Here is a 42,032-nt window from a genome sequence, read left to right as displayed (position 1 = left end):
CGTCAACGGCACCGCCGCCGCGCCGGTCACGTTCACTTCGTACCAGGATGACAGCGCCGGCGGGGACACCAACGGCGACGGCGGGGCCAGCACACCCGCACCCKCGGACTGGTACGGGATCAGCCTGAGTACCGGGGCTTCCCTCACCGTCACCCGGCTCGACGCGCGTTACGGGACGGAACTGATCGCATCTGACGGTAACGCCACACTCCGGGACGTATATCTTCACGAGGCCACAACGTGCCTTCGCGCTTCAGGTTCAACGTCACTAACGGGCAAAGTTCTCAGATGTCCCGAAGGAGTCGTCGGAACCGGCGATTCGGCTGTGGACGCTCGAAATGTCKACTGGGGGACTCCCGCCGGGCCACCGCCGTTCGGAACCGGAACCGGCACAAGCGGTAACGTGATAGTGGCTCCCTGGGTCGGTTACGTAGCGCCGCCCCCAGCCGCCGAACCACCCGCCAGCGGATGGTCTCAGGCTGCGGCCTGCAGCCCCACCCTCGTCATTGCCCTCAGAGGGTCCGGTGAAACACCACAAGGCCCGCTCCAAGTGGAAACTGACCCGTCCCTGTACGATTCATTCTCCTTCGCCGAAGTGACGGCGGGCGCCGGTCAGGAGTTCAGGGGGCTGGGTCCGAAGGTTCAATCAATTCTGTCAGGTCAAGCGTTGATCAGTCCGGGAGTGGTCCAGAAACAATCCCCGGGGTTCCTGGACGACCTCCACCCGGACGATGCAGCTGCTACAARGATCCTTMCCCTGATCTACCCAGCTGCACCGACTTCGGATCTGTCCAACTGGTGGCGGCAAGACCTAGATCCGATTGGCGGATTCCCAAACCCCTTCAACAGCTTCCTTTTCCTTCATCTCGACGCTTCAAAATTTGCCAGCTACATGAGCAGCGTCAGATCGGGGGCCTTGGAACTCCAAGAGCAGCTCATCAAGGCCACGAGTTCCTGCCCCAACCAAAAAATCCTCATCACCGGMTACTCTCAAGGAGCTATGGCCATCCAGTTGGCTCTCGCTGACCTCCAAACGCGACCAGGCGTCGGGAGAGGCGTGATCGAAAGTGGCCTGATCAAGGGGGTCGTGCTCCTGGCCAACCCTCTAGAGAATCCGAACAGCCCGATCGGAACCTACCTTGGAACCGGCACCGGAAAAGGCTTGATTACGTGGCTCAACGATGTCCCCGGTGTCACGAGCCTGGGGAAGCTGCTGTTGGGCTACGACATGAAGGCGGCCTACCCGTCCAGCCTGGAAGGAGTTACGGTTAGCTACTGCACAAACAATGACATCATGTGCTCGCCCAACAGCGTCGACAAAGATGCTATGACCAAGGTACACACCGGATACACTCCAACGGGCGTCCAAGAGCTCGGAGTCTGGGCGGCAACACGCTATTACGAGTAACCCCTCTACGGTACACAGCATTTGTGTGGCAATCGCGAACCGTCCCGGTAATCATGCCACCGTTTTGTTGGCGCCGTCGTCGGGTAACGAGCCGATTTCTCGAGCAAAGTATGTCTGCTTGAATTCMTCGGGGGTTTGGTGCTGTAGGGCAGAATGCAGGCGTTGGTTGCTGTACCAGTGGACCCGCTAGGTGAATGACCAGAGCAACGTAGACAAGTTTGGAGTAGACCGGAATAGCGATTGCGCTGCTCTAAATTCGGCTGAGTATGTCAACCTGATTCAGGACCACTGGGTGAACTACCGCAAGGCCGAGCCGGGCGGAAGAAGGCCCCGCCGCTGAATCACATGTACGTCGATGAATGGGACGCGGCGTGGACAATCGAATTCATAGGCCCACTCACGGTGCTGACCAGGGTCATCGAACTGGACGAGGCGCCGAAGGACGTTCTGGCATGGGTTCTCCCGGGGCAGCCGCTGACGAAGGACACGCTTACCGAGGGTGGTGTCGCGGCCTACATCCCCGACGGGCCGAAGGCCTAGATTCGGATTTGGCGTCGGGGGGAGTGTCTAGCGAAAGACCTTCCTTGGCCGAGTCTTCTCACCTAGCGGGAGTGTGCCGGGGCCGTGGGGTCCAGATCCTCTCCTATGTCCTATTAGCTCTTTTCCACGGCGCGGATGGCCCGGTCGAGCGCCTTCCTGGCTGCTTTCAATTCCTCGAGGATGTCCAGGGTGCGGGTGGTGGCCTCAGTAGACACCACGCGGGCGCCGACGCCGTGCTCGGTTTCGATAAGTCCGTCTGCTACCAGTCTTTGCTGTGCCTGGCGGATGGTGTTCGGGCTCGCGACCTCATAGTAGCTCTGCAGCTGTGAAATCGGCGGGAGGAGCTGGCCCACTGGCCAGGTGCCTTCAGTAATTCGGTACTTCAGGTCGTCGTAGGCGGTCCGCCATTTCGCTTMGTTCATGACACGACCATATCAGGAAGGATTGTGTTATCAAGTGCACTCTTGTTGACTAGTTGACATAACGTCCGTTATCGGCGTTCAAAGAACGGGAGTTGAAGCAGCTGCGACAACTCCCGTCCTGCGACGAATCCGGCGTTTCMGCAGGTCAACACGCCTTTGAAGCAAATGAACGTTCTTGTAGGTTGAGTCTGAATTTGCCCTTGGATCGCCTGCCGCTGTAGGTTTCCTGCATCTAATGCATGTTTCCATGGTTTAGGGGTCGTTGTGAGTGATGCCGTTCCGGGTTTCGTCCCGCGGATGCTGGTGGATCCGGACATTGGGCTGTTCCGGGCCGATGAGCGGGTTTTCACGGCCATGCTCGATGGCTGGCGGGCACAGATGCTGGCCCGCGGGCTCACGACGGACACGATYAAGCAGCGCTGCCAGCTGCTGGAACGCTTTCAGCGCTTTACCGGTGAATTTCCGTGGCACTGGGGTCCGGCCGACATCGATGACTTCCTTGCCGATCTGCGCTCGGGCGAGAAGCCGATCAGCCTGAAGACGCTGCGCTCGTACGGCAACGCCGTGGCGATGTTCTGCTCTTACCTGACGCATCCTGGCTATGGCTGGGGTGAGTTCTGCGAACGGACTTTCGGTGATATTCCGAGCCAGATCTGCTTCGAGTGGAACATGCCACGGCACACGACCGATGATGCCGTCCCGGCGAAGAAGCGGTCGTTCACCAAGGCGGAACTGCAGCGGCTGTTCGACTACATCGATGACCTTGTCGACCGGGAATACGCCGCCGGCAGCAAACGCTGGCTGCCCCTGTTCCGCGACTCGGTGGCGTTCAAGGTCTGTTATGCCTATGGGCTTCGCCGGCGTGAGATGACGATGCTGGACCTGGAGGACTTCGGCCCGAACCCGCACGTCAGCGACTACGGCCGGTTCGGAGCAGTCCAGGTAAGGTTCGCCAAGGGCACGGCAGGTTCCGGGCCCCGGCGGCGCACCGTTCTGACCGTGCCGGAGTTCGACTGGGTGGTGGACCAGCTCAAGACCTGGACGTCCGGCGGGATGCGCCAGCAGTTCCCGACTGCTGAACGGTCCTCGGCGCTGTGGCCGAGCGAGCGTGGCGCCCGGATGTCCCTGGGCTCGTTCGGGGATGCCTTCGCAGCGGCACGGGACGCCGTCGGCTTGCCCCAGGAGTTGGGCCTGCACTGCCTCAGGCRCTCCTATGTGACCCATMTGATCGAAGCCGGGTACGACCCGGCATTCGTGCAGATTATCTGGGGCCGGAAACGCTGTGTCTTTGACGTGCAGCACGAGCCCGGTAACCGTGCAATTCCGCGTGATGGAGGTGCTTATCTGAAGCTGTCCGTCACACGGGATCCCGGGAGGGTTTATGCAGGTTCAACGAGTTTTGGTGTCCGGTTCGCCGCTTGAGTCGTGGACTGTGCTTGATGATCAGGGTGTCGTCGAGCCGGTGGAGCGGTTCCTGGCATATCTGACCGATGTCGAGCGGTCACCGAACACGCTCAAGGCGTATGCGCATGATCTAAAGGACTGGTTCGTCTTTCTTCGATACCGCGGTATTGATTGGCGCCACGTGGGCTTGGAGAACGTCGGCGAGTTCGTGGCCTGGCTGCGGCTTCCGCCTGCCGGGCGTGCCGCGGACGTGACGTTGCTGCCCTCGGCCGCCCATCATTGCGGGCCGGGCACGGTGAACCGGAAGCTCKCGGCGGTGAGCGGCTTCTACGTGTTCCATTCCCGTCATGGGGTCCCGCTGGGCGACCTTGTTACCGAGTTTGAAACGGTCCGGCACCGAAGAACGGGATGGAGACCGTTTCTTGCCCACCTTGCCGGGGACAGGCCGCAGCGCCGCCGGATCGTGAAGCTGCGTGAGCCGAAGAGACTGCCCACGGTCCTGCCTGCGGTGAAGGCGCAGGCTGTGCTGGATGCGTGCACGCGGCTCCGGGACCGGTTTTTGTTCGTCCTGCTGTGGGAGTCGGGAATCCGCATCGGTGAAGCGCTCGGGCTACGGCATGAGGACATTGCCGTCGCTGAGGGAGAGCTGACGATCCGCCGGCGTGTGAACGCCAACCGGGCCCGGGCGAAGTCCGTTTCGCCGCGCACGGTGCCGATCGGCGCGGACGWCGTGCGGCTCTACGGTGATTACCTTCATGAGGAATACGGCGATCTGGACAGCGACTATGTGTTCGTGAATCTGTGGGCCGGCACCCATGGCCGGCCGATGAGCTACGAGGCAGTCTATGACCTGGTGCAACGGCTACGCCGGAACACCGGGGTGGACTTTGACCCGCACTGGTTCCGCCACACCTATGCCACCCGATTGCTGCGGGCCGGCACGCCCATCGAGGTCATCAGCAGCCTGCTTGGCCACGCGTCGGTCGCGACCACGATCGATGTCTACGGCCACCTCAGTGTTGAGGATGCCCGCCGCGCCCTTGAGAAGGCAGGGCTGCTGACCGGAAAGGAGGTCACCTGGTGAGCTCCMCCGCGTTGAACGAATACGAGGATGGCCAKGGTCTGTTGGCTAAGCTCATGGCCACGGTCCGGCCCGAATTCAGACCCGGAATCGTGATTCCGGCTCCGGGCACGCTCGTCTTCAACACCGAGCCCTGCCGGATCGACGAGTGTGAAAGGCAACGCACTGTGAAGGGGTTCTGCAAAGGCCACTACCGGCGGTGGCTGGACCAGGGGCGCCCCGAACTGGAGTCATTCCTCGCCAGCCCGGGACCGTTGCCCACGGGCATGGGTCCGTTGGCTCCATGCGCCGTTTCCGGGTGCMGCTTTGGCTCGGCCAGACGCGGCCTCTGCGTCCGCCATCACGGGTTCTTCGAACGCTCCGGCGAGACTGACATGACCGGCTGGTCCGCCGCGCTCACCCCCGAGGAAGCGGCCGGCCGACCGGAATGCCGACTCTCGTTCTGCGATCTCTGGGCACAAGGCAACTCGCCGTTGTGTCTGAACCACAAGTCGCGTTGGCACGCCATCGGCGCACCGGATATCGACGAGTTCGTCACACGGTGCGAKAGCGTCGGCCTGGACCGGTTCGATTTCCGATGCCTGGACGACCGGCCCCAGCTGCGGCTGGAGCTCCAGCACGCCTTGCAATGCCGCCACGACGAACGCCGGGCCAGCACCCGCGCCTCAGTTGTGATGCCCGTGATCCGGCTCGTCGCCGATAGCGGCGTCACATCGTTGCTGGAATGGGATCTTGACMAGTGGTCAGCGTTCTATGGCGCCGGACGGGCAGGCCGAAGTCACCRCCACAACGGGCAACTCGCGTTCCTGMGCTTTGCATACACCCGGCTCGAGGACCTCGCCGCCGGTGTCGGCTGGGAATCGGAGTTTGGCCGCGACGTCTGGGCCCTGCACCGTCTGGGCTACAGCGACACCCGGGGCACTCTTCGCTTCGACAAGATCCCGCAAGCGTGGCTGCGCTCCTTGGCAAAGCGCTTCATCCGGTGGCGGTTGACCAGCGGCAGGGAAATCATCCAGGCCCGCGTCGACATTCTGGCCCTGAACCGATTCGCCGCGTTCCTGGCGCACACCTTCCCCGCCTCCGACGGCCCGGACTGCATCGACCKCGGCATCCTGGAACGCTTCCTCGCCGAGCTTGCCCGGGACAAGCGGGCAGTGACTTCCCGTGGCCGCGATGTCAGCTCCTTGAACGCCTTCTTCGCCGCGATCCGCCGTCACGGCTGGACCAAAGAACTGCCGGCATCGGCGAACTTCTACCCTGAAGACTTCCCACGGCCGGCCAAGCGTCTGCCCCGGGCTCTGGCTGATCACATCATGGCGCAACTGGACCAGCCCGAAAACCTCGGTAAATGGACCAGTCCCGACAGCCGGCTCCTCACCCTRGTCCTGATGCGCTGCGGATTGCGCGTCGGGGACGCCTGCACCCTGGCATCCGACTGCGTGGTCCGTGACGGTGACGGCGCCCCCTACCTGCGTTATCTGAACCGAAAAATGAAACGCGAGGCCCTGGTCCCCCTCGATGAGGAAGTCCATGCCGCCATCCTCGACCAGCAGCAACAAGTCCGCGAACGGTTCCCCGAAGGCAGCGCCTGGCTGTTMCCGGCCCCGAAGATGAACCCCGACGGATCAAAGCCGCTCACCACGCACTGCTATCGCGGGCAGCTTGACGCTTGGCTGGAACGCTGTGACATCCGCGACGAACACGGGCAACCGGTGCGCCTGACTCCACATCAGTGGCGCCCTACCTTCGGGACAACACTGATCAACCGCGACGTTCCGCAGGAAGTTGTCCGGGTCCTCCTTGACCACACTTCGGCGGAGATGACTGCCCACTACGCGCGGCTGCACGACACGACCGTGCGCCGTCACTGGGAGAAGGCCCGCAAGGTCAACGTCAACGGCGACACGATCACCGTGGATCCGGAGGGTCCACTCGCCGAAGCCAGCTGGGCCAAACAACGACTCGGCCGCGCGACGCAGAGCCTGCCGAACGGATTCTGCGGGCTGCCGGTCCAGAAATCCTGCCCGCATGCCAATGCGTGCCTGACCTGCCCTATGTTCGTCACCACCGCCGAGTTCCTCCCTCAGCACCGCGAGCAGCGCCGCCAGACGGTCAAGATCCTCTCCGCCGCCCAGGCCCGCGGACAGACCCGGCTCATCGAGATGAACCAGGCAGTACTGCACAACCTGGACCGCATCATCGGCTCCCTCGACGACACCGAGGCGGCCAGATGAGCCGCCCCGACAACAGCCGGCACCTGATCAAGGCCGCACAGCAACGCGCCGCATACACCCGGTCAAAGGCTGTCCAAGCGCTGCGCACCCTTCACGCGGATGGCCGCCCGGTCACCTTCGACGCCGTTGCCAAATACGCCCGGGTCTCCCGGTCCTGGCTTTACACCCAGCCTGACCTCCGCGCGGAAATCGAACACCTCCGCCTAAACCAAGCCGCGCCGAAGCCCACACCGGATTCCCGGTCACAGCGGGCAAGCGAGGCCTCACTACGGCAACGACTCGAAGCCGCCAACGACAGAATCCGGCGACTCAACGAGGAGAATCAACGCCTGCGAGAGCAACTCGCACACGCCCTCGGACAACGCCGCCGCGAACCGACAGCCCCAACCCGCGGAAGCATCCCGAATCAATAACAGTTCCACGAGAATGAAAGGACAACCAATGCCACCGTCATGCACGTCCCGGACACAACCATCAACACAAGACCGCAGGCCAGAGGCACACCAGCCTCACGGGCTCAAGATAATGCAGACGCAGGTTGGCCACTCGTATGCCTCGACCACCGGGCTCTACACCTCGGTATCGTCGGACTTCAAGCAGAAAACCGTGCAGCAGATGATTGCACGCCGCATCACGAACTTGGAGGACCCAGATGCCTGAACAGCGCCGGATTGGCTACCGCTGGAACCTGCGTGCCCTGATGGCAAAGCAGAACCTGTGGAAGACCACCGAACTGATGCCGCTCCTGAAATCCCGTGGCATCAACCTCTCCGAAAGTCAGGTCTACAGGCTGGTCACGTCCACGCCGGAACGCATTCCGGCCAGGACGTTCGCCGCGCTCTGCGACATCCTGGACTGCACCCCGAACGACCTGTTCGAACCCTTCGTTGAGATGCGTGCCGCGGCGACAGCCAACGCCCCGAAGCGCAGCGAAGACCTCGGCATCCAACCCGGCAACCCGATCGCGAAGCGCGTCCGGCTCGTCACTTCCGAAGACGGTGAGTAGGCCCCGCAAAGCAGAGGACCCCATCCGCTGGCCGGTCCCCTGCAACCGCTGCGGCCAGCACCACCAAACCGTCGTGCGGTGGCCCGACGGCGGAGTCTGCGGCTACTGCTACCAGCAAGCCAAGCGCACCCGCGGCATCTGCGCCTGCGGACACGAGGGAGTCCTGCCCGGCCTCATCGATAACCAACCCGCCTGCCGTCGATGCTCAGGCATCCGACTCAACATCKACTGCCAGACCTGCGGAGCCGAGGACGAACTTCACAGCGGCGGGCGTTGCTGGACCTGCGTCCTCGGCAATGTCGTAGATGACCTGCTCACCGACCCGGCCACGAGGGCCATCGCGAACGATCTGATCCCGCTCGCGGCCGCGCTGAAGTCTATGAAACGGGCCAACAGCGGCCTGACCTGGATCCGCCAAAAGCACGTCACCGCGTTCCTCCGCAATCTCGCGGTCGCACCAAAGATCACCCACGAAACCTTCGACGAACTGCCCGACTCACGCACCCGCGAATACGTCCGCGGACTCCTCACCGAACACGGGGTCCTCCCCCAACGCGACGAACTCCGGATCCGCTATGGCAGCTGGGCCGCAGAAGCCCTCGAACGCGTGAGTGACCCGCATAACCGGGACGTGATCCGCCGCTACATCCGCTGGCACCACCAACGACGGATGAACCACATGGACGAAGTCGCCCGCGGCACCTTCCTCCGCGCCAAGCAGGAAGTCACCGTGGCCATCGACCTGCTCAACTGGCTGACAAGACACGACATCAAACTGCCTGACCTGCAGCAATCCCACCTCGACGTTTGGCAAGCCGAAGGGTCCACAACCCGGCGCATCGCTGAGCGCTTCCTCAAGTGGGCCATCAAGGCCAAAGTTGCCCCTTCCGGGCTCACCATCGTCCCTCACCGCCGCGGCACCAGCCCACGACTGGCCAAGCCCGGACAGGACGAAGCACTCAAACGAGTCATCGACGCCGACGGACTCGAAGCACGTGACAGGGCTGCCGCGATCCTTATCCTCGTCTTTGGACAACAGGCTGAAAACATCGCACGGCTGACCTGGGACGACGTGACCATTACCGAAGAACTGGTCACCGTCCAGCTCGGGACAATCCAGATAGCCCTGCCGKAGCCATTGGCCCAGCCATGGCGCGAACTTGCCGCGAACCCAGGGCATGACCTGACCGCCTCACACCCGAATACCAAGTGGGTATTCCGCGGAGCCTCTCCCGGGCGTCACATCCACCCCGGACACCTCACAACCCGTCTCAGCAAGCTGTTCAGCACGCGGGCCGCGCGACTGGGAACACTCCACGAACTCACGAAACTCGCACCCGTGGCCATCATCGCCGAAACCCTCGGCTACTCCCCCACGACCATCGAACGCCACGCCACAGATTCAGCAGCGGCCTATGCCCGGTACATCGCAGCAGTAAGCGAGTCAGCCCTGCACGCAGGCCGGGGCAACTAGGACTACTTGGACCCGCTTGCTTTCGAGGAGGATGTCCCTCGGCGTTTGCCAAATCTAGAGCTGCCTCCCGCGACGATCCCAGTCCTGGCGACGGGCTTCGTCCTCGTCMCAGAAATGACCGTCGTAGTGGCGCACGTAGAGCAGATATGCGGTGAAGGCCGCGCAGATAATCAGCATTGCCAGCATGAGGTAACGAAAGACATCCCAAGCTTCATTCCACCGGAATGCAATTTGCACGATTGCGTTCAAGGCCATGAAGGACACCGCGACCAACTGCCAGCGAAATCCGCCCCGCGTCATACGCGGCTCAAGGCGCTTCCGACCCTCTGACATATCCGGAGCCTACAACCGGAGGATCTTACTGTCACGAGTTCACAGCGGCTCCGCCACCGAGCTGTATGAGTCCCGTTCCGCGTCGCGCGAATGACGGAGGTGGCAACTCCCGTCCCATGAATACCCGTGCATGCCAGTTCACGAACGCCATTGAATCCGTCAACGCCCGCTACCGGCGCGCGATCCGGGCCAGGGGCCATTTCCCCATCGAGCAGGCGGCCTTGAAGTGCCTGTATCTGGCGACTAGGGCGCTGGACCCGAAGGGCAAAGGCAGGGCACGATGGGCCACACGGTGGAAGCCGGCACTGAACGCCTTTGCCATCTTCTTCGAAGGAAGAATCAATTGAATGCCAACCGCGGATCCACCGTTAAACGGACACTCCCGGCGTCCCCACTTTTAGGGCTTGTTGCTGTTGGGCAGGTCCCGTTCCACTGTTACTCCGTAGGGAACGTCAGCGCTGAGGTTCACTGTGTAATTGTCAGGTCCGTGKCGGGTGACGAGAATGCCCTGCCATCCTTCAGTMATCGAGTGGTCACGGGCCATCTCTACAGCCGTGTTGATACTGTCTGCGATTTCCGTCGGGGATAGGCCTGTGATGTGGAAGTAGCGGTCGGCCTCGATCGTGGTGATCATTGGACTCCTGATTTGCTCTTTATATCGTCTTTGATTTGATGCTCATGATGTGGGCACGTAGCGAATCGGCTCTTGGGGACGAAGAAATGGTTTTCAGTGATGGCCGACTCGCCCGATCGGATTGCTCGTGACCGGGGGTTTGCCCCCGAACTTGCACTGCATCCCGGGTTGCGGTTCGCGGCCCGGGATGCAGTGGGTTGTCACTCGGAACGGTACGGACTTTGGAGAGCACCCCATCGTGACAAGGGAACGGTGGCAAATGAAGCTGACAAGGTCCCGCTTCTTGAGATCGCGTACGCCACACACAGGGACGGGCCTGGAGGCTGGTGTCCRGGCCCGTCCTTATGGCTCCTCGGGGTTTTAGATTTCGGTGCGCGGCGCCTGGGTGGCATTCTGCTTGGTTGACCGCGTGTCGTCAGTGTTTGGGTGCTGAACCTCCTTGGTGGGTTCGTCCGGCTGGCCGTCGCGGTCGTGGAGACGCATCTCTGGTGGTTCCTTGCGGAATCCTTTAGTGAGGAAGGTTAGATAAACAACGCCCAGACCGATCCAGCAGAGGCCGATGGTGATGGCGATGGGACTGAGCTGGGTTAGAAGGTAGATGTCGACGGCGGCGCCCAGTATTGGTAGGACGATGAAGCCAATGACCGAAAGCTTTTTGCCTTGCCGGCGGTTTCGAACGAAGTAGGCGATGACGCAGAGGTTGACGGCTGTGAATGCCAGGAAGGCCCCGAAATTGATGAAGGAGGTTGCGGTTTCCAAGGAGATGTTCAGTGCCAGCATGGCCACGGCACCGACGAGKACCAGGTTGAAGATGGGCGTTTTGGTTCGGGGKTGGAGGCGTCCGAAGAGCCTGCGGGGTAGGACTCCGTCGCGGCCCATGACGTAGAGGAGTCGGCTGGTGCTGGCCTGGATGGCGAGGCMCGATGCGAACCCGCCGATGATGAAGAGCATGTTGGTGATGTTGGCGTAGAACTGCCCGCCGACGAGGACCTGCATGGAGTATGCTGCGGTCGCTGCGTGCTCGAAGTCTCCGCCTGGGTGAACGAGCTGCATGATGTAGGAGACCACGACGAAGATTATTCCGCCGACGAGGACGGTCRGGAGGATCGCGCGGGGAATGTTGCGCTGGGCGTTTTTGGTTTCTTCGCTGAGTGTGCTGAYGGCGTCGAATCCCAGGAAGGCGTAGGCCGCGATAGCGGCTGCGGAAGCGACGCCGCCGACCGTCGTGGCATTGTTMCAGAAGGGGTCTGTGAACGACGCGGGTGGGTTTCCGCCGAGGTAGGCCAGGCAGTAGGCGATGAAGATCCCGATGAGGGTAACAACCAGAAGGGTCAGCGTTTTATTGACACGGTCAGCGAGCACGATGCCCGTGGCGTTGATGATCGTTGTCAGTCCTGCGTTGAGAGCGAGCCAGGCCCAGACGGGGATGCCGGGAAACTGCGCTGCAAGGTAGAACGATTGGAACAGCCAGGCCACGGTGGGAAGGAAGAGGTAGTCGAGGAGGATTGCCCACCCGACGAGGAAACCGACACGGGAATCGAGGAGCCGTCGTGCATACACGTAGGCCGATCCCGAGTTCGGAAAGATCTTTGCCATTTTCGCGTAGCTCAGGGCCGTCAGCAGCATCGCGACGGTGGCGAGGGCGAATGCTGTCGGGGCTGTTCCGTCGCTGGTGGAGGAGATGATACCGAAGATCGTCATTACGATTCCCGGAGCCATATAGGCCAAGCCGAACACGACCACCGACAGCAGGGACAGCTTGGGGGTAAGTTTAATGTTCTCAGCGGACATGGGGAGTTCCTTGGGCTGGGGCAGTGCTGAGGTTGGTCAGGGTTGACTGGGCGTTGGTCTGCCGCCACAGGCGGGGATCAAGCTGGCCGGCGTAGAGCGGCAATGGAATTGCGTCGTCGTTTTCAGCGAACTGGTCCCAGGGGCGGGTGACGCCCGCTGTGCCATATTGGCGGACGTTCCCTACTTGGTCCAGGTMGATGACATCGACCAATGTCGCGTCTTCGGGCCCGGTTGCCGAAATTCGCACGCGGCCTTCAGGGTCAACCAGAAGACTACGTCCGACCCCGTGGGGGCCCGCGGCGTTCACACTGGCGACGAAGTTCTGGTTCACGATTGCGTTGGCCTGGCTGATAACAACTTCCTGCACACGATCGTTGGTCGGGGTCTGGACAACATTGAGGACGAGTTCTGCCCCCATCCAGGCCAGGTGCCTGCTGTGTTCGGGGAACCAGGCGTCGTAGCAAATCGACAACCCGACGCGGCCGTAGCCGGTCATGTCGAAAACCACGAAGTCCTTACCGGAACAAACGGTCTCATAGGGCTTCCAGGGAAAGATCTTTCGGTACGCGGCTACTGCTTTTCCTTGTGGAGAGTAGACAACGGCGGTGTTGTAGATATGCCCGTCCGTACCACGTTCAAGCACGCTGCCAGGCAAAAGCCAGATCCCAAGGTCTCCTGCGAGCTCAGCAAGGGTACGGCCGCGTGGGCCATCAAGAGGTTCTGCCGAGGCGTCCATGTAGGCCTGCCGGTCCACAAACCCGGCAGAATCTACCGTGTTMAAGTGAAGCTCCGGGTAAACGAAAAGGTCGGCGACGGCATGCGCTTTGACCCTTCGCTCGAGACCAGCAGCAAAATCAGTCAAGGTCTCGGCGGGTGATTGGACAAGAGCCAGAGGGAGAAGTCGAGTCATGACGGTAGCATTCCTAGCGTGGGAAATTTCATTAACTAAAGATTAATTAAAGAATAATTAACGAACCTGGGTGTGTCAAGGGTCACTTCGAGGCCAGTGTGAAAGCATGGTGAGCATGGCAAGACCACGGAATCAGACAGCCCGCCGGGATCAACTCGTAGCAGCAGCAGGACGAGTCCTGCTGGACAGAGGGTCATCAGCGGCCCGCCTTTCCGACATTGCCAACGAAGCGGGCGTCACCCCGGCTGCGGTTCTGTACTACTACCGGGACGTCGACGAGCTCTTCAGCGAGGTCTTCCATCAAGGAGTTACGGAGTACTGTGACCGCCGGGAGGCCCGCATCCAAGCCGAAAGAGACCCTGAAGCGCAACTGAGGGCCTGCATCCACTCGGGCGTACCTTGGCCCGGGGAAAGCGAAACCGCTTCCCGGATCCTCGTGGAACTCATCCCAGTTTATCTGCGCAACGAGGCAGCCGCTCGGCAGCAGATGGCGTTCGTGGAGCGTCAAACGAACCTTTACAAAGGGATCCTGGAACGAGGCGCGCAGGAGGATGCCTTCACCCTCTCAGCGCCAGCCGGATTCTTGGCCCGGAGCTTCGTAGCCCTCGAGGACGGCCTCGTTATGGATGTACTCCTCGGCGACCTGACGCCGGAAGACGAGTACGAATTCCTGATCAGCTACGCGACGAACATGGTCAAAGCCAAGACCGGCAACAACTTGCAGCTCAGCTGACTCCCCGAGCAACAGCGGACACACGCAAGTTGACGGGCGCCACTCATCGGGCGCGCACCCCGGTGCGTCGGTATGCTCCGGCGATGCAGTCCTCGAAGGTCGTTGACCCCAAAGGATGTCGCGGTATCCGGACCGACGTGGGCCCAGATCCGCGAATCGCTGGGKATCACAAAACAGGCCGCCCACGGCTTCTACCGCCGGAAGATCGAAGAACAGGAGAAGTACCTGCCGAGCTTCACGACGCGGCAGCTGCGCGTGCGGTCCTRAAAGAAGTCAAGGAAGACTAGCCAGGCTCTCGCACCCAGCCTCCTGCGCGCGAAGAGTGCCTGGTTCGATCACTCCCCCAGTTCGCGATAGGTCCGGTATCGGCATTTTCCAGGGAGCGGAAGTAGCTTCGAGAGCTCCTGTCGATGGCCACTGCCCCTGGAGCCACGCCCCGCGAATCCCGTGAATCAGGGTTCGGGGGCCGGTCAACCACCAGGGCCGAGAGTTGAGGATTGCATCCCTTCTATATTCGAGCGGCGGGGTACAGCTCCGAGGTGAAACGCGAAAGGTTCTGCAGGCACTCCCTTATGGCAGGCGCGGCGAAATGCAGCGGATTCCAGACGCCGAAGAGAGTGAACACGAGGTCCTTTCCCMGATGAGTGATGGGCATAGCGTGCACCCCGAAACTCGGATCATCCGAGAGTACGCAGATGCCTTTGCCGGCGGCTGCCAAGGCTTGGCCGATCCGGGCGGAGCGTACTTCAAATCCGGTCGTGTAGGTCAGGCGCTCAGTGCTAACAGCATCGTCGAACATTGTGCGGACACCAAAATCGGCTGTCATGGTTATGAGAGGCCATTGGACGAGTTCCTGGAGGCTGATTTTCTCCCTCCCGGCAAGGGGGTGTTTGGCGTTGCACTGGGCCCAAAGGAACGCCCTGCCAACTACAACCGATTTGAGCTMGGATGGTGGGGGCTTTGTTCCCAGAGCAAAGTCAGCCTTACCCTCCTGCAGCGCATGGTAGACAAACTCGGGGGTCGCCTCGACAACATTGGTCAGGACTCCATCGGGCCCCTGCGAAACAATGAAAGGGGCGATGATGTCGGCGATGGTGGCAGAGGCTGCCGMTATCGTAAGCCGTTGCACCGAACCTCCGGCCATCGCCCGTGCGGATGATTTGGMCTGGGCGGCGCGGGTGACCAGGTCCTTGGCGATGKGCAGAAACGCAGTGCCCGCCGCGGTCAGCGACAATTTTGCTCCTGATCTATCGAAGAGGGTGAGTCCCAGGTCCTGCTCCAAGGAGCGAAGCTGCCGGGATAAGGAGGGTTGGGCCACCCTCAAAGAGCGTKACGCAGCATTGATTGATCCTTCATCAACGATGCTCAGGAAATATGTCAGGTGCCTCAAGTCCACTATGCCTCCAAGGTATGAGTTTTACTCATCATAGGCATTTCCCAGGCATAGTCGCGCTTAGTTAGACTCGTCACACTTTCCTCCCTTCTTCAAGGAGTCTCTGTTGGCACTCTCATTTCCACACCCGGCTCGGACCGTGCTTGTCACGGCCACAGCCGCCGTCGTTGCCCTTAGCGCGGCGGGATGCAGTCCTGCCGCACCCAAAGCTTCTTCCGGCCCCGACGTTTTCTCTGTGGCCGCATCTGCAGGCATTACTACGTGGGATCCGGTTCGTTCGTTTTCCACCGAAGCCCTCTACATGGGCAACATATACGAACCCCTGCTTTGGAAGAACCCTGCAGGTTCCGCAGAAGCGTATTCCCCGGCAATAGCCGAGTCCTGGAGCGCCAGTGCCGACGGAAAATCCTGGACATTCAAGATCCGCTCCGKAGCCACCTTCCACGACGGCGAGCCGATCAATGCCGCGGCGGTCAAAGCCAGCATCGACGCTGCCAGGGACCATGCAGCCGCATCCTTCATCTGGGCACCGGTGGAGAGCGTTACCGCCCCGGACGACTCCACTGTCACGCTGCAGCTGAAGTACGCTGCGCCGATGGACCTCGTCGCCTCCTCGACCTACGGCGCCTGGATCGTTGCCCCGAAGGCCCTGGCCGCATCCGCCAAGAATGACAAGTACTTCGAGGCCGGAATCGACGCGGGCTCCGGCCCCTACACCATCGACTCCTACAAGCCCGGCTCTAAGGTCGTGCTGAAGAAGTACGACGGCTACTGGAACAAAAAGGCTGCATCGCACGTCGACTTTGTMGACATCTCTATCACCCCGGATGCAGTCACGGCCCAGCAGATGCTGACCGCAGGTGAGGTGGACTACKCGACCAACATTCCCTTGGAAAACGTCAAGACCCTGGCCAGCGATCCGAAGTTCACGGTGAAAGACTTCAACTCACCGTTCAACTTCCTGGCCATGTTTAACACGAGCCGCGCACCACTCAACGACCCGGAGGTCCGCCGCGCGCTCAGCTACGCGATTCCGTACAAAGAGATCATTGACATCGGAGGGCAGGGCTACGGCACGCAGTCCCACGGCCCTGCTCCCAGCGGCATCTTCCCCTACAGCCAGGACGTCCCGCAGTACTCCCAGGACTTGGAAAAGGCCAAGCAACTATTGGCCACAGCTGGTCATGCCGACGGCATGAACCTCAAACTCACCTACGCCTCCGAGAATCCCGCGGAAGCACGGTTCGTACCGCTGATCAAGGACGCCTTCGCCAAAATCGGTGTGAAGCTGGACGTGAAAGCCGAACTTTTCAACCAGCAATGGGACAGCGCAAAGGCTGATCCTCAGAGCGCCCAGGACATCTTTGTACTTAACTACTGGCCGACTTACAGCGACGCCGGCAGYGACAATCTCACGACGCTGTTCCATTCCAGCGAAAAGCCATCCTTCAACCTGAGCTATTGGAAGTCCCCGGAGTACGACAAATTGGTTGACAAGGCGGCAACCTTGACGGGAACGGACAGGGACGCAGCCCAGGGCCTTTATAAGGAAGCCATGGACCTCCTCTATAGGGAAGCACCTGCCGCATTCCTCTACGATGCCCGCACAGTCTCAGTCGTTCCGGCCGGGTTGGAAGTTCCCCCCTACAACGAAAATTACCCGTTCACGGCCTTCTTCGCCCCCATCAAACGCGCCGCCTAAACGATACGACGCAGGCAGGGCCCGGGCTGCACCAACAAAGCCCGGGCCCTTGCCCTGCCCGCCCATCCCGCCACACCAATCAAGAAAAGGAGAACCATGTTGCGTTTCGTCGCCMGGCGGCTCATCACCTCGGTGCTGGTTCTCGCCGTGCTTACCGCGATCGTCTTCATCCTTGCCCGCATCGTTCCCAGCGACCCGGCCGTCATCTACGCCGGCCCGAAGGMGCCCCCAGCCGAGMTGGACAGGGTCCGGGAGCACCTCGGCTTTAACCGTCCGATCCTCGAACAGTACTTCGACTACGTCGCAAAGCTGATCACCGGGGACTGGGGCCAGTCTCTTGCCACAAAACGCCCCGTGTTGGATGAGCTGTTCACCCGCCTCCCAGCCACATTGGAACTCATCGGATTTGCCATKGTTCTCGCTGTTTCGGCAGGGGTCATCTTGGGCGTGGTTGCCTCCCGCCGGCCCGGCGGATTCATCGACGGAGCAATCCGTTTCCTCTCCATCGGAGGGATTTCCGTGCCCGCCTTCTGGCTCGGACTGCTCCTTCAACTGTTGTTCGTTGGGGGGCTGGGCATACTTCCGGCCACTGGGCAATTCAGCAACTCCATCAAATACTCCAACCCCATCTCTCACGTGACCGGGCTTCCCCTGTTAGACAGCATGATCACCGGCAACGGCGTGGCCTTCACCGATGGGTTGCAGCACGTGATACTGCCGGCCCTCACCTTGGCCGCATATCCTCTCGGACTCGTTGCACGAATGACCAGGGCCGCCATGCTCGATGTCATGAACCAGGATTACATCTTCACCGCCAGGGCCTACGGTCTGAGGGAGACCGCCATCCGTTGGCGCCTGGCCCTGAAAAATGCTCTACCACCAGTCCTGTCTATTGCCGGAATGGCTGCCGCCTACGCCCTGACCGGAACATTCTTCGTCGAAGCTGTCTTCAACTGGCCAGGAATTGGGCAGTTCGCTACGTCTTCCATGCTTGCAGTGGACTACCCAGCCATCATAGCAATTACGCTCATGGGCGCCACAGCATACCTGCTGGCCAACMTTCTGGTGGACATCCTGCAATCCCGAATCGACCCCAGAGTGAGCATGTCATGAGCCCCACGACCCAAATCTCCGCCCCGACCCGTTCCGGGCCGGCCGGAGAACAGGCCACCCTCAAACCGATCAAACTACTTAAACAGACCCTGGGCCGTGACCGTTTGGCCGCTGCTGGCGCGATGATCATAGTCCTTGTCGTAATCCTTGCTGTTTTTGGGCAATGGCTGGCACCTTTCCCTGATCAGGGCATGGGGGCGACCAATGCCTCCGCCCGAAACCTCGCTCCCAACGCCTTGAACTGGCTCGGCACCGATCAACTCGGTCGTGACGTTCTCAGCCGCATCATCATGGGCGCGAACCCGGCGCTGACCATCTCTGCCGTCGTTGTCGCGGCTGCGGCCCTCATCGGCATTCCCCTCGGCGCTGTCGCCGGATATCGCGGTGGCTGGCTCGACGAAGCCTTGATGCGTGTGACCGAGATCTTCCAGGCTTTCCCGCCTCTGCTCCTGGCCATGGTGACCGTTGCGATCCTTGGGCCCAGCCTGACCAACGCCGGCATCGCCTTGGCCATCAGCTGGTGGCCCTGGTATGCGCGCCTTGTACGAGCGGAAGCAAAATCCCTTCGGGAACGCTSCTATGTCGAAGCAGCCCGCGCCATGGGCATTCCGCAACTGCTCATCATCAGCCGCCATGTACTTCGCAACTGCATGACGCCCATCCTCGTCCAAGCTACCGTCGACATCGGCACTGTGATCCTGGCCGCCGGGTCCCTGGCATTTATCGGTCTTGGAACGCARCCGCCCCTGCCCGACTGGGGCCTGATGGTCGCCGAAGGGCGCGGGCTCATATTCAGTTCCTGGTGGATAGCCACCTTTCCGGGGCTGGCCATCTTTCTGGCCGTCCTGGGATTCAACCTCCTCGGAGATTCGCTGCGCGACCTCCTTGACCCCAGGCAGGTAAAGCGATGACACATGTACTTAGCATCCGCGACCTCAACGTCGAATTCACCGACCGGGGAAAGCTTACCAACCGCCCCGTCCGCGGGATCGACCTCGATGTTTCCGCTGGTGAAATCCTCGGCCTGGTGGGGGAAACGGGGTGCGGCAAGTCCCTGACAGGACTCGCAGCCTTGGGGATCCTTCCACGCGGTGCACGGCGCACGGGGCAAGTGACCATCGGCAACGATCCCTTACAGGCCTCGTCAGAACCAGGTGGCTCGGTGGCCATCGTATTCCAGAACCCTGGAACTGCCTTCAACCCCGTCTTCACGCTTGGCCGCCAACTCAGCGATGTCCTGGCCCGGCACCGGYAGATCTCGAGGTCCGAAGGCAAAGCTGAAATCATACGTCATTTAAGCCTGGTCGGCCTTCCGGACCCTGAACGGGTCTACCGCAGCTATCCGCACCAATTGTCCGGCGGGATGCTGCAGCGGGCCATGATTGCCATGGCTCTGCTACGCCAGCCCCGGCTGTTGATCCTGGATGAGCCCACAACGGCTCTTGACGTTACTGTTGCCCGGCAAATTTTGGTCCTCATTGACGAACTCCGACACAAGTTTGGGTTCGGTGTGCTGCTCATCAGCCATAACCTTGGCATCATCCGCGACGTCTGTGACCGCGTGGCGGTCCTTTACGCAGGCAGGGTGATCGAAACCGGACCTGTGGAAGCGGTCATGAACAATCCACGCCACCCATATACCCGCGGCCTCCTCGGCGCCCTCCCTGCAGGGCGAACCCACGGCCAGCGACTGAACGCTATTTCTGGAACAGTGCCGGGAAACCTCCTATCCCTCACCGGGTGCGCCTTCAGAAACCGTTGCTCACATGCAGTCACCGACTGCTCGCTCACCGACCCGCTGCTCACCGAGACCGGGCCACACCAGGCAGTCGCCTGCCTCCAGGAAGGCGAACTATGACCAACGTTCTCACCCTCGAAAAAATCGTCAAAACGTTTCCGCACCACAGAAGAGTCTTCACCGCAGTCGACGACGTCTCCTTCAGCATCAAGGAAGGTACGGTCTACGGCCTTGTCGGAGAATCCGGCTCCGGCAAAAGTACCCTCGCCCGCTGCGCCATGCAGCTGATGMGCCCAACATCCGGGCGGGCCATATTTGAAGGACATGACCTCGGCAAACTCGGACCCAAGGCACTGCGGACMATCCGTTCCCGGATGGGAATAGTACTTCAGAATCCAGTGGCATCATTGAATCCACGTATGACTATCGGCGCTTCAGTGGCAGAGCCACTTCTGGCCCACACTGCCCTGAAAGGGCAGGCCCTCCAAGCAAGAATAAACAATCTGCTGGACGAGGTCGGGCTGGGAGCCGGGCACGCCCATCGGCTCCCGCACCAGCTCTCCGGAGGACAGTGCCAACGCGTCGGCATAGCACGCGCCCTGGCCACCTCGCCCCGTCTCCTGATCCTGGACGAACCCACCAGCGCCCTTGATGTTTCCGTCCAGGCCCAGATTCTGAACCTGCTCCAGGACCTGCAGCAACAAAAAGGGCTCACATATCTGCTCATCTCCCACGACCTGGACGTCGTCCGCTATCTCAGCGATGAGGTGGCTGTCATGAAGACCGGAAAGATCGTAGAAAGCGGACCAGCCGAACGGATCTTCACCGATCCACAGCACGACTACACCCGCAGACTCCTCGAGGCAGCCCCAGGGCGCGGCCGGCCCGAATTGGCAGACTCCCACGCCCTCCCCACCCTTACCACGCAAGGCAGCGACTTAACATGCTAGAGACAACAGCAAATGGTTCCCTTCTGACCAGCCCCGGCAAGGTTGACCGCTATGCCGGCCAGKACTTCAATGAGCACGTCACCCTGGAAAACTGGCAGGAAAGCCCATTCAATCGCTGGGGCTTCGCTCACATCAGTGAGCTCATCACTACCGCAACGATCCGTCGAGGCAGAGCATCCGAGCCCTCTACTGGAAGTGAGTCAGCCACACCGGAACACGCGGAGAGGTGGCACAGCGTTGAGGAGTTCCTGGAATCCACGCACACAGATGCCATCGTCGTACTTCAACACKGGAAACTGGTCCTGGAGCGCTATTTTGGCTCTTTCCAGCCGCACGACCGGCACGTCCTKATGTCTGTTTCCAAATCCGTCTGCGCGCTTACCATGGGTATTTTGGTGGGCCGGGGACTCATAGACACGCAACAGCCTGTCCACCACTACGTCCCGCCACTGAAGGGAAGCGTCTACGGGAACGCGACGGTCCGCCAAGTACTCGACATGACCGCCGCAGTCCGCTACAGCGAGAACTACCTGGATGCGGCCGCTGAAGTCCAGCAGCAGGATAGGATCGCCGGCTGGCGCCCCAAGCTCGAAACAGACCCAGAGAACACTTACGAATTCCTCACGCTCCTCAAAGCTGCCGGAGAACACGGCCGATCATTTCAGTACTGCTCAGCCGGTACAGACGTGCTGGCATGGATCATCGAGAACGTCAGCGGAAAGCGATACGCCGAAGTCGTCTCCGACGAACTGTGGTCCCAGCTTGGGACCCTCGATGATGCACTGATTACCACTGATTCCGGTGGTTTCGCATTTGCGAACGGAGGAATCGCTTGCACCGCACGAGACTTGGCCAAGATCGGACAGCTCATGCTGGACGAGGGGGAAGCCAACGGGCAAACGGTCGTCCCATCATGGTGGATCAACGACACGATGCGCGGCGGAGACCCGCAACTGGCAAGAGGAACCGCCTACCAGCAAGTCCACCCCAACGGCTCATACCGGAACCAGTGGTGGGTCCCCGGAGATAGCCGAGGCACGGTCTACGCTGCAGGCATCCACGGCCAATTCATTTGGATTGACCCCGTCAGCGACACGGTAATAGCGAAGTTTTCCTCTTGCCCGCAGCCGGTTGCACTCGAACTCAGCCGGGCACACGCCGCGGGCTTCAGGCAATTGATCAGCATCCTGGAATACACGAGCTGATTGAGGCGACCCCTCGGAGCGCAGGTCCTCAGGAATCCCCACTAAGTAAAGGTCAAAGGATAGAAATAGCCTTCGGCGCCCTGGYGGCGGCCGTTCCTCCCGAACACCTGACGCTGGCCGACCAGGCACTKGAAATTGCCCGCGGCGGTACAAACACGGCCTCTTCCTGACGGTGAGTAGGGACCAGCCTGTCCACTCCAAACACAGTCGACAGTGCTCGCTTACTCGTAGCAGTCAACTGCGGCCATCGCATCTAAGGAATCAAAACCTGTACCCCGGTAGAGCACCAAACGATGGGGAATGCTTGGAAAGCGGAGGCGAAGACATTTRGCACGCACKAAATGTGCCTACGAGAGGATTCAAAGTGCTATCGCAATCAACTTCCAACGCCCGTCTGGCGGGCAAAGTCGCGTTGGTCACAGGCGCTACTTCCGGTATCGGGGAAACAATCGCCCGCAGACTGGTAGCCGAAGGTGCCCAGGTGCTGGCAACCGGGCGGTCAATCGAGCGAGGGCAACGACTTGAAGCGGCACTCKGTTCCCATCTGCACTTCTATTCCACGGACATCAAAGACGAAGAATCAGGCAATGCCCTCACCTCCGCAGCAGTTTTACGCTTTGGTCGACTCGACGTGCTGGTCAACAACGCCKCGGTCGATCACACGGGAGACCTTCTGTTAGTTCCCGACAAGGAGATCCGAGAAGTCTTCGAAGTCAACACTTTCGCTGCCATCCGCCTTCTGCAAGCGGCCGCCCGAACCATGCAGGACACTGGCGGATCGATCATCAACATCACTTCACGTTTGGCCTCAATCGGAGTGCCCACCATGGGGATTTACAGCGCCAGCAAGGGAGCAATGCTGGCGCTGACGAAGGCTGCAGCCGTGGACCTAGCCCCCTACAACATCCGAGTAAACGCCGTTGCCCCAGGCATGACAAAGACACCGCTGTACGACGAGTGGCTGGAAACGCATGCAGATCCAGCAGCGGCCGAAGCAAGGGTTGTTGACGAAATCCCCCTTAAACGGCTTGCACTTCCAAGCGACGTGGCCGGAGCCGTGGCATATCTGGCCTCGGATGAAGCCTCTTACATCACCGGCACCTCGTTGCCCATAGACGGCGGATACACAGCTCAATAGCCGCCACAAGAAAAGAGGATGACATGTCAACGCCTTCAGTCTCCGCCATTAACATTCCCTGGGCCGACCGCACTAGCCACGTGGACCAATCCAGAGGGCGGCTTCTTCCTATGGGGCACCTTCAACAACGCGATTGACACTTCAAAACTGTTCGAGGTTGCAGTTGCCAAGGCGTAGCCTTCATCCCGGGTCTCGCCTTCTCGGTTTCCGGAAGTTTCGGCAATGCACTTCGACTTTGCTGCGCATCGCAAACCCCAGAAAGGATCGAGGTAGGGCACGCGCGCCTGGCAACGGTTCTCAAAGAACTCTGACGTTCCAGAGCAAAGTGCTGGCGGACCGTATGAGGAACCATGCCGCCAGCAGCGCCGTCTTGGGCACGGACGCCGGAGCTGCGAGGTGACGGGGCCAAACGGGTGAAAAATGGGGACGAGCCCGCCGGCATTGGAACTCCAAGGCAGCCGAAGAGATTTCCCCAAGCCTGTTCGCTCCACTCGCCACGTCAACCCACGGTCAGGGACAGCTGAACAATCGTGATGTCAGAAAGGAACACAATGAGGGCCTTTGCCAGGAAGGGAGCATTGCGCAGTGGCGCAAGCTACGTCTCCACGACCCACTGGCCGGCGCAGCACTATCGTGCCCAGGAATACAGCGTGGCCCTCTGGGGCGTGATGTACCCGGGTGCGGTCCAACACTGCCACGACGGCCCAGAACATTTGGAGCCCACGCTGCCACCCGAGATCCCCATCCGTCGACGGAGCACCGACCTCATCTTTTACTACCCCATCCATACCGATGTAGGCCGGATTCCTCGGCCAACCGGCGAACAAACACCGGTACCAGCACGCCGCGAAAAGCCCGCCGGCGCGAAGCATGCAAGCCGTAGGGCTTCCATCGAAGCCGTAGTCCGCGACCTGGCGGTGCTTCTCCTCCGGAAACGACCACAGTAAAACCGGCGCTGCATTTCCATGATCTAAGCGTAAGAAGGCTGCACACCCCGATGATTCCCTTCGTCCACCGAGGACCATGAGGCCTTTTAGKAGTTCGATATAACYGATTACTCATGCCGCACATATGCAGCACGCCCTGTCAGGGTTAGMTACACCTCAAACTGACGTCAGGGAGCGGACTGCCCGCAACCGCACTGGCAGGAGGTCCTGCTCACCAAACTTTGGGCCGGACAGGTTGACCTGATCGACGTCGGTTTCGCAACCGTAGCCGTGGCACCATTCGGAGTGCCGCAGGCTTTCGGGCCTGGGAATCGATGCTTCGAACCTTTTATGCCCCTGGCGCCGCGRTCGCCGGCATCATGCCGACTTGGGGGTCCGGCCAGGGCGCGGCTGAGATCGACAACCAGTGTTTTGGTCAATAACGCCGTCGACCCTGGAGCCTGTTTTGATGTGAAGTGGGCATGGGTTTTCCCCTCGGCAGCATGGATGGTTTGGTGGCTCCCCCTGTGTGCGGGATCTTGCAAGTGATGCACACCGTCATCCTGTGACGGGGCCCGCTCGAGTCGCCTGTTCCCGCCCGGCAGACGCGCGTGCCATCCGGCGAGTGATAGTAAATTCAGCTATACGGTGCAGGCTCCGAGTCAGAGACGATCGATGGAGATGCGCCGCGCCCTCGGGCCCTTGGCTACAAGGCTCGGCCAGGGGCGCCTTCCTTCAAGAGCGTGGGGGTCGCGAATCTTGACGGTCCGAATCCCTTCCAGCGACTGGTGTCGGGTTCCGGTAAGTACGTTACCGGTGACGACTTGGTGTGTCCGTGGCGTCATCGTTACCGGTAGTTGTTTCGGGGGCGGGGGCGGGGGTGCCGTCGTCTTCGTAGTGTGTGGCTCCTGCGAGGTCGCGTCCGGCGATGTATCCGAAGGTCAGGGCGGGGCCGAGGTTGATGCCCCCTGCGGGGTAGTGTCCGCCCATGACCGATACMTGGTCGTTGCCGGCGACATAGAGACCGGCGATGGGTTGCCCATTGTTGTCCAGGACCCGGGAGCGTGGATCAGCGGCGAGGCCTGCGAAGGTGCCGAAGGATCCCGGGACGATCTTGACGGCGTAGAACGGTCCCTTGTCCAGCGGCCGCAGCGAGGGATTCGGGGCGTTCTTGGGGTCTCCGCCGTATCGATTGAATTCGCTGACGCCACGGTCAAAGTCCGGATCCACACCCTTGCGGGCATTCTCGTTGAATTCCGCCACGGTCTTCGCCAGAACGGACGGATCGATACCGCAGGCGGCGGCGAGTTCTTCGATGGTGTTTCCCTTTTTCAGGTACCCGGAGCGCAGGTAGGGGAAGAKCGGGACAGGCAGCGGCTTGGCCATCCCCAGCGGGAACTTGCGCACGTACTCGGCGTCACCGATCTGCCAGGCCTCGACGGGTTCATCGTCGGGGGTCGCTTGGAGCATTCCTTCCACGTAGTCGTAGTAGCCATTGGCCTCGTTCACGAAGCGGCGTCCGTCCGCGCGCACGCCGATGCTGCCGGGTTTGGCGCGGTCCATGATGTGCGGGAACGTCCCGGTGCGTCCGTTCCGGTGTGGGACCAGGGAGACCGGACACCAGGCGGCCGGGGACTTGACGTCGGTATCGAAGCGGGCTCCGACGGCCTGGGCCATGGTGATGCCGTCCCCTGTGGTCTCCTTGGGAGCCAGCGTCCAGTGCTCGCGGCCCGTGGGGGTCTTGGGGAACAGCGCCTTGCGGCGGGCAACGTCATTCGGAAAGCCGCCCGTGGCCAGGACCACKCCGCCGGAGGCGTTAATCGTGTAGCTGCCGGCGGGTGAATCCACGACAGCACCKGTCACCTTGCCGGTCTCATCGGTGAGAAGTCGCGTGGCCGGGGTAGAGACGCGGATCTCGACGCCGAGGTCGTCGGCGGATTTCATGAGCCGGCCGGTGAGCGCGGTGCCATTGACAAGCTGCATGTTCCGGCGGTGCAGGACCAGGTCCAGCAGGTGGAAGCCCACCCGCCAGGCGGCGTGGAACAGACCCTGGAGGTTGCCCTGGGAGGCGGAGAGGAATTTGGTGAGGTCCGGGCCGGCCATGATGCCCATGCCCAGGAAGGAGGTCTCGTAGAGCTGGTGGCGCATTTTGGCGCGCAGTTCTGGTTTGATTTTGCGGGCGTTGAAGGGTTTGGGTCCCACGGAGCGGTGGCCGGTTCCGGCGCCCGGTGTGTTGCCGTAGATGTCCTTGATTCTGGCTCCGGGAACGAACTGCAGGCTGGTCTTGTCCTGGAAGAAGCCGACCATGTGCGGGACTGCCTCAAGGAACGCGTCCACCTTGTCGTCGCGGTAGTTCCCGCCCAGCMGGTGGCGCAGGTAGGTGCGGAAAAGTTCGCGGTCCTCGTTGACGCCGGCGGCTTTGGCCAGCGGGTTACCCGGGGTCCAGGCCCAGCCGCCGGACCAGGACGTGGCACCGCCGCAGACCTCGGCCTTTTCAACGACGACGACTTTCAGGCCGTGGTAGGCGGCGGTGACGGCGGCGGACAGGCCGCCGGCACCGGAGCCCACCACCAGGACGTCGCAGTCCAGGGTCTTGGCGGGGGGTGTGGTCAGTTCATCAGATTTGGTGGTCTTCACTGGGGTCTGGCCTTCATCGTTAGCTGTTTTCGTGATCGATGGCTATTGCAGGAGGCGAATGCGCGGGCAGTCGGGCGTTCCGGCCGCTGGGTGCCCGCGCATCCGCCTGTGGGTCGCCGCTGGCTTGGGTGCGTCCTGCGTTGTGGGTTTAGTGGTGTTCCTTGTTGGCCCACTTGTAGGACCAAAGGCTGGAGATCAGGGCTATCAGGCACAGCCCGGCCAGCAGGGCCGCGGCGGGGGCCCAGCTGCCGCTGCTGGCCATGAGGGCGGTGGCGATCAGGGGGATGAAGCCGCCCACGGCTCCGGCGAGTGCGTAGGCGAATCCTGCGCCGCTGTAGCGGATCCGGACGTCGAACATGTCGGTGAACCAGGTCTGCTGGACGCAGGTGGAGATGTTGTGTCCGAGGTTGATCAGGGCGACGAAGCCGAGGATCATCGGGATCAGTTCACCGCTTTCCAGCGCTGCGAAGAACGGTGCCGCTGCAAGGGCCGCGGCGAGGGGGCCGATGATGTAGAACCATTTCCGGCCGTACTTGTCCGCGAGGCGTCCCCAGAGTGCCAGGCAGGGGATGGCCAGGACCATGGCGACCATCGAGGCGGTCAGGACGGTGGAGGTAGGKGTGTGGGTGAAGTTCTTGACGTAGGCCAGGGAGAAGGTGAAGCCCATGTAGAAGGTGCTCTGGTCCACCATCCGCATGCCGATCACGGCGAGGATCTGCTTGGGGCTGGTCCGCAGCGCTTCGGCCAACGGTGCGCGCGCATTCTTGTGTTCTTCCTTGGCGGCGGTGAACTCCGCCGACTCGGGTACGCCGGCCCGGATCCAGAGGCCGACAAGGGCGAAGAGGATGCTGATCAGGAACGGCAGCCGCCAGCCCCAGGCCTGGAACTGTTCCGGGGTGGTCAGGGCGGTGACCAGGGAGAACGCTGCGGTGCCGAGCAGCAGCCCGACGAAGGATCCGATCTGCACACCGGTGGCGAGGAAGTTGCGCTTGCCTGCCGGCGCATTTTCCACTGCCATCAGGGCCGCGCCGCCCCATTCACCGCCGACGGCGATGCCCTGGATGGCCCGCAGGGTCACGAGCAGGATGGGTGCKGCGACGCCGATGGCGGCGTAGCCGGGGAGCAACCCGATGGCGGTGCTGGCCAGTCCCATCATGATGACGGTGRTGAAGAGCATGGTGCGGCGGCCGTACTTGTCGCCGAAGTGGCCGAAGATGGCCCCGCCGAGCGGGCGGAAGAGGAAGCCGACGGCGAAGGAGCCCATGGACGCCAGGAGCCCGGCGACCTGGTTGTCCKAGGGGAAGAACAACGGTCCGAACACGACGGCGGCGGCCGTGCCGTAGAGGAAGAAGTCATACCAGTCGACGACGGCGCCGACAGTGCTGGCCAGCGCTGCCCGCCGTCCTGCCCTGGCACTGATGACGACGGGAGGATGGTTCAGTGCGCCCGTGGCGGCGCCCCCGGTGCTGGAAGTGCGGGAATGAGGCATTGCGGTTCACCGCAACCTTTCTTGTTTGCTCGGCTGCACCTTTGCGGGCGAGCGGATTGAGTGCTTTAATGACTACGTAGTCATTTAGTGATTTAGATCATACGCGCATCGCTTAATAACAGTCAAACACCCAGTGAGCAGGATGAAGTTATGAACAGAACTATCGGGCTGGCGCACTTGTCGGCGCTGCATTTGAGTCCGCCGGACCTGATGGACGCAGCGGCAGCTGCGGGCTTCACCTCGGTCGGGATCCGGGTTCACCCGGCCACCCGGAGTGAAACCCAGTACCCCATGGCGGCCGGTTCGTTCATGTCGGTGCAGACCATTKAACGCCTGGCGGCCACGGGCCTCTCAGTCCGCGACATTGAAGTATTTACCCTGGACGGACACCGCGGACGCAAGGACTGGGAACCGGTCCTGGAGGCCGGCGCAGCCCTCGGCGCTTCCGTGCTCAACGTCATCGGCGGTGATCCCGACCGMGCCCGCCTGACGGACAGCCTCGCGGCGCTGGTTGAGGATGCCCGGACGTACGGCATCCGCCCGTCCATTGAACCGATCTCGTATCAGCCCCTTGACTCCATCCCGGCCGCCGGCCTGCTGGTCGACCGGACGGGCTGCGGCATCATGCTGGACGCGCTCCATTTCGTGCGCGCCGGCGGCCTCATCACAGAGCTGATAGCCCTGCCGGCAGGGGCGGTCACCGTCATCCAGCTCTGTGACGGCCCGGCCGAGACCCCGGCACTGCCGGTCCCCCACCGCATGCCGCTGGGACAGGACGTGAACGGATCAGCCCGGCAGATMGAGTCGCGTGCGAAAAGGCTGGCCCCCGGGGAGGGCGTCTTCCCGCTTCGGGAAATCCTGGCGGCCCTTCCCGACGCCCCGGTCAGCGTCGAAGTCCCCGACGTCTGGGCCGTCGAGGCCCTCGGCACAKCCGCACACCTCAAACACCTCCACACCGCAGCCGAGACCCTGGTCGGCTCACCCCTGAACACTGAAATGGAGACAACACCATGAGCGAACTCACCGAAATCACAACACCCGGGGCAGCCGCAGGCAGCCSCMCGCAGCCCCGAACCGCCAGCGCCGAGATCTATTGGCCCGGCCGCTTCCACGATCAGGTCATCCTGGTCACCGGAGCCGCCGGCGGGSTCGGATCCGACACCGCGGACCGGCTCGCACGCGAAGGCGCCACCGTCGTCTGCACCGACGTCGCAGCCGGCGGGCTGGGCGACGGAAGCAGCCCCGAAAACTGCATGGCCCTGAACGTCACCAGAAGGGCCGACTGGGACCGCACCATCCAGACAATACTCAAGCGGTACGGTCGGATCGACGGGGCCCTGTTCGCCCACGGAATCCAGGGCCCCGAGGTCCCGGTAACCGAAATGCCCGCCGACGGATGGGCCAGGACCCTGAGCGTGAACCTGGACGGCTGCCTGCACGGCCTGGCCAGCATCCTCCCGGTCCTCACACAACAGGGATACGGCCGGGTGGCCCTCCTGTCATCAATTTCCGCGCGTGAGGGGAACCCGCACCAGGCCGCCTACTCGGCATCCAAGGCCGGACTCGTGGCCCTGGTCAAAACGGCAGCAAAGGAAGTCGCGCCTTTCGGGGTCACCGTCAACTCCATCGCACCATCCATGATGAAGACACGACTCCTTGAGGACCTCAGCCCCGAAAGGAACGCCCAACTGCTCGCCAAGGTACCCATGGGCAGGGTCGGACTGCCGGAAGAATTMTCCGCCCTGGCAACCTGGCTGCTCTCCGCAGAAGCCAGCTACATGACCGGTCAAACACTCGACTTGAGCGGCGGMCGCAATACCGCCTGAGGAGGCGCCGCGGTCGTCCCCCGTATTTCCAGCCTGACCGGAAATACGGGTTTCCGCGTCTGGCTGGGAGGCCCGCCCTCGATTCTCCCGGCCAGGCGGTCGACCGCCTCGTACGACATCTCCGCAATGGGCTGGTGCACGGTGGTCAGGTTCACAAAAGCCCAGCGGGATGGCCCGGAGTCATCAAAACCGACGATCGACAGCTCATCCGGAACCCGAAGGCCTAATTGGGCCGCGGCATCGAGGGCAGCAAACGCAAAGGCATCCGTCACGCAAAACAGTGCCGTCGGCCTGTCCTGGCGATCAAGCATCTCCAGGGCCGCCCGCACCCCGTCCTCTTGCGTCAAGCGGAGGTGCTGAATCCAGTCCTCACGTACCGGGATGCCGCGGCGCTCCATGGCAGCGCGGACACCGTCCTCGCGGTCACGGCCATTGGACCGGTCCCGCAGAGTCGACAGCACGCCGATTMTCGTGTGCCCCAGACCCTGCAGATGGGAAATCACCAACTCACCCGCGCCCCTGTCATCCGCGAGGACCGCTTCGACATCGACGCTGACATCGTCACGGCTCAACAGCACCACCGGGGTGCCGCGGTCGAGGACCCGCCGGACCGCGGCAGATCCCTCCCTCGCCGACACGAAGATCATCCCGTCAACCGTCGCACGATCGAGTACATCAACGGCCTCAGGATCCGGCGAAATATCCGGATCCCTAATCAGCACCATCCGGTAACCACGTTCCAGCAGCCGATTCTGCAACGACTCCACAATGACGGGGTAGATCGGGCTCGTCAGGTCCGCGACCACGATGCCCACCGCATGCGTCCGCCGCGTCACCATCATGCGAGCCGCTGCATCCGGTACGTAGCCGAGTTCCCGGGCCCCCGACAAAACCCGCTCCTTGGTAGATGGCGCGACAGCCGGGTCCCCCCGCAAAGCACGTGAAACCGTCGACTGCGACAGTCCAAGATGCCGGGCCACATCAACACTGGTTACCATGGCCTAATCGTATTTCACCCACAGCGCGCCCGCCGGCAGAACTCGTCCCAACAGGTCAAAGGCCACCGCGGCCGCGGCGTCGACAAAGCCTGGGCGCAACGGAGCCCCCGTTGGTCACGGAAAAGTGAAATATCCGACGCTAGGGTTTTGCCGGGCGACGTAGTGGCCTGTATTTGCCGGGTTTGATGTGGTTGGCGCGCGGCCAGGTGTAGTCGCCGGTGAGGTTGATGTGTTCCCAGCCCAGGGGTGAGAGGAACCGCAGGAGGTCCGGGTCGATGTCAGCGCCGTTGCTGGCCAGGGTGGAGACGGTGCGGTCGAGGTAGACGGTGTTCCAGAGAACGATGGCTGTKGTGACAAGGTTCAGGCCGCTGGCGCGGTAGCGCTGCTGCTCGAAGGAGCGGTCACGGATTTCGCCGAGCCGGTTGAAAAACACGGCCCGGGCGAGGGTGTTCCGGGCCTCGCCCTTGTTAAGGCCGGCGGTGACTTTGCGGCGCAGGCCGGGGTCCTGGAGCCAGTCCAGCAGGAAGAGGGTCCGTTCCATTCTGCCCAGTTCCCGTAGGGCGAGGGCGAGCCCGTTCTGGCGGGCGTAGGCGCTGAGCTTTCGCATCATCAAAGAGGCAGTCACGGTGCCGGCTTTGATGGACGTGGCAAGGCGTAGGATTTCGTCCCAGTGCAGGCCAATCGTTGTCGTTTTGATCGTTCCGCCGATCAGCGGCGCCGGGCCCGGGAGTCCTGGATCGTTGGTGGGTGTGTAGAGGCGGGTGTCGCCGATGTTGCGGATCCGTGGCGCGAACCGGTAGCCGAGCAGGTGCATGAGGGCGAAGAGATGGTCGGTGAATCCGGCCGTGTCGGTGTAGTGCTCCTGGATCGCCAGGTCGGRCTCGTGATAGAGCAGCCCGTCCAGAACGTAGGTCGCGTCGCGGTCACCAACGTTGACGAGTTTGCTGTGGAAGGGCGAGTACTGGTCCGAGACGTGCGTGTAGATCAGCCGGATCCGATTCGCATCCCCGGAACGTATCACCATCCGGGTTGGACGTTTCGTAGGCGCGTACGCGGGAAGCGTTACAAAATTKGCCGCGTGGTTCCGCCACTCTGCGAAGACGCCTGGTGGTGTCTTGCGAACGATCGTTACCGTACCCAATCCGACAATGGCTACTTTTCCGCGCGTGGTCCCGGACCCCCTTTCCCCGGTGCGGAAATCGAGTTTTCGGGGTCCGTGCAAGTACCACCTTCTGGAAACGGGGGTTGAACGGGTCAGGGCCTGCAACTCTTCGCGGCGGCCCTCAATCAGCAAGGAAGAACCTGATTTCATGCCCCTTAGGCGAACCTCTACGCGCGATCGTGAAGATCAGCTGTGCGTCCTGTCGGGACCATCTAACAGGCCGCACCGAATTCAGCAGGGAACGCATCAACGTGCCGGCATCGAGACAAACGTGCTTTTCCCAAGTGCCTGCTACACAGAATTCCACCGTGCCGCAGCATGAATCGATGACGGGCAGCACGGCGACGGAGTCCGCCAGCGCCTCGTTGTCCGGTTTGAAGTGGGCTACTGGATGGGCTTGTTGTACCAAAGTGTCGACGCCTCTCACGATGCTCTTACCGTCGGGAACTTCTTGGCTCGCAGCGGTCGCTTCTTCATCCGATCCACCCACGAGCATGGGGTTGGCGTGTGACCAGTCGGCGCTTGGCATCACATCTCTTGAAGCTTCACTAAGCCTAGGTTCAGGTCTAGTGGATCAKGATTTATGTGAAGAAATCAGTGCAGGAATGGCTCGGAAACAAGCGGATTCCCCGACYGGGCGTTCCTTGGCAAATGAGTTCGAACCCAGGGTCCGCGCCCTCCGCGGTTTGCGGGAATGGGTGGTAGGAGTGAGCGCTGCAACAGGTTCCGTCACCGTCGTGCAGAGAGTKAGCGAGGCCCCTCTTAATCAGGGGACTTGAGTCCCGGCGGCGTGGCCACTCTTCCCGTCGAAGAAATGAAATTTCTGTTCACCATGTGTTTACCTGAAATCTCATTTCATGGCATGTGTGCCGTCTTTACTGAGTTGGGGGTGCCCACAACTCGGTGGGTGCCAGGAGGAGTGAGTGTGTCGGACCAGTTGGAGCTTTTAAGCGAGTGCGAGATCGGGGCGGGTGAGGTTGCTGCCCGGTTGCGTATCGTGTTCCCGCAACTCAGCACGAGCGATCGACGTATCGCGGATGTGTTGCTGACCCAGCCTGCCGTTATAGTCCATTCGTCTGTATCGGAGGTAGCTGAACTCGTCGGAGTGTCAGCCGCGACGGTCGTACGTGCTTGCCGGCGGTTCGGGTTTGAGGGATTCCAGGATGTAAAAATCTCGATMGCGCAGGATTTGGTTCGTACGGGGGCGGCGGAGACGGAGGGCCCCACTGGCGTTCTGGACGAGTCGACCTCCTCGGGTGAAGTCCTTCGCCGAATCTTGGGCGCGGGTTCGCAAGGGCTGGTCGACGCCCAGATGACCGTGGACGAAGAGCGCTTCATGGCCGCCGTCGAGCTGTTGGCGCCGAGCCCGCAGATTCTGTTCCTTGGCGGGGGCTCATCGAGCAGCATCGCCGCCGATGCGGCGTACTGGTTCACGGCGATCKGGAAGCTCGCGTTCGCGCCGAGCGACCCGATGGGTCAACATCTTGCCGCTCGGYATCTACCGGCGGGCGGCGTCTGTGTCGCTATCAGCCATTCGGGGGCGTTCAAGCAGACCGTCAATGCTGCCCGGGTCGCGAAGGAGGCCGGCGCCACCGTTATCGCTGTGACGAGTTTCGCAAAGTCGCCGCTGACGGAAGTTAGTGACTTTGCGCTGGTTTCGGGCGGCAGGTCCCTCGGCTATCGCTTGGAAGCATCGGCGGGACGTCTCGTTCACCTTGCCGTTGTCGACGCATTGCGCATTGCCGTTGCGTTGCGGCGCGGACCGGTGTCATTCGAGGCACTTGACCAGATGGCAGACATCAGCAAGGGGCAGCAGCTATGAACACGGGTACCAGACCACTCACGATGGTCCTCGTCGTTGACGGACTGCGTCCGGACCAGATCCATCAGGACATCACGCCCACAATCTCAGCCCTGAGCTCCGAGGGCCGCTKGGTGGAAYAGTCGTTCAGCTCGATCCCTACCGTGACAAGAGTGAACGCAGCCAGCCTGGTGACCGGGTGCTACCCGGCAAGCCACGGGTTGTTTGGTAACTATCTTCGGACTGCGGACGGGAAATCGGCGGTCAACACACTGGAGGCTGATTTCGTCTCGGCGGTAGGCGTTGAACCCGAGGAGCTCTTACGTGTAAAGAGCCTGGGCCACCGCCTCGCCGAGGCAGGGCAGACCCTGGCGGTGGTGTCCACGATCTCATCGGGTGGCGCGCTCGTGCTMAATCCTGGCGTCGGGGCCGGTCATGGAGTGACCCTTTCTTTGCGCCCGGGGCCCGACGGAAGCCACGCACAACCGGCATGGGCCAACGACGCCCTTCTGGAGAAGATGGGCCCGGCACCGAGCCTGCGTGATGGTGCAAGTACCGCCGATCTCGTCGACTACGCGGTCGACGCGAGCGTGAGTTTCGTGCTTCCCGAAGTGGATCCGGATGTGCTCGTGTGCTGGTTCGTCGAGCCCGATAAGTCACAGCACAGGTACGGAGTMGGCTCCCCGGAGGCAAAATCCGCTCTCACGCACTTGGATGCTGCGATCTCTCGCCTCGTGGAGGGCGCGGAGTCCTTCGCGGCGGGACGTGATMTAACCGTCTTCGTCCTCTCGGACCACGGATTTGCTCGCACTATCGGTTCGATCGATGTCGCGGAGCGCCTTAGGGAGGACGGCATCGACCTGACCGGAGTGACGATCGTTCCCACAGGATTGGCGATGGTGTGGTGCGAAGAGATCTCAACGGCTCGACGTATTCAGGAATGGGCAGACCAGCAGCCTTGGCTTGCAGGCTCCTTCCTCGGCAGCCGACTCCTGGAAGCCGGGGGAKGGGACCATTTCACCGTGGATCTCCTGCGTTGCCAGCCAGCCGATACCGCCCCTGACCTCGTGCTCGCACCTTTGTCGGCGGAGGCACTGAACGAGTTCGGCGTCCAGGGTGTCCACTATCTCCTCGACGGTTCCGCGGGCAATTTCCACAGCGGCCATGGCAGTTTGTCTCCCCACGAATTGCGCTCAACAATGATCGTGCGCGGTCCGGGCGTGCACGGCACGGGACTATCGACGGTGCCTGCGGGCATCGTCKACGTGATCCCTACCGTCCTCAGCCTCCACGGCGTCAGTTCCCAGGGGTGCGATGGACGGGTGCTGCGAGAGCTGTTCGATGCCTCCGCCCCGGAACCCATCGTCACGGCTCGCACTCTTCGCAGTACAGCGCACACAAAACACGACCTTGAAATGTCGATCCTGGAGGTGGACGKACATGACTACATCACCGCAGTTAATATCATCTAGACCGCGAATCGTGCCTACCGGCGAGCATCCGGTGGCCAGACGCCGCATGAGCCGAGAACGGATCGGTCAGCTTTTCGTATTGCCGACGGTGCTGTTCCTGCTGGCCTTCGCGATCATTCCCGCAGTCGCGAACTTCACGCTGTCCTTCTTCGACTGGAGCCCGCTGCGACCAGCATTCGAGTTCGTCGGCATCGACAATTACATCACGGTGCTCCAATCAAAGAGCTTCCTCTCCGCGCTCGGGAATACCGTCATCTACGCCATCGTCACGGTACMTGTCTCCATTGGGCTCGCCTTGCTGGTCGCCGTGGGAATCATGGGACGACTGCGCGGTGCGGGCGCATTGAAAGCGATCTACTTCATGCCCACAGCAGCAATGCTGGTCGCGATGGCGGTCGTCTGGCAGTTCATCCTCGACCCGCGGGTCGGTCTGCTGAACGAGTTCCTGAGTTGGTTCGGGATACCACCCTCGGGTTGGCTGCTCAACTCATCCACAGCGTTGCCATCAATCATTGCGTTTGGAATCTGGCGGCAGACGGGCTACATGATGATCCTCTTCCTCGCAGGCCTGGCCGCAATCCCACGGACCGTCTACGAGGCCGGAGCACTGGATGGCCTGCACGGGTTCAGGCGCTTCAGGCATATCACTTGGCCGATGCTTGCCCCTACGACGACGTTCGCCGGAATTATCGGCACCATCGCCGCGGTGGAACTTTTCGATGCCCCCAAGGTCATGACCGATGGAGGTCCGGCTKGTTCAACAACCACGCTGGCCATGATGATCCAGCAGGAAGGCTTCTTCTACTCCTCGTTCGGCACCGGAGCCGTCGTTTCTCTCGTCCTGTTCATTCTCACACTGGCCATCACCGCCGCACAGTGGACGATCTCACGCCGCAGCCCGATGTCTGGACCGCAATGAGCGCCGCGTCTTTCGGTCGGAATATGCCGACCCGCATGCTAGGGATCTTAACTTCGATCGCGTTGTGGATAGGGGCGGCGCTCTGTCTGCTGCCGATGATCTGGATGGTGATCTCCTCCCTTCGACCACGAGCTGTCCCTCCGAACCAGATCTTCACAGGATTTGATCAGCTCACGCTGGAGAACTACCAGAACGTGTTCGACCGCATCCCGATCCTGCAGCTATTCGGCAATACGATCCTAGTCTGCGCGGCCGTGCTGGTTTTGCAGATCGGCATCGGGGTACCGGCGGCCTACGCGCTGGCACGCATTCGATTCAGGGGCAGCCGACCGATGTTCTGGCTCGTCATGCTCACACTCATGGTCCCCAGCCAAGTCACGATCCTCTCCGTCTATATCGGCTTCGCCAACCTCGGTCTGGTCAACACCTATGCCGCGCTGATCCTGCCTTTTGGGGTGAGTGCCTTCGGGGTATTCCTCTTCTACCAGTTCTTCCGAGGCCTACCGCACTCGCTGCTCGACGCCGCGAGAGTCGACGGGCTGTCGGAATGGTCCATCGCCTGGACCATCGTGTTCCCCCTTGCCCGTCCTGCCGTGACCGCCTTCGCCATCTTCAGCGTCGTCGCACGCTGGAACGACTTCTTCTGGCCGCTGATGATGACCCAAGGTCTCGGTATTGCTCCGATYACCCTCGGGATCTCCTACTTCGCGGACGCCGAGACAGGTCGGGACTATGGCGGCCAGATGGCCCTGTCGACCCTCGCTGTTCTTCCTCTTCTCATAGCATTCGCCTTCGCCCAGAAACGGTTTGTCGAAGGAATCGCCCTTACCGGATTGAAAGGTTAGACATGAAAACCCACCCATCCCTCGCGGTCTTAGGCGTCACCCTTACCGCTGCTGCCCTCCTCACCGGATGCAGCACCCCAAATTCTGCTCCCTCGAAGGATGCCTTCGCACCAGGCATCGAGGAGCCGACCACAGTCAGCCTTTGGTACACCTATCCGACTCTCTTCGATGGAACCATCGCCAGCATCGTCAAAACCTGCGAAGCCAAGGTCAAGAACCTCACCATCGACGCCCAGTCCGTCGGTGCCGACTACAACGAACTCAACCACCGCGCACAGACGGCAATCGCGTCAGGAAACGGACCGGACATCACCTTGGAGGGTATCGGCAACGTCGAACCCCTCTCCGATCTTCCCGCGGTGAACAATCTCAGCGGTCTGGTCGATAACAGTTCCGACTTCTCCGGACTGAGTTCATTCCTGCCGCTGGCCAAAGCGGGCAACGGCGTCCAGGTCGGCGTTCCCTACGCCGTCAGCGCACCGGTTCTGTACTGGAACCGTGAGCACTTCAAGGCAGCCGGCCTGGACCCCGACAAGCCTCCGACCACCATCGACGAGCTGCTGGCCGATGCTGCCAAGCTCGCCAACCCGGCCACGGGCCGTGTCGGGCTGAGCATCGACTATGCGCTCTCCAACAACTTCTMCGTGCCGACGATCATGGCTAACTCCGGTGCCACCGTCGTAAAGGACGGCAAGCCCGCGTTCGCTTCGGATGCATCAAGCAAACTGCTCGCCAAGCTCTCAACGGGCGTGAAGGACAAATCAGTGGGTATCTACGCGGACAACTCCMAGAGTTCTCAGGCCTTCGATACTCAGCAGTCATCGATGCACATCGGCAGCATTGCCTCCCTGCCGCAAYGGTTGAAAAGCCTTGGGCCCGTGTTCGGTACCACCAAGGTCCCCYATGCCGCGGACTATTCGGGCGACTACACTGCCTTCGGATCCGGAGCCATGTGGGTCATGTACTCGCAATCCGACGCAAAGCGGCGAGCCTCCGCGGAGGCTCTGCGTTGCTTCGCGGGCCCTGAGGCCACCAAGCTTCCCTTCATCAACAGCGGTTACCTTCCCGGCAGCACAAGCGCCGTCGAAGACCCCGACGTCCAGAAGCTCCTGCGGGAGCAGCCAGCACGCCAGGCCGGGATCGACGCCATGAAATCCCTGGCCAAACTACCGGCCTTCKGAGGCCGCGACGGAGCACGAGCAGCTGATGCCTTCCGAGACAGTTGGGTTCTCGCCTTCGCTGGCGAGAAGAGCCCGGCTGATGCCCTCAACGAAGCCAAGCAAGAGATCGAGGCTCTCAATGTCAAGTAATCAATCGACAGCTGCGGTTAGCATATCCGGGCTCACTAAGAGCTTCGGGCACAGTGCCCCTGTACTGCGCGGAATCGACCTGGAGGTTCAACCGGGCGAATGCGTTGTCTTTCTCGGACCATCAGGATGCGGCAAGACCACCTTGCTGCGCTGCATTGCCGGCCTCGAAGACCCCACAGAGGGGCGCATCCTGTTCAACGGCACCGACCTCACCAAAGACCAACCCCAGCACAGACCCGTCGGGCTCGTCTTCCAGGACTTTGCCCTCTATCCGCACAAGAGAGTTCGAGACAACATCGGACTCGGACTCCGTGTGGGCGGACTGCCGAAAGAGGAAGTGCAACAGCGCGTGGCAGAAGTCGCACGCCTCTTACAGATCGATCATCTGCTGGACCGCTACCCTCGGGAACTCTCGGGCGGACAGAAACAGCGCGTTGGCATCGGGCGTGCCCTGGCCAAGGAACCCAAAGTTCTTCTCATGGACGAGCCCCTCTCCAACCTCGACGCCAAGCTCCGCTACGAGATGCGCAACGAGATCGAAAGCCTCCGCGGTCGTCTCACCGAAACTGCCATCATCTACGTCACCCATGACCAGTCAGAAGCCATGAGCCTTGCGGACCGGATCATCGTAATGAACAAAGGAGTGATCGCTCAGGAAGGCTCCGGACGCGATATCTATCTCTCCMCCGCCKACCGTTTCGTAGCCGATTTCATCGGAAGCCCACCCATCAGTTTCCTCACCCTGCCCGATGACCGGGTTCTCGGGCTCCGACCTGAAGCCGTCCAACTTGGACATCCGGTCGGAACGGAWGAGCTAGGGGCCGGCCACCTGATTGGAAGCGAACACTTCGGACACGAAATCCTCGCCAGATACCGMACTGCGTACGGAGAACTCACGGTCCGGCTGTCCGCGGACATCGAACACATCCCGGACGAGACCCCCATCTCTTACGCACCACACCTGGCCCTGTGGTTCGACCAGCTCGGCAACAGAGCKAACTCTCTTCAGGACGCTCTGGAGCTACGATCATGACCGGGCGACTCGCCCTCCTGATCCGCCACGCCCAATCAGTGTGGAATGCAGAAGGCCGATGGCAGGGCCGTGCCGATCCGCCCCTCACCGAGGAAGGGCTGAAGGCGGCACACCAAGCCGCGCCCCGGCTGCCGAGAATCTTCACCCAAGTCCTCTCGTCACCGCTGCAACGAGCTGCCGACACAGCACACGCACTCGCCMAGGAGCTTGGTATCAACGCCGTCGACTCAGATGCGCGACTCGTGGAGCGGCACCTGGGAAGCTGGGAGGGCCTCACCAAGGATGAGGCCCAAAAGGCATTCGTCGATGACTGGACACGCCTCACCACCGTGGCCATCGACCCCCCGCAATGGGAATCGCCCGCCTCGGCCGTGGCGAGAGTTCACCAGGCACTCACCGAAGCCCATGAGCAAGAAACAGGGCCACTGCTTGTCGTAAGCCACGCAGGCCCGATCACGTGCCTTCAACAACATCTCACCGGCCGCAGCACCGAGCTCTCGAACCTCGAAGGAATCTGGGCAATCATCGAACCCGAATCCATAATCCTCCTCGGCAGACAACGCTTCACCACCCAACATGCCTCCACCGGGTTGCTGTAACTGAGCGCAGGCGCAGAAAGAAAATTCTCGAAACAGCGACCGCCTCCTCGGGCCAGCGACCATCGCCCGAGGAGGCGGCATATCAGGCCAACCCTGAATCCACCCACACTCTCGATMGAGCGCCTTCCGGTCACCGATCCCAATTCCCAAGGCTCACTGTCCGAGGTGGCCCCTGGACTACGGCTCGATGCGGTACGCGATGAACTGGCTGCGCGACCGTCGCGGCGTCGAGGTCATCCGCACGGCCATCCCCAGGCCCAACGTCAGAGGGAAAGACATGGATGTTTTTGAGATCAGCCTTCGACTTGGCGCCGCCGTGGCCGCTGGCCTTGTCGTGGGCATCGAGAGAGAGATCACCGGCCATCCGGCCGGGGTCAGCACCACGTCCTTGTGGCGCTGGGCGCGGCGATGTTCTCGCTTTCCGGGGCGTACGGTTTCGCTGACGTTACACCTGGACCAAACGTGGATCCGGCGCGCATCGCCGCGCAGGTTGCCTCGGGGATCGGGTTTATCGGGGCGGGGGCGATCATCAGGGACCGCGGCGYGATCAAAGGACTCACCACTGCCGCGACAGTGTGGTTGGCGGCATCGTGCGGCGTTGCCGCCGCGGGAGGCTCGTATCTGGAGGTTTCCGTCGGGACTGTGTTCGTATTGATCACGCTTATCGGCTTGAAATTTGTTCGACCAAGCAAGTGGCGTCAGAAGCAAAAGATGCCGCTGGAAATCGAATATTCGGCAAGGCAGGGACCCCTGGCGCCCATTCTGGAGAAGTTGAAGTCCTCAGGCACTGTGGTAACGGGGATTGACGTACGGGATGAACTGGACACATCCATGCGCCACCTCAGCCTGAGGGTCACTGTCCCGGCCCGGTCCACCGCCGAGACGGTTGTGGCCGATGTTGCCCAACTCACCCAAGTGCACCGGGTGGCCGTGTCGGACGAGGACGGATAGCCACTGAGACCAGTATGTACTTGCCCGTCAGGCTAAACCCTTGAACACCTTGCTACCTMACCGCGCCGGAACGTCGTCGTGAACGTCCCTGCCCCTGAACCGACCGTTATTCACGCACTCCCTGGCTATGCCTCTGGGCGCGAGTAGCGGGAATGTTCTTCTGCCCCGGCGGGCCGCGTGCCTGTGGGTGACCTGGTAGAAAGAGCCACAGCAACCGAAGCGGCCCACAAGGAAACAGCGGCGATGATGGTCAGAATCCGCCCCGTTCCGCCGGGGCCAGAATCACTTGACATAGCCAATKCACTGACGAACATGKAATGCCGTCAGACATTGAAGGACCGATGTAACTGACTGAAGGAGCACCATGACCACCTACKACATTGCGCTGATCGGCTTCGGCGGCGTCAACAGGACGCTGGCCGAACTGATCGCAGCACGCGGTGAGACACTGCGTTCCGATTTGGGCTTAGGCCTGCGGGTCGTGGCCATCACCGACCTGCGCCTCGGCTCCCTGGTCCAATCCGAGGGCATCGACCTMTCCATCGCCCTCAAACTGGACGGTGACAGCGAAACCTTCGCCAAGCACGGAGGATCCACAGACACCAACAACGAATCAGTTATCCGCAACTGCACCGCCGACATCATCTGCGAGGCCACCTTCACGAATCCCGACGACGGCGAGCCAGCAGTTTCACACGTGCGATGGGCACTCGAATCCGGCAAGAGCGTCTGCACCACGAACAAGGGCCCCGTTGCCCTCCGCGGCGCCGAACTGACCGCCCTGGCCGAACAGAACGGCGTGCACTTCGAGTTCGAGGGTGCCGTCATGAGCGGCACCCCCGTCATCCGCCTCGC

The 42,032-nt window shown here is 61.7% G+C and carries 35 protein-coding genes, 4 pseudogenes and 1 riboswitch; of the genes and pseudogenes, 28 read left to right on the top strand and 11 right to left on the bottom strand.

The annotated features are described in order from the left end of the window. Together AC1DBQ_RS05520 and AC1DBQ_RS05515 are read left to right on the top strand one after the other, a co-directional pair. A partial coding sequence (locus AC1DBQ_RS05520) for a cutinase family protein (RefSeq protein WP_476927547.1) occupies positions 1-1,408 on the top strand: 1,408 nt, incomplete at its 5' end. Between the two features lie 345 nt (positions 1,409-1,753). After that, entirely contained in the window at positions 1,754-1,948 is a 195-nt protein-coding gene (locus tag AC1DBQ_RS05515; protein WP_476927546.1) for a hypothetical protein, read from the top strand. A gap of 113 nt (positions 1,949-2,061) precedes the next feature. Here AC1DBQ_RS05515 and AC1DBQ_RS05510 read toward each other — a convergent pair whose 3' ends face one another. Next, entirely contained in the window at positions 2,062-2,370 is a 309-nt protein-coding gene (locus AC1DBQ_RS05510) for a winged helix-turn-helix domain-containing protein (protein ID WP_476927545.1), read from the bottom strand. A 264-nt stretch (positions 2,371-2,634) separates the two neighbouring features. On the opposite strand from AC1DBQ_RS05510, the gene AC1DBQ_RS05505 reads away from it, so the two are divergent. The 6 genes from AC1DBQ_RS05505 (at position 2,635) to AC1DBQ_RS05480 (ending at position 9,569) form a co-directional block, all read left to right on the top strand. Further along, positions 2,635-3,792 carry a tyrosine-type recombinase/integrase gene (locus AC1DBQ_RS05505; RefSeq protein ID WP_476927544.1) on the top strand — a complete coding sequence of 386 codons (1,158 nt, stop codon included), beginning with the start codon at positions 2,635-2,637 and terminating at the stop codon, positions 3,790-3,792. Beyond that, entirely contained in the window at positions 3,773-4,858 is a 1,086-nt protein-coding gene (locus AC1DBQ_RS05500) for a tyrosine-type recombinase/integrase (RefSeq protein WP_476927543.1), read from the top strand. The genes AC1DBQ_RS05505 and AC1DBQ_RS05500 overlap by 20 nt, the downstream gene beginning before the upstream one ends. Before the next feature lie 41 nt (positions 4,859-4,899). After that, complete coding sequence (locus AC1DBQ_RS05495; RefSeq protein WP_476927542.1) at positions 4,900-7,089, top strand: tyrosine-type recombinase/integrase; 2,190 nt, start codon at positions 4,900-4,902, stop codon at positions 7,087-7,089. Continuing rightward, positions 7,086-7,502 carry a DUF6262 family protein gene (locus tag AC1DBQ_RS05490; protein ID WP_476927541.1) on the top strand — a complete coding sequence of 139 codons (417 nt, stop codon included), beginning with the start codon at positions 7,086-7,088 and terminating at the stop codon, positions 7,500-7,502. Before AC1DBQ_RS05495 ends, AC1DBQ_RS05490 begins: the two co-directional genes overlap by 4 nt. Before the next feature lie 239 nt (positions 7,503-7,741). Further along, the gene (locus AC1DBQ_RS05485; protein ID WP_476927540.1) at positions 7,742-8,095 is read left to right on the top strand and encodes a helix-turn-helix domain-containing protein; all 354 of its coding nucleotides are present in this window, start codon (positions 7,742-7,744) and stop codon (positions 8,093-8,095) included. Further along, entirely contained in the window at positions 8,088-9,569 is a 1,482-nt protein-coding gene (locus tag AC1DBQ_RS05480; protein ID WP_476927539.1) for a Fis family transcriptional regulator, read from the top strand. The genes AC1DBQ_RS05485 and AC1DBQ_RS05480 overlap by 8 nt, the downstream gene beginning before the upstream one ends. A gap of 54 nt (positions 9,570-9,623) precedes the next feature. Here the strand turns inward: AC1DBQ_RS05480 and AC1DBQ_RS05475 are convergent, their stop codons facing one another. Beyond that, positions 9,624-9,902, bottom strand: coding sequence for a hypothetical protein (locus AC1DBQ_RS05475; RefSeq protein ID WP_476927538.1), 279 nt, complete (start codon positions 9,900-9,902; stop codon positions 9,624-9,626). 140 nt (positions 9,903-10,042) lie between these two features. On the opposite strand from AC1DBQ_RS05475, the pseudogene AC1DBQ_RS05470 reads away from it, so the two are divergent. After that, positions 10,043-10,249, top strand: a pseudogene (locus tag AC1DBQ_RS05470) (transposase); the annotation flags it as partial. Between the two features lie 50 nt (positions 10,250-10,299). Here AC1DBQ_RS05470 and AC1DBQ_RS05465 read toward each other — a convergent pair. The 3 genes from AC1DBQ_RS05465 to AC1DBQ_RS05455 all read right to left on the bottom strand — a co-directional run bounded on the left by AC1DBQ_RS05465 (position 10,300) and on the right by AC1DBQ_RS05455 (position 13,237). Further along, a complete protein-coding gene (locus AC1DBQ_RS05465; protein WP_476927537.1) occupies positions 10,300-10,536 on the bottom strand; it encodes a hypothetical protein in 237 nt (78 codons plus the stop codon). A gap of 360 nt (positions 10,537-10,896) precedes the next feature. Beyond that, positions 10,897-12,327, bottom strand: coding sequence for an APC family permease (locus tag AC1DBQ_RS05460; protein WP_476927536.1), 1,431 nt, complete (start codon positions 12,325-12,327; stop codon positions 10,897-10,899). After that, positions 12,317-13,237 (bottom strand): carbon-nitrogen hydrolase family protein, encoded by a 921-nt coding sequence (locus AC1DBQ_RS05455; RefSeq protein WP_476927535.1) that lies wholly within the window; start codon positions 13,235-13,237, stop codon positions 12,317-12,319. Before AC1DBQ_RS05455 ends, AC1DBQ_RS05460 begins: the two co-directional genes overlap by 11 nt. Positions 13,238-13,352: 115 nt before the next feature. Between AC1DBQ_RS05455 and AC1DBQ_RS05450 the strand changes: the two genes are divergently transcribed. Then, on the top strand, positions 13,353-13,970 hold the full coding sequence (locus AC1DBQ_RS05450) for a TetR/AcrR family transcriptional regulator (RefSeq protein WP_476860271.1): 618 nt from the start codon (positions 13,353-13,355) through the stop codon (positions 13,968-13,970). 508 nt (positions 13,971-14,478) lie between these two features. On the opposite strand, the gene AC1DBQ_RS05445 is transcribed toward AC1DBQ_RS05450, so the two are convergent. Next, complete coding sequence (locus AC1DBQ_RS05445; protein ID WP_476927534.1) at positions 14,479-15,366, bottom strand: LysR family transcriptional regulator; 888 nt, start codon at positions 15,364-15,366, stop codon at positions 14,479-14,481. Between the two features lie 232 nt (positions 15,367-15,598). Between AC1DBQ_RS05445 and AC1DBQ_RS05440 the strand changes: the two genes are divergently transcribed. From AC1DBQ_RS05440 to AC1DBQ_RS05410, 7 genes are all read left to right on the top strand, one after another. Further along, a complete protein-coding gene (locus AC1DBQ_RS05440; RefSeq protein ID WP_476927533.1) occupies positions 15,599-17,065 on the top strand; it encodes an ABC transporter substrate-binding protein in 1,467 nt (488 codons plus the stop codon). A 99-nt stretch (positions 17,066-17,164) separates the two neighbouring features. After that, positions 17,165-18,178, top strand: coding sequence for an ABC transporter permease (locus tag AC1DBQ_RS05435; RefSeq protein WP_476927532.1), 1,014 nt, complete (start codon positions 17,165-17,167; stop codon positions 18,176-18,178). Then, positions 18,175-19,089, top strand: coding sequence for an ABC transporter permease (locus AC1DBQ_RS05430; protein WP_476927531.1), 915 nt, complete (start codon positions 18,175-18,177; stop codon positions 19,087-19,089). The genes AC1DBQ_RS05435 and AC1DBQ_RS05430 overlap by 4 nt, the downstream gene beginning before the upstream one ends. Continuing rightward, positions 19,086-20,036, top strand: coding sequence for an ABC transporter ATP-binding protein (locus AC1DBQ_RS05425; protein WP_476927530.1), 951 nt, complete (start codon positions 19,086-19,088; stop codon positions 20,034-20,036). The genes AC1DBQ_RS05430 and AC1DBQ_RS05425 overlap by 4 nt, the downstream gene beginning before the upstream one ends. After that, on the top strand, positions 20,033-20,866 hold the full coding sequence (locus AC1DBQ_RS05420) for an ABC transporter ATP-binding protein (protein WP_476927529.1): 834 nt from the start codon (positions 20,033-20,035) through the stop codon (positions 20,864-20,866). Before AC1DBQ_RS05425 ends, AC1DBQ_RS05420 begins: the two co-directional genes overlap by 4 nt. Continuing rightward, entirely contained in the window at positions 20,860-22,071 is a 1,212-nt protein-coding gene (locus AC1DBQ_RS05415) for a serine hydrolase domain-containing protein (RefSeq protein ID WP_476927528.1), read from the top strand. The genes AC1DBQ_RS05420 and AC1DBQ_RS05415 overlap by 7 nt, the downstream gene beginning before the upstream one ends. 364 nt (positions 22,072-22,435) lie before the next feature. Further along, the gene (locus AC1DBQ_RS05410; RefSeq protein ID WP_476927527.1) at positions 22,436-23,209 is read left to right on the top strand and encodes an SDR family NAD(P)-dependent oxidoreductase; all 774 of its coding nucleotides are present in this window, start codon (positions 22,436-22,438) and stop codon (positions 23,207-23,209) included. A gap of 1,736 nt (positions 23,210-24,945) precedes the next feature. Here the strand turns inward: AC1DBQ_RS05410 and AC1DBQ_RS05405 are convergent. Next, positions 24,946-26,772, bottom strand: a complete 1,827-nt coding sequence (locus AC1DBQ_RS05405) for an FAD-dependent oxidoreductase (RefSeq protein ID WP_476927526.1) — start codon at positions 26,770-26,772, stop codon at positions 24,946-24,948. A 148-nt stretch (positions 26,773-26,920) separates the two neighbouring features. Then, complete coding sequence (locus AC1DBQ_RS05400) at positions 26,921-28,261, bottom strand: MFS transporter (protein WP_476927525.1); 1,341 nt, start codon at positions 28,259-28,261, stop codon at positions 26,921-26,923. Between the two features lie 150 nt (positions 28,262-28,411). On the opposite strand from AC1DBQ_RS05400, the gene AC1DBQ_RS05395 reads away from it, so the two are divergent. Together AC1DBQ_RS05395 and AC1DBQ_RS05390 are read left to right on the top strand one after the other, a co-directional pair. After that, entirely contained in the window at positions 28,412-29,275 is an 864-nt protein-coding gene (locus tag AC1DBQ_RS05395; RefSeq protein WP_476927524.1) for a sugar phosphate isomerase/epimerase family protein, read from the top strand. Then, the gene (locus AC1DBQ_RS05390) at positions 29,272-30,087 is read left to right on the top strand and encodes an SDR family NAD(P)-dependent oxidoreductase (protein WP_476927523.1); all 816 of its coding nucleotides are present in this window, start codon (positions 29,272-29,274) and stop codon (positions 30,085-30,087) included. The genes AC1DBQ_RS05395 and AC1DBQ_RS05390 overlap by 4 nt, the downstream gene beginning before the upstream one ends. Here AC1DBQ_RS05390 and AC1DBQ_RS05385 read toward each other — a convergent pair. The 3 genes and pseudogenes from AC1DBQ_RS05385 to AC1DBQ_RS05375 form a co-directional block, all read right to left on the bottom strand. Further along, positions 30,048-31,085: a LacI family DNA-binding transcriptional regulator gene (locus AC1DBQ_RS05385; protein ID WP_476927522.1), complete on the bottom strand. Its 1,038-nt coding sequence runs from the start codon at positions 31,083-31,085 to the stop codon at positions 30,048-30,050. The genes AC1DBQ_RS05390 and AC1DBQ_RS05385 overlap by 40 nt on opposite strands. A 139-nt stretch (positions 31,086-31,224) precedes the next feature. Then, a pseudogene (locus AC1DBQ_RS05380) lies at positions 31,225-32,076 on the bottom strand (Tn3 family transposase); the annotation flags it as partial. Positions 32,077-32,368: 292 nt separating this feature from the next. After that, a complete protein-coding gene (locus AC1DBQ_RS05375; RefSeq protein ID WP_476927521.1) occupies positions 32,369-32,674 on the bottom strand; it encodes a hypothetical protein in 306 nt (101 codons plus the stop codon). Then, positions 32,673-32,790, bottom strand: a riboswitch (SAM riboswitch). Its footprint overlaps the gene before it by 2 nt. 382 nt (positions 32,791-33,172) lie before the next feature. Here AC1DBQ_RS05375 and AC1DBQ_RS05370 point away from each other — a divergent pair. The 9 genes and pseudogenes from AC1DBQ_RS05370 to AC1DBQ_RS05330 all read left to right on the top strand — a co-directional run. Beyond that, positions 33,173-34,069: a MurR/RpiR family transcriptional regulator gene (locus AC1DBQ_RS05370; RefSeq protein ID WP_476927520.1), complete on the top strand. Its 897-nt coding sequence runs from the start codon at positions 33,173-33,175 to the stop codon at positions 34,067-34,069. After that, positions 34,066-35,520 (top strand): alkaline phosphatase family protein, encoded by a 1,455-nt coding sequence (locus tag AC1DBQ_RS05365; RefSeq protein ID WP_476927519.1) that lies wholly within the window; start codon positions 34,066-34,068, stop codon positions 35,518-35,520. Before AC1DBQ_RS05370 ends, AC1DBQ_RS05365 begins: the two co-directional genes overlap by 4 nt. Positions 35,521-35,566: 46 nt before the next feature. Then, positions 35,567-36,439, top strand: a complete 873-nt coding sequence (locus AC1DBQ_RS05360) for a carbohydrate ABC transporter permease (protein ID WP_476927518.1) — start codon at positions 35,567-35,569, stop codon at positions 36,437-36,439. Further along, positions 36,397-37,284, top strand: coding sequence for a carbohydrate ABC transporter permease (locus AC1DBQ_RS05355; RefSeq protein ID WP_476927517.1), 888 nt, complete (start codon positions 36,397-36,399; stop codon positions 37,282-37,284). Before AC1DBQ_RS05360 ends, AC1DBQ_RS05355 begins: the two co-directional genes overlap by 43 nt. A 2-nt stretch (positions 37,285-37,286) precedes the next feature. Next, the gene (locus tag AC1DBQ_RS05350; protein ID WP_476927516.1) at positions 37,287-38,594 is read left to right on the top strand and encodes an extracellular solute-binding protein; all 1,308 of its coding nucleotides are present in this window, start codon (positions 37,287-37,289) and stop codon (positions 38,592-38,594) included. Continuing rightward, the gene (locus tag AC1DBQ_RS05345) at positions 38,491-39,627 is read left to right on the top strand and encodes an ABC transporter ATP-binding protein (protein WP_476927515.1); all 1,137 of its coding nucleotides are present in this window, start codon (positions 38,491-38,493) and stop codon (positions 39,625-39,627) included. The genes AC1DBQ_RS05350 and AC1DBQ_RS05345 overlap by 104 nt, the downstream gene beginning before the upstream one ends. After that, positions 39,624-40,226, top strand: a complete 603-nt coding sequence (locus AC1DBQ_RS05340; protein WP_476927514.1) for a histidine phosphatase family protein — start codon at positions 39,624-39,626, stop codon at positions 40,224-40,226. Before AC1DBQ_RS05345 ends, AC1DBQ_RS05340 begins: the two co-directional genes overlap by 4 nt. 354 nt (positions 40,227-40,580) lie before the next feature. Continuing rightward, positions 40,581-41,177: pseudogene (locus AC1DBQ_RS05335) on the top strand (MgtC/SapB family protein); the annotation flags it as partial. 364 nt (positions 41,178-41,541) lie between these two features. Beyond that, positions 41,542-42,032 (top strand): annotated as a pseudogene (locus tag AC1DBQ_RS05330) (homoserine dehydrogenase); the annotation flags it as partial.

Source organism: Arthrobacter sp. 10T413_2 (assembly GCF_056394205.1).
The sequence above is the reverse complement of the archived record's forward strand: the minus strand, read 5'-3'. Positions and strand labels throughout refer to the sequence as shown.

What these genes read in the sequence shown, in the direction of transcription:
- AC1DBQ_RS05515 (WP_476927546.1), top strand. Translation starts at nt 1,754, where the DNA reads ATGTACGTCGATGAATGGGACGCGGCGTGGACAATCGAATTCATAGGC.
- AC1DBQ_RS05485 (WP_476927540.1), top strand. Translation starts at nt 7,742, where the DNA reads ATGCCTGAACAGCGCCGGATTGGCTACCGCTGGAACCTGCGTGCCCTG.
- AC1DBQ_RS05450 (WP_476860271.1), top strand. Translation starts at nt 13,353, where the DNA reads ATGGCAAGACCACGGAATCAGACAGCCCGCCGGGATCAACTCGTAGCA.
- AC1DBQ_RS05490 (WP_476927541.1), top strand. Translation starts at nt 7,086, where the DNA reads ATGAGCCGCCCCGACAACAGCCGGCACCTGATCAAGGCCGCACAGCAA.